This is a genomic window from Marinobacter sp. SS8-8, assembly GCF_030540945.1.
GTDB lineage: Bacteria > Pseudomonadota > Gammaproteobacteria > Pseudomonadales > Oleiphilaceae > Marinobacter.
Genome location: NZ_JASSVN010000001.1, coordinates 173,015 through 230,685, shown reverse-complemented (window position 1 = coordinate 230,685; position 57,671 = coordinate 173,015). Strand labels below are relative to the sequence as shown.

Annotated in this window: 48 protein-coding genes and 1 pseudogene (1 of these 49 cut by a window edge); 23 read left to right on the top strand and 26 right to left on the bottom strand. The window is 58.3% G+C overall.

Going from position 1 to position 57,671, the window contains the following annotated elements; all coding sequences use genetic code 11:
- Positions 1–576: the end of a DUF1329 domain-containing protein gene (locus QPL96_RS00965; protein ID WP_303284973.1), read on the top strand. 786 nt of this gene lie to the left of the window's left edge; the window shows 576 of its 1,362 coding nt (coding positions 787–1,362); the start codon falls outside the window, past its left edge; the stop codon is at positions 574–576.
- A gap of 217 nt (positions 577–793) precedes the next feature.
- A complete protein-coding gene (locus tag QPL96_RS00960; protein WP_303284972.1) occupies positions 794–3,517 on the top strand; it encodes a LuxR C-terminal-related transcriptional regulator in 2,724 nt (907 codons plus the stop codon).
- A gap of 105 nt (positions 3,518–3,622) precedes the next feature.
- Here QPL96_RS00960 and QPL96_RS00955 read toward each other — a convergent pair whose 3' ends face one another.
- The 11 genes from QPL96_RS00955 to pilB all read right to left on the bottom strand — a co-directional run bounded on the left by QPL96_RS00955 (position 3,623) and on the right by pilB (position 16,996).
- Positions 3,623–4,558, bottom strand: coding sequence for a glucosaminidase domain-containing protein (locus QPL96_RS00955; protein ID WP_303284971.1), 936 nt, complete (start codon positions 4,556–4,558; stop codon positions 3,623–3,625).
- A 93-nt stretch (positions 4,559–4,651) separates the two neighbouring features.
- Positions 4,652–6,823 (bottom strand): hypothetical protein, encoded by a 2,172-nt coding sequence (locus QPL96_RS00950; RefSeq protein WP_303284970.1) that lies wholly within the window; start codon positions 6,821–6,823, stop codon positions 4,652–4,654.
- Positions 6,824–6,976: 153 nt separating this feature from the next.
- Entirely contained in the window at positions 6,977–7,537 is a 561-nt protein-coding gene (locus QPL96_RS00945) for a YfaZ family outer membrane protein (RefSeq protein ID WP_303284969.1), read from the bottom strand.
- Between the two features lie 122 nt (positions 7,538–7,659).
- Positions 7,660–7,848 carry a DNA gyrase inhibitor YacG gene (yacG, locus tag QPL96_RS00940; RefSeq protein ID WP_303284968.1) on the bottom strand — a complete coding sequence of 63 codons (189 nt, stop codon included), beginning with the start codon at positions 7,846–7,848 and terminating at the stop codon, positions 7,660–7,662.
- A 48-nt stretch (positions 7,849–7,896) separates the two neighbouring features.
- On the bottom strand, positions 7,897–10,248 hold the full coding sequence (locus tag QPL96_RS00935) for a response regulator (protein ID WP_303284967.1): 2,352 nt from the start codon (positions 10,246–10,248) through the stop codon (positions 7,897–7,899).
- Between the two features lie 43 nt (positions 10,249–10,291).
- Complete coding sequence (gene tsaA / locus QPL96_RS00930; protein WP_303284966.1) at positions 10,292–11,035, bottom strand: tRNA (N6-threonylcarbamoyladenosine(37)-N6)-methyltransferase TrmO; 744 nt, start codon at positions 11,033–11,035, stop codon at positions 10,292–10,294.
- Positions 11,036–11,195: 160 nt separating this feature from the next.
- A complete protein-coding gene (locus QPL96_RS00925) occupies positions 11,196–12,290 on the bottom strand; it encodes a hypothetical protein (RefSeq protein ID WP_303285227.1) in 1,095 nt (364 codons plus the stop codon).
- Entirely contained in the window at positions 12,283–12,882 is a 600-nt protein-coding gene (gene coaE / locus QPL96_RS00920) for a dephospho-CoA kinase (RefSeq protein WP_303285226.1), read from the bottom strand. Before coaE ends, QPL96_RS00925 begins: the two co-directional genes overlap by 8 nt.
- Before the next feature lie 124 nt (positions 12,883–13,006).
- A complete protein-coding gene (locus QPL96_RS00915) occupies positions 13,007–13,885 on the bottom strand; it encodes an A24 family peptidase (protein WP_303284964.1) in 879 nt (292 codons plus the stop codon).
- A gap of 172 nt (positions 13,886–14,057) precedes the next feature.
- The gene (locus QPL96_RS00910; RefSeq protein WP_303284963.1) at positions 14,058–15,278 is read right to left on the bottom strand and encodes a type II secretion system F family protein; all 1,221 of its coding nucleotides are present in this window, start codon (positions 15,276–15,278) and stop codon (positions 14,058–14,060) included.
- 2 nt (positions 15,279–15,280) lie between these two features.
- Complete coding sequence (pilB, locus tag QPL96_RS00905; protein WP_303284962.1) at positions 15,281–16,996, bottom strand: type IV-A pilus assembly ATPase PilB; 1,716 nt, start codon at positions 16,994–16,996, stop codon at positions 15,281–15,283.
- Positions 16,997–17,543: 547 nt separating this feature from the next.
- Here pilB and QPL96_RS00900 point away from each other — a divergent pair.
- A complete protein-coding gene (locus QPL96_RS00900; RefSeq protein ID WP_303284961.1) occupies positions 17,544–18,035 on the top strand; it encodes a pilin in 492 nt (163 codons plus the stop codon).
- A gap of 248 nt (positions 18,036–18,283) precedes the next feature.
- Here the strand turns inward: QPL96_RS00900 and QPL96_RS00895 are convergent, their stop codons facing one another.
- Positions 18,284–18,628 carry a hypothetical protein gene (locus tag QPL96_RS00895; RefSeq protein WP_303284960.1) on the bottom strand — a complete coding sequence of 115 codons (345 nt, stop codon included), beginning with the start codon at positions 18,626–18,628 and terminating at the stop codon, positions 18,284–18,286.
- A gap of 1 nt (position 18,629) precedes the next feature.
- Between QPL96_RS00895 and QPL96_RS00890 the strand changes: the two genes are divergently transcribed.
- The 8 genes and pseudogenes from QPL96_RS00890 to QPL96_RS00865 all read left to right on the top strand — a co-directional run bounded on the left by QPL96_RS00890 (position 18,630) and on the right by QPL96_RS00865 (position 23,181).
- Entirely contained in the window at positions 18,630–19,220 is a 591-nt protein-coding gene (locus QPL96_RS00890) for a hypothetical protein (RefSeq protein WP_303284959.1), read from the top strand.
- A 220-nt stretch (positions 19,221–19,440) separates the two neighbouring features.
- Positions 19,441–19,575, top strand: coding sequence for a BrnA antitoxin family protein (locus tag QPL96_RS19380; protein WP_368388889.1), 135 nt, complete (start codon positions 19,441–19,443; stop codon positions 19,573–19,575).
- 194 nt (positions 19,576–19,769) lie between these two features.
- A pseudogene (locus QPL96_RS00885) lies at positions 19,770–20,048 on the top strand (type II toxin-antitoxin system RelE/ParE family toxin).
- A 12-nt stretch (positions 20,049–20,060) separates the two neighbouring features.
- Positions 20,061–20,360 (top strand): HigA family addiction module antitoxin, encoded by a 300-nt coding sequence (locus tag QPL96_RS00880; protein WP_205422274.1) that lies wholly within the window; start codon positions 20,061–20,063, stop codon positions 20,358–20,360.
- A gap of 282 nt (positions 20,361–20,642) precedes the next feature.
- Positions 20,643–20,993, top strand: a complete 351-nt coding sequence (locus QPL96_RS19375; protein ID WP_368388888.1) for a pilin — start codon at positions 20,643–20,645, stop codon at positions 20,991–20,993.
- A gap of 163 nt (positions 20,994–21,156) precedes the next feature.
- Positions 21,157–21,402, top strand: a complete 246-nt coding sequence (locus QPL96_RS00875; RefSeq protein ID WP_303284958.1) for a type II toxin-antitoxin system CcdA family antitoxin — start codon at positions 21,157–21,159, stop codon at positions 21,400–21,402.
- The gene (locus tag QPL96_RS00870) at positions 21,402–21,701 is read left to right on the top strand and encodes a CcdB family protein (protein WP_303284957.1); all 300 of its coding nucleotides are present in this window, start codon (positions 21,402–21,404) and stop codon (positions 21,699–21,701) included. Before QPL96_RS00875 ends, QPL96_RS00870 begins: the two co-directional genes overlap by 1 nt.
- A 265-nt stretch (positions 21,702–21,966) precedes the next feature.
- Entirely contained in the window at positions 21,967–23,181 is a 1,215-nt protein-coding gene (locus QPL96_RS00865) for a serine hydrolase (RefSeq protein WP_303284956.1), read from the top strand.
- Positions 23,182–23,297: 116 nt separating this feature from the next.
- Here the strand turns inward: QPL96_RS00865 and QPL96_RS00860 are convergent, their stop codons facing one another.
- From QPL96_RS00860 to QPL96_RS00850, 3 genes are read right to left on the bottom strand one after another with little or no spacing between them, the layout of a single operon-like run.
- Complete coding sequence (locus QPL96_RS00860; RefSeq protein ID WP_303284954.1) at positions 23,298–23,915, bottom strand: TPM domain-containing protein; 618 nt, start codon at positions 23,913–23,915, stop codon at positions 23,298–23,300.
- A gap of 60 nt (positions 23,916–23,975) precedes the next feature.
- The gene (locus tag QPL96_RS00855) at positions 23,976–24,740 is read right to left on the bottom strand and encodes a YgcG family protein (RefSeq protein ID WP_303284953.1); all 765 of its coding nucleotides are present in this window, start codon (positions 24,738–24,740) and stop codon (positions 23,976–23,978) included.
- Positions 24,740–25,357: a LemA family protein gene (locus QPL96_RS00850; RefSeq protein WP_303284952.1), complete on the bottom strand. Its 618-nt coding sequence runs from the start codon at positions 25,355–25,357 to the stop codon at positions 24,740–24,742. The genes QPL96_RS00855 and QPL96_RS00850 overlap by 1 nt, the downstream gene beginning before the upstream one ends.
- Positions 25,358–25,967: 610 nt before the next feature.
- Between QPL96_RS00850 and QPL96_RS00845 the strand changes: the two genes are divergently transcribed.
- Together QPL96_RS00845 and QPL96_RS00840 are read left to right on the top strand one after the other, a co-directional pair.
- Positions 25,968–26,903, top strand: coding sequence for an alpha/beta fold hydrolase (locus QPL96_RS00845; RefSeq protein ID WP_092031440.1), 936 nt, complete (start codon positions 25,968–25,970; stop codon positions 26,901–26,903).
- 101 nt (positions 26,904–27,004) lie between these two features.
- The gene (locus QPL96_RS00840; RefSeq protein WP_092031443.1) at positions 27,005–28,255 is read left to right on the top strand and encodes a hypothetical protein; all 1,251 of its coding nucleotides are present in this window, start codon (positions 27,005–27,007) and stop codon (positions 28,253–28,255) included.
- Positions 28,256–28,451: 196 nt separating this feature from the next.
- Here QPL96_RS00840 and QPL96_RS00835 read toward each other — a convergent pair whose 3' ends face one another.
- From QPL96_RS00835 to QPL96_RS00805, 7 genes are all read right to left on the bottom strand, one after another.
- Entirely contained in the window at positions 28,452–30,152 is a 1,701-nt protein-coding gene (locus QPL96_RS00835; protein ID WP_303284949.1) for an AMP-binding protein, read from the bottom strand.
- A 381-nt stretch (positions 30,153–30,533) separates the two neighbouring features.
- A complete protein-coding gene (locus QPL96_RS00830) occupies positions 30,534–31,442 on the bottom strand; it encodes a hydroxymethylglutaryl-CoA lyase (protein WP_303284948.1) in 909 nt (302 codons plus the stop codon).
- Complete coding sequence (locus QPL96_RS00825) at positions 31,442–33,451, bottom strand: acetyl/propionyl/methylcrotonyl-CoA carboxylase subunit alpha (RefSeq protein WP_303284947.1); 2,010 nt, start codon at positions 33,449–33,451, stop codon at positions 31,442–31,444. Before QPL96_RS00825 ends, QPL96_RS00830 begins: the two co-directional genes overlap by 1 nt.
- A 2-nt stretch (positions 33,452–33,453) precedes the next feature.
- Positions 33,454–34,260, bottom strand: coding sequence for an enoyl-CoA hydratase-related protein (locus QPL96_RS00820; RefSeq protein ID WP_303284945.1), 807 nt, complete (start codon positions 34,258–34,260; stop codon positions 33,454–33,456).
- Between the two features lie 14 nt (positions 34,261–34,274).
- Positions 34,275–35,882: a carboxyl transferase domain-containing protein gene (locus QPL96_RS00815; protein WP_303284943.1), complete on the bottom strand. Its 1,608-nt coding sequence runs from the start codon at positions 35,880–35,882 to the stop codon at positions 34,275–34,277.
- A 188-nt stretch (positions 35,883–36,070) separates the two neighbouring features.
- Entirely contained in the window at positions 36,071–37,237 is a 1,167-nt protein-coding gene (locus QPL96_RS00810) for an isovaleryl-CoA dehydrogenase (RefSeq protein WP_303284942.1), read from the bottom strand.
- Between the two features lie 29 nt (positions 37,238–37,266).
- Positions 37,267–37,710: a MerR family DNA-binding transcriptional regulator gene (locus QPL96_RS00805; RefSeq protein WP_069183908.1), complete on the bottom strand. Its 444-nt coding sequence runs from the start codon at positions 37,708–37,710 to the stop codon at positions 37,267–37,269.
- Between the two features lie 104 nt (positions 37,711–37,814).
- Between QPL96_RS00805 and QPL96_RS00800 the strand changes: the two genes are divergently transcribed.
- The 4 genes from QPL96_RS00800 (at position 37,815) to QPL96_RS00785 (ending at position 42,880) form a co-directional block, all read left to right on the top strand.
- Positions 37,815–38,576 carry a 3-hydroxyacyl-CoA dehydrogenase gene (locus tag QPL96_RS00800; RefSeq protein WP_303284941.1) on the top strand — a complete coding sequence of 254 codons (762 nt, stop codon included), beginning with the start codon at positions 37,815–37,817 and terminating at the stop codon, positions 38,574–38,576.
- 24 nt (positions 38,577–38,600) lie between these two features.
- On the top strand, positions 38,601–39,752 hold the full coding sequence (locus QPL96_RS00795) for an acyl-CoA dehydrogenase family protein (protein ID WP_303284939.1): 1,152 nt from the start codon (positions 38,601–38,603) through the stop codon (positions 39,750–39,752).
- 181 nt (positions 39,753–39,933) lie between these two features.
- Complete coding sequence (locus QPL96_RS00790; RefSeq protein ID WP_303284938.1) at positions 39,934–41,115, top strand: acetyl-CoA C-acyltransferase; 1,182 nt, start codon at positions 39,934–39,936, stop codon at positions 41,113–41,115.
- A 427-nt stretch (positions 41,116–41,542) separates the two neighbouring features.
- Positions 41,543–42,880: a sodium-dependent transporter gene (locus QPL96_RS00785; RefSeq protein WP_303284937.1), complete on the top strand. Its 1,338-nt coding sequence runs from the start codon at positions 41,543–41,545 to the stop codon at positions 42,878–42,880.
- Here the strand turns inward: QPL96_RS00785 and QPL96_RS00780 are convergent.
- The gene (locus tag QPL96_RS00780; RefSeq protein ID WP_303284936.1) at positions 42,867–44,780 is read right to left on the bottom strand and encodes a sigma 54-interacting transcriptional regulator; all 1,914 of its coding nucleotides are present in this window, start codon (positions 44,778–44,780) and stop codon (positions 42,867–42,869) included. The two genes, QPL96_RS00785 and QPL96_RS00780, sit on opposite strands and share 14 nt — an antisense overlap.
- A 312-nt stretch (positions 44,781–45,092) precedes the next feature.
- Between QPL96_RS00780 and QPL96_RS00775 the strand changes: the two genes are divergently transcribed.
- From QPL96_RS00775 to cynS, 4 genes are read left to right on the top strand one after another with little or no spacing between them, the layout of a single operon-like run.
- Entirely contained in the window at positions 45,093–46,514 is a 1,422-nt protein-coding gene (locus QPL96_RS00775; protein WP_303284935.1) for an ABC transporter substrate-binding protein, read from the top strand.
- Positions 46,515–46,516: 2 nt separating this feature from the next.
- Positions 46,517–47,344, top strand: coding sequence for a nitrate ABC transporter permease (ntrB, locus tag QPL96_RS00770; protein WP_303284934.1), 828 nt, complete (start codon positions 46,517–46,519; stop codon positions 47,342–47,344).
- A gap of 54 nt (positions 47,345–47,398) precedes the next feature.
- Entirely contained in the window at positions 47,399–48,313 is a 915-nt protein-coding gene (locus QPL96_RS00765) for an ABC transporter ATP-binding protein (RefSeq protein ID WP_303284933.1), read from the top strand.
- A gap of 27 nt (positions 48,314–48,340) precedes the next feature.
- The gene (gene cynS / locus QPL96_RS00760) at positions 48,341–48,784 is read left to right on the top strand and encodes a cyanase (RefSeq protein WP_303284932.1); all 444 of its coding nucleotides are present in this window, start codon (positions 48,341–48,343) and stop codon (positions 48,782–48,784) included.
- A gap of 364 nt (positions 48,785–49,148) precedes the next feature.
- Here the strand turns inward: cynS and QPL96_RS00755 are convergent, their stop codons facing one another.
- A complete protein-coding gene (locus QPL96_RS00755; protein ID WP_062785269.1) occupies positions 49,149–49,427 on the bottom strand; it encodes an ACT domain-containing protein in 279 nt (92 codons plus the stop codon).
- Positions 49,424–51,124 (bottom strand): acetolactate synthase 2 catalytic subunit, encoded by a 1,701-nt coding sequence (gene ilvG / locus QPL96_RS00750; RefSeq protein ID WP_303284931.1) that lies wholly within the window; start codon positions 51,122–51,124, stop codon positions 49,424–49,426. The genes QPL96_RS00755 and ilvG overlap by 4 nt, the downstream gene beginning before the upstream one ends.
- Positions 51,125–51,436: 312 nt before the next feature.
- On the opposite strand from ilvG, the gene QPL96_RS00745 reads away from it, so the two are divergent.
- Together QPL96_RS00745 and QPL96_RS00740 are read left to right on the top strand one after the other, a co-directional pair.
- The gene (locus tag QPL96_RS00745; RefSeq protein WP_303284930.1) at positions 51,437–52,519 is read left to right on the top strand and encodes an efflux RND transporter periplasmic adaptor subunit; all 1,083 of its coding nucleotides are present in this window, start codon (positions 51,437–51,439) and stop codon (positions 52,517–52,519) included.
- A gap of 5 nt (positions 52,520–52,524) precedes the next feature.
- Complete coding sequence (locus QPL96_RS00740; RefSeq protein ID WP_303284929.1) at positions 52,525–55,620, top strand: efflux RND transporter permease subunit; 3,096 nt, start codon at positions 52,525–52,527, stop codon at positions 55,618–55,620.
- Here QPL96_RS00740 and QPL96_RS00735 read toward each other — a convergent pair.
- The gene (locus QPL96_RS00735) at positions 55,595–57,451 is read right to left on the bottom strand and encodes a GGDEF domain-containing protein (protein WP_303284928.1); all 1,857 of its coding nucleotides are present in this window, start codon (positions 57,449–57,451) and stop codon (positions 55,595–55,597) included. The two genes, QPL96_RS00740 and QPL96_RS00735, sit on opposite strands and share 26 nt — an antisense overlap.
- Positions 57,452–57,671 lie beyond the last annotated feature (220 nt).

Sequence of the window (57,671 nt, the reverse complement as noted above, 5' to 3'; positions counted from 1 at the left end):
CGGGTTCGCCGTGCGCCCCAGGTGGCCTACGACGGACCGGGTACCGCTTCCGACGGTATGCGTACGTCCGATAACTTTGACATGTTCAACGGCGCACCGGACCGCTACAACTGGGAGCTGGTTGGCAAGAAGGAAATGTACATTCCGTACAACTCCTACAAGCTGGTTGACCGGGGTCTGACCTACGACCAGATCATCAAGCCCGGTCATATCAACCAGGACCCGACCCGTTACGAGCTGCACCGTGTATGGCATGTCCGCGCCACCTTGAAAGAGGGTGAGCGCCACATCTATGCCCAGCGCGACTTCTACATTGATGAGGACTCCTGGCAGGCGTCGGTTATTGACCATTACGATGGCCGTGGTGAGCTGTGGCGTGTTGCCGAAGCCCACGCCATGCAGTTCTACGATCAGGTGGTTCCCTGGTATGCCATCGAAACCCTGTACGATCTGCTCTCTGGCCGTTACCTGGCCCTTGGTCTGACCAATGAAGAAGTAAACCCCTACACCTTTGGTGTGGAGCGCCGTGCCAGGGATTATTCGCCCGCGGCACTGCGCCGCGCCGGTACCCGCTAAGCGCTGTTCCGCAGGCAGGTGAAAGCGTCGGGCCCTTCGGGCCCGACGCTTTTTTAACACGCGATAAAATCCTTTCACGTCAAAATTTTGCAGCCTACCCCACAATTGGTTTAACCTTCCTATCATACTAAAGGCGTACCTGATGCCGGTCGCCACTCTCAAGTCAGTGCAAAGATCCACGTTTCCGGCGATATCGGGCAGTTCAGGCCGGGTTTAAATGGGGCAGTGCGTGAAATCGTTCAATGATGGCTGTGCAGCCAACGATGAATTCCAGTCAGCGAACAGTGGTCTTCAGCGGGGTGAGCTGGTCAGGGATTTGCTCAGACAAAGGATGCAGATTCCCGTCGTTCCGCCGGACTCCCTGACACGGCCGACGCTCGACACCCGGATTGTCGGAGCTCTGGGCTCCGGCAGTGTTCTGTTTGTTGAGGCGCCTTGTGGTTATGGCAAATCCCAGGCGGTGGCCAGCGCCCTTGGTGGTTCCGGTGTATCGGGCGATCAGACCCGCTGGATTACGCTGAATGCCCAGGACAACGCACCATCGCGCTTTCTGACGCTGCTCGCCATCGCTCTGGATCTGCCCGAGACGCCGGGGCAGGGGTATCAGGGGCACCAAGGTGGCGCCACCTTCTCCGATACCCTGGCGATGATGAAGGCGGCGCTGGCCCGCAAGAGTGCCGGCCAGCCAAGGGTTCTGGTTTTGGACAACCTTCAGAACCTGGGCAACCCCGCTGTGGTCGAACTGCTGCAACAACTGGTTGCAGACTTTCCCGCTGGCGCCTCGATCATACTTATTTCCCGAAAGGCACTGCCTTTCGAAACCCACGGGCTGGAGCTTGAAAACCGGTTTACCCGTATCGGCTCTGAAGCACTGGAGTTCTCGCGCTCGGAAACCTTCGAATTCTTCCGGTCGGCCATGGCAGCCAGCCAGCTGACCAGCGTGGCAGTAGACAACCTGTACGACATCACCGAAGGCTGGGCAACGCCGCTGGCGCTTTATCGTCGTGAAGTGTCACGGAATCCGGAGAGAAAACCGATACAGGAAACGGTGGGTGTCGAGCGGTTCCTGAAAGAATCGGTGCTTGGGGGTCTCACCCCGGGACAACTTCAATCCTTGCGCGGTATCGCCGAGCTGGAGCTGTGTTCCGATGAGTTGTTCCTGGCCCTTGAGTCGCTGTTGCCGGATTCCGGTTTGGTGCCCTCCCAGGCCGTTGATCGAGGCCTTCCTCTCAAGCCCATGCCAGGCCGGGGGCGGTGGTACCGGTTTAACCCCCTGATGCAGGAATGGCTGAGAGCGCCCGTGATGGCAGGCTACGCCGAGCGGATGCTTCAGGCCAGTCGCTGGTTCGGTGTGCGGGATCAGTTCCCGGAAGCGCTCAAATACGCTCTGTTGGCCGGAGACGCTAACGAGGTTATCCGAATCGCCTCCGAGGGTTCCGAAGCCTTGCTGCTGGGGCAGGATACGGCGTCACTGCTCAGACTTCGCAAGAGCCTGCCTGGCCAGCTTCTCGAACGCAGTGCCCGCCTGAAAATTGTTTACAGCTGGGTTCATGCCATTGGCGGCCAGTTCCGTCAGGCGCGAGCCCTTATGGACAGTCTGCCGGAGCCTGATCGGAAAGAGCAAGCGGCAAGGATCTGTGCTCTCAAAGCCTTTATTCTCAGGGGAGAGGGCAGCGTGGGCCCGGCGCTTGAAATGGCCGACAGGGCGCTAAAGGGAGGTGGAGAGGAAGGTCAGCTCAGTGCCCAGGGGCAACTGGTAACCCAAATGGTGCGTTCCAGTGCCCTGTGCGCGGCGGGCCGCTTCCAGGAGGCCCGGGAAGCCAACCGGAAGGCGGCCAGGCTCGCCCGCGAAGCCGGCGATTCCGGCTCGGAAGCGCTGGCGGTTTACGCCCATGCCCGCATTGAGTTGGGCAAAGGCGCGCTCAAGCATGCCGAGCAACTGCTGCGCACTGGCCTGGATACGGCCATGCAGGAGCTGGCCCGGCCCGCGCGGATTGGTGAAACCCGGCTTCAGTTGAATCTGGTGCTGGTGCTCTGGCACCAGGGCCGGGAAGCAGAAGCCGACCGGCTGCTGGTAACCTGTGGCCGGCACGCCGAACAGGCCCGGGACCTGGGCCTGCTGCTGGCGATGACCATCCGGGTGCTGATGTGTCGGGCCCAGGGTCGTCTGGAAGACGCCTTTGTCTGGATTGGCCGGGCCGAGCGCACCATGCATTCCTGGCAGGTGGATGAATCGCTGTTTGTGCCGGTTCTCGAAGCCCTCAAGGCCAGTTGCTGGTTGGCCCAGAATCAGATCGACAGCGCTGGCCAGGCGATGAGCAAGCTTGCACCCTACCGGGAGGCAGGCTGCGTGCCGGAACTGTTTCCGATGATGCCGGGCCTGCTGGATTGCCTGCAGGTCCGGATTGATCTGGCCCGTGGCGACCTGATCCGCGCCCGGGAAACCCTGCAGGGTATTCGCAAACGTTACGAGGGCACGATCCCATGGGGGGTTGAACTGCATATGCGGTTGCTCGAAGCGGTCATCGTTCAGGATGAAAAAGGCCCGGTGGTTGCCCAGAAGGTTCTGTCCGCCGTCGTTATCGAAGCGGCCCGCGAGCACTTTATCAGCCCGTTTTCGGAATTACGGGGAGAGCTCCAGGGTCTGATGGAGAAGGGCTTTGGTCAGCTTCCGGACGGCCCGTTCAAGGGGGCCCTGGGAAATCTTTTCCAATTGAAACCCGGTGCCGGTGGTGCCGAAGCCCTGGCGGAACCGATCAGTGAGCGGGAGCAGGGTGTACTGGAGTTGATTGCCAAAGGCCTCTCGAATCAGGAAATTGCCGACAAACTGCACATTTCCCTGCATACCGTGAAAACCCACGCCCGGCGGATTAACGCCAAGCTGGAAGTAAAATCCCGCACCCAGGCCATCGTAAGAGCCCGCGACCTGGGGTTGCTGTGAAGCAGGGGTCTGACCCCCTGGGGTCAGACCCCATTTTCAGCCTTAGATTTCAGACTTCAGCCCCAATCCGCGCAGGGAGAAAATCAAGCCAGTGCGGGAGGGTCTCTAACCTTCAGCCGGGTTACTGTTCACTGATGGCTGGCGGGGTAACAGCCCGGTTTCCACCTTGGTAGAGGCCAGTTGCTCAAGGCTGTCCGGCGACAGATCACGGATCACGCTGCGGAAATCGTCGTCATAGAATGCCAGATTGTTGTAATGGATCATTGCCCGGATTTCTTCTACGTATTCTTCACCACGCTCGGAATAGCCAAGCAGGCCTTCGGCAAGCTCCAGGCCGGAGAGCGGCCCGTTGTTGCGGCGATCCCTCAGCCTAACGTCTCTCAGCAACTGGTAGGTGGGGTGGCGGTTCAGGTTCTGGATATAGGCCCGCACCGAGCGATAGGGCGAGGGGAAACTGGCGACCTCGTGGCTGGCGCCCTCGGCACGGCCAAGCGGTACCAGGCCGCAGCCCTTTGAGAAGCACCACTGGCCGAACAGGTTGTTGCCTTTGGTGGCAAAGCGGGAGGTGCCCCAGGCGGATTCATTGGCGGCCTGGGCAAGAATCAGCGAGGGCGGAATCACATCCAGCCGCTTACGCAGCAGTGAGAACTGCTCCCTGCTGCCAGGTTCCGCATCCACTCTCAATCTTTCGGACTGCCTGGCCAGCCAGCGGTATTCCTTGCTGGTCAGTTCTTCCTTACCGGCAAGGCTGTCCAGGTAGTCGCGCTCAATCAGGATTCGTGAATTGGCCAGGACAATGCGAGGGTAAAGAAACGAGAAGAATGCCGCTTTTTTCTCGGTGGTGTCGCGGTACCCGGAAAAATCCGGCAGGTCGTCATTGGCCCAGTCCGGCAGAGGCGGCAGGGAGGACAGGGCGGGTTCTGACCCACTGTTGCCATACCGGTCCTGCCCGCCACCCTCCGGTGGCACATAGAAACCGCCTCCGATCGCAAACGCAATCAAGGGAGCCATCAGCAACATTGCCCGTGTGCCTGCAGACATAAAACCTCTCGTCAAAGTCGGTATGGCAAGAATTATAACAGGTTATACGGAGGCGTCTGCCTGTTGGGTTTTTACCACCGGGCCCCGAGCTCGTCAGGGCAGGCGGGTGGCGATCACCAGGCCGGCCTGTTCCTCGTTGCCTTCCGTGGCGCGGAATCTCAGGTAGAACTGGTCCTGGCTGCCGGTGTGGAAGCCCTCAAGCACCAGATTGCCGGCACTGAACCGGACCCGCCCATCACCGGTCCGGGTGTAGCTCAGGACAAAGTCCGGATCCTCCTGGAGTTCCGGTGCTGTCACCGTCTCATTGCTTACGGAATGGCTGCTGGTCAGGGCAACGGGTGAGAATGTTGCTGTCGTGGAGGAGTTGATGGTCAGCAGGGCATTGTCGAAATGCCGGAGCCGGCTTGTATCCGGCGCCAGCCCCAGCGCGACACCCTGCAGCCGGAACTGGCCGGCGGAAGGCGCATTGTTGGTGGTCTGCTCGGCGGCGACCAGAATGCCATCACCGAGGGGGCTGTCGTCCAGGTTGAAGGCCATCAGCGTGCCATCCGGAGTGCTGGCGCCAATACCGATGTCCGGTTGTTCAAGGTCACCGGAGGCAGTGGTGATATCCAGGTTCAGCCGGCCAATATCCCTATTCCCCGTGCTTAACCGCGACGTCCGGCTGCTCAGGGTCCAGGACTCTGTTCGGGTGCCGGTGGCATCAATGGCTACAGCTCCGGAGTTATCCCGCTGAAGGGTCGTGAAGCTTTGGGACTGGTTAACGGTGCCGGCACCAATCTGCCATTGGCCAAGGCCTGCTTCAATGGCCAGGGGCGTCGTTCCCTCGCTGAACCGGGTTGCCAGGTACAGCATGTTGTAATTTCGGCCATCGAGGGTGGCGGCGTCGAAACCTTCCCTGCGCAGCAGGTTGATCTCGAGCACGGACAGATACTGGTCTTCCAGTGTGCCGAGCCGCCGCAACTGGTCGCCTTCGGCCTTAAGCTCAATGGCCTTACCCGCGCTGAAGTACCCGCTGATCACCCGGTCCGGCCCCGTGGTATCGTCCACCGGGAGGCTGGTGAAGGCATCCAGGTAGTATGGGTTGCGGGCCCAGCCCATGATCTTTGAACTGCCGCGGCCGGTAATACTCTGGAACAGGGCGCGGCCAGCCAGCAGGCGGGTGTTTTCCAGCAGGGTGGCGGCGCCCGGGGATGAGGAGTGGGTGTTGCGCTCCCAGTTATCCGAACCGCGCTCAAAGAAATTATTGCCCTTCTGATGGACCAGGGCTTCCCGGTCATAGGGAATATCACTGGCCAGTGACGTAACGCGGATATTGAAAGCATCGAAACTGCTCAGGGTGAGGGCCGGATAGACATAGCCCGTGCCGTTTGCGTCTTCCAGTACTTCCTCCTGGGCGGTGCGCACACCCCACTGGCCAGAACCGGCCAGGGAGGGTTCCAGAAAGGTCTGGCCCAGCTCCACCCCCAGCAATACCGAGTTGTAGTCTGCCGAGCTGGCGCTGATCTTGCCGGAAGAAGATGCATCCAGCAGCGCATAGCCGGCCATGGCGCTCACGTAACGGGCGAAATCGCCCCGCGCGGAGAGCAACTCCAGTGCGCCCTGCAGGCCGGCCCCGGAAGGAATGTCGATCTCGAAGTCGTGAACCTGGTCGGCCAGGGTGGACCACACATACTTGTTCAGGCACAGCTCGCCCCGGGCATCGGCCACACAGTCCAGAATGGTCTGGAATTCCCCGGCGGTGTAGTTACTCAGGGTGTTTCGCACCAGGTACTCGGAAAAGGGGTTCACCTTCACATCCCGGTCGGCATCGGCGGCCAGGGCCCGCATGCGGGTGTTGCCGTAAACCGCATCAATGATGACGTCCGGGCCCAGGGGCAATCCCTCCGTGAACTCGATGATCGTGAAGCCTTCGCTGTCGGTACGGGTGGAAATCGCGGGCTTGCCCAGGACCTGCAGCGCCGGGTTGGTGTAGTAAACACTCACCCTGTCCGGCTGCACGATTCTCAGGTTGCGGCGGGTGGGTTCGCCAGCGCCGGTTACCCCATCCGGTACTTCCATGGTCACCCGGACTTCGTTGGTGGCCAGGCCGCCGGCGTTGGTGGAATCACCGGTGCTGCCGGAACTGAAGTCATCCACCGGGTTTTTGCTGCCGGCGAAGTCGTTGGGCTGGTTGCGTGCCCCTTCAATGGCATCTGCGCCGCGCCCGCACCCGGCGGTGAGCAGCAGGGTGGCGCAGAGGAGTAAACCGAGAGTGAATCGCATGCCTGGCTATCCGTGCGGAATTAACAGGCAAACAGTCTAACAGTCGGATTCTCGGGAAAGCGTGAGGAAAAGCACGAAAGAGTTATGGAAAACCACAAAACGGGCGCCCGCTTCCCGTTGGCAGAGCAGGCGCACGTTACCGAAAGGCTGGAATCAGAAGAAGATTTTCATGCCGGCCATGATACCTTCGTCCAGATTCACGTCACCGCGCAGCGGGCGATCAAGCTCGGTGTTCAGGTAACGGTAACCGGCAAACACTTCGGCATTACGGATAACCCGATAGCTGCCTCTCAGCTCCAGACTGGTCATGTCATCGGAGTCGCCGAAGGAAAGAATGCTGGGGGCGTAATACAGCCCACCGGTAAAAGACAGGCCCGGTACGTTCGGGATGTTGACGGTGGCAAAACCGCCAAGACCAACCGCACCGCCGTCGGCCCGGCTCTGATCCCAGTAAATACCGCGCATGCCGATACCGGCGGTGGTGGGCAGGTTACCCAGGGCGGTACGGCCCTGGGCATGGAAATCCACGTTGAAAATGTCGCGGCCACCTTCGCGGTAGGTGTAGCCGGTGCCCAGTTGGAGATCGTTGTTGGTGCTTAAGAAATTCACCTGGCCTTTCACCGAATCGTTGGTGAGGCTCAGGTCAACATCACCGGCAAATGCGGGCGCGGCAGCCAGGGAGAGAATCATCAGGGAAATCCGGGACGCTTTCATGTGTGCACCTTCGGTCGTTATTCGTTGATTTTGCGGTATGGTAACGGGGCGCCTGAGACCACTCAACTTAAAAGGCGGTAAGTCCCCGTTAACCTCTTGTTTCTGTTTTCGGACTCAGCAATTCAGTGCCGGGTGGTTTCTCCGCCCTGGTCCAGGTCTTCTGGCGATGCGTTCTCGGCCGGTACCCGGTATTCCTCGTTGGCCCAGGCCCCCAGGTCGATCATCTTGCAGCGCTCCGAACAAAACGGGCGCCAGGGGTTGGATTCCGTCCATTGCACGGGTTTTTTACAGGTTGGGCATTCAACGTTCATGGCTGCCTTCAGGTATTGGAAACGTTACTGGATGTCTTTGCCACCGGTTCAGGTGGCGGCAGATGCCTTACAGTATTGTTCCAGTACTGCCCGTAGCATTTCAATATTGACAGGCTTGGCAACAAACAGATCCATGCCGGAACGGCGGCAGCGCTCCTCATCTTCTTCCATGGCGCTGGCGGTCAGGGCCACCACCGGCATCCGCTCCCGATTTTGCTCCTGTTCCCACTCCCGGAGCCGGCGGGTAGCCTCAAACCCGTCCACACGGGGCATCACGCAATCCATGAAAATCAGGTCGAACGGGTGCCGTTGCCACAGGCTGGCGGCAGCCTCGCCGTCATTGGCCGTCATCACATCACAACCCAGTTTTTCCAGAAGCCGGCGGGCAAGCTTGCGGTTTACCGGGTTGTCTTCCACCAAAAGCACCTTCATGCGACCGCAGGGCAACTCGCGCCGCCGGGCCGTATCGCTGGCTGCCTGCAGGGAAAAACGGGTCAGGAAGCGCCGTTCCTGCCTGGCAGCGTCGGCAAATAACTGGTTCAGGATCGGTGTCAGGCAGGATTCCCGCAGTGATTTGCTGAGGAAGGCATCCGCGCCGGCCTGGCGAAAGTGCTCCGCATCGCCCCGCTGTGGGTTGGACGAGAGAATCAGCAGGCGCATATCCGCCCACGGCGGGTTACCGCGGATCTGCCGGCACAGCAGGTTGCTGTCCATGTCCGGTAAAAACCCGTCGAGAATAATGGCGTCAAACGGCTGCTGGCCATCAAACGCAGTGCGCAGGGAAGCCAGTGCCTCACCGGCGGATTTCACCGCTTCAATGCGCACTTCGTGGCGCGACAGCATCTCCAGGGTGATCTTGCGGGAGAGTTCGTAGGAGTCCACCACCAGAATCCGGCGGTTCTTCACCCTCCGGGTGTCGTGCCGAACACGGGCGGCGTTCTCCGGGGCAACAGGCAGGGGCAGTTCCGTCCAGAAGGTGGAGCCTTCGCCGGGCCGGCTCTCCAGATCCAGCGAGCCGTCCATCAGGTTCACCAGTTGCCGGCAAATGGCCAGGCCCAGACCGGCGCCGGGCAACTGGCGCTGGAACTGCTGGCCCAACTGCACATAGGGTTCATAAACCAGAGGCACGTCTTCCGGATTGATGCCGACACCGGTATCTTCCACCGCCAGACGAATCCGGACCTGGTCATCCCGGCGGCCCAGCACCTCAATGCTGATCAGCACATGGCCGGAATCGGTAAACTTGATCGCGTTGGAGGTGAGGTTGAGCAGGATCTGGCGAATCCGCACCGGATCGCCCCTAAGGGTCCAGGGCAGGTTTTCGTCAATACGCAGCTCCAGGGCCAGCCCCTTCTCCCGGGCCCGTGCACCAAGCATATGCACCAGATCGTTCAGGGTTTCCCTCAGATCAAAGGGGATGTTATCCAGCACCAGCTTGCCGGCTTCCATGCGGGAAATGTCCAGCAGGTCGTTGATGATGGCCGAAAGGCTCTCCGAGGCACTCAACAACGTTCGCACATATTCCCGCTGTTCCTGATCCAGGGTTGTGTCCGTCAGCAGGTTGGCGTAACCCAGAACCGATTGCAGAGGAATCCGCAGTTCGTGGCTGACATTGGCCAGGAACTGGTTCTTGGCGTGGTTGGCCCGCACAGCTTCATCCCGCTCGCCCTGGGACTGGATGGTGGTCTGGCGCAGGGAGCGGGTGTCTTCCAGAATCTGCAGGCGCATCTTGTTCAGGGCCTGTTCCAGTTCGGAGAGTTCGTCCGGCGTTTTCAGGGCCTTGCGCTTCAGCTTCAGTGGGTCTACCAGGGCGTCCAGGTTCAGCCGTGCCGCGTAGTCGGCCATGGATTCCAGGTGCCGGGACAGGGTCAGGCGAACAATCACCAATAATCCCAGGGTACCCAGCATTACCACAATGGACTGGAACAACAGGTTCAAAAGCGCCCGGTTCCGGAGCTCGGCATGGATCGGGTCCGTGGAGGAGGCGACGGTCAGCGTGCCCATATTCCTGGGGCTGCCGGTGGCGGAGCGGTCAAACACCAGGGGAAAGGTCTGGGAGATAACGTGGCCGTCCGGATAGGTGCCGGTGCTGAATGCCTCGCCACTGGTGGTGACCACCCGGGCATACTGGATGGCGGGCACCGCCTTCATGTCATCCAGGCTGTTGGCCACCTCGCTGAAATTCATTAGCCAGATGTTGTTACTCATGCTACCGGAGACCAGTTCGGCGGCCTTGGTCTGGGTGTTCAGCAGATCAGCCTTCCGACGTTCGAATTCGCCGATCAGCTGAACGCCGGTGGCCACCAGGGATAAGAGAAGACTGAACAGCAATACATAGGCGAGCAGTCTTGCCGCCAATGGCCGTATTCCCAATCGTTCGAATAGCTGCTTTGAAGGCAAGGCACAAATTCCCTGTGTCGACCACAAAATAACCGGAAGCAGTTTAACAGACCGTTAGCACTTCGACACGTTTTCGTGAATGATCATTCACAAATCGGAAGCGCACATTCAGATCGTACAGATGGGCGCCGTATATGCGATCTTCCTCCCGCCCCCGGCGAAAGGAAGGGCGCGGGTCATAACCCACCAGATCCTCAATCAGGGGGCGCAATTGTGGGTAGTGTTCCGGTGGCAGCTTGAGGATCTGCTGCTCCGCTTCCGGCAGGAACACCACCTCCAGCCTTTCCGTGGGCGGTGAATCGGCCCAGCCGAGGGTGGCCTCCGGCAAGGAATCGGCAAAGGGCAGGTAGGGTTTGATATCGAGAATCGGCGTGCCGTCGATCAGGTCATGATCGCTGATGCGAAGAATGAGCCGGCCATCTACCCGCGAAAGCCCCTCATTGCGAACCACCGACAGGCCAAGACTGTTGGGACGGAACGGCGAACGGCTGGCAAACACCCCCATCTTCCGGTTACCGCCAAGCCGGGGAGGGCGCACCACCGGCCGCCACTCGGCACGCACGGCCTGATGAAACTGAAAGGTGAGCCACAGATGGCTGGCGGTCTCCAGACCCCGGAACGCATCCTCACGGTCAAACGGTGCCTGAATCACCAGATCGGCCCGGGCATGGCGGGTCAGCCCCGGCTGGCGTGGCACCCCGAACTTGTCCCGGAAGCAGGAACGGGTAATGGCAATCGGGGTGAGTGTGAGGGCCTCGGTGGCAGGTTTTGAGGGGTGTCGGGACATTTAAAACTCCGGGATGGAACACCACAAACTCCGGGGTCAGAAGAACGCTTTCTTCTGACCCCATGTTCAGCGTCTAACCCGGGGTCAGATGAAAACCTTCATCTGACCCCTCTTTCAGCTTAACCCGGAGTCAGAAGAAAGCGTTCTTCTGCCCCCTGCTTCAAAGGCGATCACCTTCAATAATACCGGAGAAAAACATCTCCACCCGAAAAATCACCGAAGCCCGGTCCTTGAAGCTTGCCTCCCTGGGAAATTCCAGCGCCGGAATCAGCTCGGCATACAGCCAGTTACCGTGCAGCCGGTACCGAAAGGTCAGATCCCCGAACACCGAGGTGGTGCGCCAGGAAGGCTGGCTTTCGCCCAGCACGCCGAGCCGGGGGTTTACGATCAGCCGGTTATTCATCCGCTTTCGCACACTGAAAATCTGCGCCGCCACAAATTCCCGGTCCCGGTGCACCCATTCCAGCTCGGATGAGGACCGAAAATACCAGCCATTCCCCACCGGCCTCCCGGTATCAATCCAGGTGCGCTCGCCCCAGCCATCCTGGTGGAAATAATAAAAGCGTTGCTGGGCGTTCAGAACCCACATGTCGTCCAACTGCCACCGCTTCTTCGCCGTTGTCCGCCAGAAGGCATCCGCGGGAATCCGCAGGCGCACCCCCACGTCATTGGAGAAATTGATGGCGTCACCCACTTCCGTCAGGAAACGCAGGGCGCCCGTGGCTTCGGTGTCTGAGCGATCAGACTCGGTAAGTTGCCGGTAGCGCTGGCGTTCCTCGAGGGGAATCTGTTCCTCGCTTTCGCTCTCAATAACCAGCCGAAGTTTTTGCTTGGTTGTCGGAATATCCAGCCGGAACCGCGCCTCCGGCTCAAACTGCGCCGGATCTCCATATTCCGACTTGGTGGCAAAACCAATGCGCAGATAGCTTTCATTATTGGGAAGATCGTAGTCGCTGCCCGAAAGCGTTCGGTCTGCCCACTGGCCCAGGGACTGGACTCTGGGGCCCTGAGCGCGCTCCTGGCGCAGAACCCAGTTACTGAATTTCAGCCAATACGAATCCCTGGGCGCCGCCCAATACTCATCCGGCTCAAAGGTGTAAAACCCGATTGGCAGGGCCTCCGGCGACAGAACCTCGGCCACAGGCCGCGCCTTCACTTCAAACACAGGCTCGATGCTGTAGCCGGGAGAAGGGAAGGTCAGAATAAACGCAGTTGCCAGGGCTGCATACCGAAAGCGGAAAGGCCGGTCAGCCAAAATCCACCAACAATCGTTCATGCAGCTCACGCACCTGGCGCGCCACCTCATCCAAAGGGCGGTTATTGTCAATTATAGCGTCCGCCCGCGCCAGTCGTTGCTCCCGCGGCATCTGTGCAGCAATAATCCGCTCAACCTGCTCACGGGAGTTCGTATCCCGCGACATGGTGCGCTTGATCTGGACATCCGTGGGCACATCAATCACCAGAATGCGATCAACGAGTTCGTGCTGGTCGGTTTCGAGAAGAAGGGGAGACACCAAAAGCACATAGGGAAGCTGGTAGTTTTCAGGATTCAATTGCCGAATTAACTCTTCCCGGATTACAGGATGCAAAAGCGACTCCAGCCAAACCCGCTCTTCCGGCTCCTGAAAAACGATCCCACGAAGCTGGGCCCGATCCAAAGCACCCCCGGAAGTAAGAATCTCCTCCCCAAAATGCTCCGCAATCCGCGCCAGCGCAGGCGTGCCCGGCTCAACCACCTCCCGGGCCACATCATCGGCATCCACCCAGTGCACGCCAAGATTCCCAAAAAGGCGCGCCACAGTAGACTTGCCAGAGCCAATCCCGCCAGTCAGACCAACCGGGGTCAGACCAAAAGCGCGAAGCGTTTTTGCTCTGACCCCATCTTCATCTGACCCCATTTTCACCTGCTTCCAAAATCATACTCCAAGACCAAAAGGGGGGTCAGATGAAAGCGTTCATCTGACCCCAAGTTCAGCTAAGCCCCAGGAACCCAAACCAGAACCCCTGAATCTCACTCCCAAACCACAAACAAATCAACCCCGCCGTCGCCAGATAAGGCCCAAACGGAATCGGCACTTCCCGCCCATGCTTCTTGAATACCATCAGGCTGATACCCACAACCGCGCCAGCCACCGAGGAAAGCAGGATCACCGCCGGCAACAGCTGCCACCCCAGCCAGGCACCCAGGGCCGCCAGCAACTTGAAGTCCCCGTGCCCCATCCCTTCCTTGCCGGTAACCAGCTTGAACAGCCAGTAAACCGACCACAGGGAAAGATAACCAGCCACTGCGCCCCAGAACGCGCTGTTAAAGTCTGTCAGCACACCAAAATAATTCAGCACCAGCCCCAGCCACATCAGGGGCAGGGTGATGTTATCCGGCAGTAGCTGGGTATCGAAATCAATCACGGTAAGGGCCACCAGAGCCCAGACCAGCAACAACGCCCAAAGCGCGGACTCATTGGCCCCGAGCAAGGCGACCGTAACCACGGAAAACACCGCGGTTACCGCCTCAATCAGCGGATAGCGGGGCGAAATCCGTGCCTTGCAGGAGGCACACCTGCCCCGAAGCAGCAGATAGCTCACCACCGGAATATTCTCCCAGGCCCGAATGCCATGGCCACAGGAAGGGCAGGTGGAGGCCGGCTTGGAGAGCGTCATCCGCTCGTCCCGCTTGCGCTGCTTCTCTGGCAGCTCCAGAAACTCCTCGCACTGACAACGCCAGTCCTGGTGCATCATCTTCGGCAGCCTCAGAATCACAACATTCAGGAAGCTGCCGATGCAGAGGGAAACCAGGGTGACTGTGAGGTAAAGGAGCCAGGGAGTAGAAAGAAAGGTATCCAAAGTAAGCATCAATTAACCGAACAGCAGCTGGGCGAACTCGGGGTCAGAAGAAAGCCTTCTTCTGACCCCACTTTTATATCGTAACCCCGGGGTCAGAAGAACGCTTTCTTCTGACCCCTATTTCGAACCTGGGGTCAGATGAAATTTCATCTGACCCCATTTTCATCTGACCCCATTCTCGCTAACCAACAACCTGCCCCATCTGGAAGATCGGCAGATACATCGCAATAATCAAACCACCCACCAGCACACCCAGAACCGCCATTATCATCGGCTCCATCAGCGCAGTCAGGTTATCCACCATATCATCCACCACAGCTTCGTAATGCTCGGCAACCTTCGCCAGCATCTCATCCAGGTTACCGGACTCCTCACCAATTGCCGTAAGCTGTACAGCCATTACGGGGAAAACATCCTGCTGGCGCATGGAAGCCTGCAACTGTGTGCCACTGGAGACATCATTCTTGATGCGGTCGATAGCATCCCGGTAAACCGCATTACCGGTTGCCCCGGCCACGGAATCAAGCGCATCCACCAGGGGAACGCCTGCGGCAAAAGTGGTTGAAAGAACGCGGCCGAATTTCGCGACGGCGGATTTGTCGAGGATTTCGCCGACAACAGGCAGTTTCAGGACGTATTTATCGACAAGGTCCGAGAACTTCCGGGACCGGCGAACCGCTTCCTTGAATAGAAAAATTGTACCGACGATCCCAAGAAGAACTACAAACCACCAGCTTTGCATCCACTCAGACAAATGCACAACCATCTGAGTAAACACCGGCAGTTCCGCACCGAATCCCTGGAACAGACTTTCAAACTGAGGCACCACTTTTACCAGAAGGATGGCGGTAACAATAATCGCCACCACAACAACGGCAATGGGGTAGGTCATTGCCTTTTTAACTTTCTTCTTCAGAAGCTCGGTCTTCTCAAGATAAGTGGCGATCCGGTCGAGCATCGCCTCGAGCGCACCGGCCTTCTCTCCAGAATCCACCAGGTTGCAATATAAGTCGTCAAAATACTTGGGATGCTTGCGAAGTGCCCCGGCAAAACTGGTACCCGAAGCAATATCATTCCGGATGCTCATCACCAGCTCCTGAAGGCCCTTGTTATCCAGGCCATCGGCAACAATGTCAAAGCTCTGAACCAGAGGCACGCCGGCTTTCATCATGGTGGCCAGTTGCCGGGTCAGCATCGCGATATCGAAGGGTGTCACCTTCTTGCTGCCGCCAAACAGCGGTTTGGGTTTTTTCTTCACCTTGTCCGGAATGATGCCCTGTTTTCGGAGCTGTGCCTTGACCAGCGCCAGGTTGGAGCCGGTCAACTCGCCCTTGGACTTGTTGCCTTTCCGATCCTTCCCTTCCCAAACGTACGATTCCAGCTTCTGCGCTTTCTCTGCCATGCTTAATCCTTCGTCACGCGGTTGGCTTCCTCAAGGCTGGTAACCCCCTCAACAACTTTGCGAAGAGCGGATTGCCGTAATGTCCGGAAGCCCTCTGCCTGAGCCTGCTTTGCAATTTTAATGGAGCTGGCTTCTTCCATAATCATATTCGCCAGCTCGTCGGTAATCTTGACCACCTCGTAAATACCGACGCGGCCTTTGTATCCTCCATTGCATTTATCACAGCCCTTGGGGCGGTACAACGTGAAGCCTGTATCAATTTGTTCCTGTGTGAACCCTTCCTCTACCAGCACCTCTTTTGGAACATCAAAGGCCTGTTTGCAGGCATTACACAGCCGCCGGCCCAGGCGCTGGGCAATGATCAGGCTAACCGACGTGGCAATGTTGAACGAGGGAACGCCCATGTTCATCATCCGCGTGAGGGTTTCCGCGGCGCTGTTGGTGTGCAGGGTAGAGAGAACCAGGTGACCGGTTTGTGCCGCCTTGATAGCAATGTTGGCGGTTTCCAGATCCCGGATCTCGCCCACCATGATCACATCCGGATCCTGACGCAGGAAAGCCCGCAGGGCCTCGGCGAAACCAAGGCCCACCCGAGTATTCACGTTAACCTGGTTAATGCCCTCCAGGTTGATTTCCGCGGGATCTTCCGCCGTGGAAATATTGATACCCGGCGTGTTCAGAATGTTCAGGCCGGTATAGAGGGAAACGGTCTTACCGGACCCGGTCGGGCCGGTGACCAGAATCATACCTTGCGGTTGTGCCAGGGCATCCATGTAGAGCTTTTTCTGATCTTCCTCGTACCCGAGTACATCGATACCCAGCTTGGCCTGGCTTGGGTCCAGAATCCGGAGCACAATCTTTTCGCCCCAAAGGGTAGGCAGCGTATTCACCCGGAAATCAATCGCCTTGGTCTTGGACAACTTCATCTTTATCCGGCCATCCTGGGGCACCCGGCGCTCGGAAATATCGAGCTGCGCCATGATTTTTACACGGGCGGAAATCTTTGGGGCCAGTTTTATAGAGGGGCGGGACACCTCTTTGAGGATGCCGTCGGTGCGGTAGCGAACACGATAGATCTTCTCGTAGGGCTCGAAGTGAATATCCGAGGCGCCACCGCGAATAGCGTCAAGAAGCATTTTATTGACATACTTGACGATAGGCGCGTCGTCCACTTCGCTCGCGGTGACTGCACCATCGTCCCCTTGCTCGCCGCCCTCGGTCTCAACACCTTCAAGGTCTGAATCCTCCAGGTCCCCCATGGTGGTGTCCTGGGATTCCAGGTACTTGTCGATGGACTCCCGCAGCCTGGCATCGTCAACCAGAACCGCATCGGTGCTCAGGCCGGTGTTGAACTTGATCTCATCCAGAGCCTGGAGGTTCGTCGGGTCTGACACCGCAATAAACAGTCGGTTTCCTCTCTTATAAAGAGGAAGCGCGTTGTGTTTCCGGACGAGTTTTTCGTCTACCACCTTCTCGGGCATCATTTCCGGCAGGAAGGCAGACAGATCCAGAACCGAAACCCCAAACTCCATGGCGGCCGAAAAAGCCAGTTTGGAGCTGTCGGCCAGGCTGTTCTGGGTAAGGTAGGTAATTAACGGAATGCGGTTCTGGGACGCCTGGAGGAAGGCATCCTTAGCCGTCGCCTCATCCAGAAGCCCGTCATCCACGAAGCGCCTTGCCAGGCCGGTAAGCGTGATATTGCTATTGTAGGTAGACATAAATGAAGTAAGAAACCCAGCCTAAGTTGCTGAAACCGGTGTTTGGTCAATTGCAGTGAGTTTAGATGGCTGGCAGGCGTTTGGAAAGCCGATTGCCCTGGCGACAACCTCAGCCGTCAAACCCCGGGGTCAGAAGAAAGCCTTCTTCTGACCCCACTTTCAGCCTTGGAGCCTTCTTCTGACCCCACTTTCATCTCCCCACAAAGCCTGCGCCAACCCCGGGGTCAGAAGAACGCCTTCTTCTGACCCCGTTTTCATGACCCCATCTTCAGCCGTAATGCACCCGTGGCGACCAAAGCCAGTGACCAAATTTGTCACCCACTGACGCCACTGGACAGCTAAAACCGCCATTTACCAAGGTGTGACCCGGTTCACAAAGCCTTGCAGGATACTGAAATGAATGACGTATTCCTGGGGATTTTGCGCGCTATCACTATTGGCACAGCCGGTGCATGAACTCTGGCAGGCTCAAAACACCGGTCACGGGGCACGACTCCACCGGCCCGGGCCAATAAGAGTTGATCAACGACAAACACAGAGGTCGATAATGAAAAATATTCAGATTAATCATGCCCAGAAGGGTTTCACCCTGATCGAACTGATGATCGTGGTTGCGATCATTGGTATCTTGGCGGCGATCGCTATTCCGCAGTATCAGGATTATATTGCTCGTTCTCAGGTGAATCGGGTGATGGCTGAGTCTGGTTCTCTCAAAACTTCGATTGAAGATTGTATTTTGAATGGCCGGACTGTCGTCGGTGCTGGCGCTGGGCAATGTGATCCTGGAGCAACTGGTTCTAACCTGATGGCCAATGGTGGTAACGCGGCTCCTTCTGCTGTTGCACTGCCGGCAGGCACGGGTGTGCCGACCGTACCTGACCCGCTGACTGCTACTTCCACTATTGTCTCAAACTTCGGTAATAACGCGGCAGCTGTCCTCTTAGGAACTGCATTAACTTGGACGCGCTCTGTCGATGGCAGTTGGCAGTGTACCACTACGGTGCCGAACGAGTATAAGCCCAACGGTTGTACTAACTAATTTGATGGGACTGAGCACATAGACAGGCACAGCTTAGCCTGACTTGATTCCCAAAGGCCCGGTGGCTCTAAGCCCCGGGCCTTTGCTTTTCTGGTGCGTGTATTTCAACGTTACGTTAAAAACTCGGCCTACACCGCGCTGAGAACTCCGCGTTCTGCCATTGATGGCCATCAAAGCCCGGCCATCGCCCACGGTCGATTCCCAGCCTGTGGCCGGTCCTGAAGAAGAAAGGTTTGAAAGGAAAGGGCTCAGGCCGCTCGTCGGCGTTCCTTGCGGTAATCCTGGTATGTCGCCTCAAAGCGCGTGGCCCGCTCGCACCATCGCCCTGGATCCAGGTTCAACCGTTCCAGTATCGGCAGGGCTTTCTCATCGATCACAGCGCGCTTGTCGCTGCGGCTGATCCGCCCGGTGCAATCCACCAGTTCCAGATAATATTCAAAACCAAACAGGATGCCCCGCTGAGGCCCGTTGCGAATGACGCCCTCAAAGCCCAGTAAGGGTTTCGGCGGTACGCAGAAGTCATTCAGGGCTTGTTGTTCGATCTGGTTCTGAATGACAACGCCAGGTGGTGGATTACCTCCGGTATTCCCCATCGTGTTGTACAATGGATCGCAACGGTGGACTGCCCGGCAGGATGTGTATGAGCTGGTTCAGCCGGAACCACCGGGTTTCCTGCGTGTCTATCAACCACATTTGCGGTATTACCTGGTGGATGAAGGGCGCTATACGGATGAGGAGCTGGGCTTGCGCCAGACACCGTTAAGTGGGGTGTTTGGTGTGGAAAATGCCGGCCACAGTTGGGAGGCGTTACAGCAGGCGGTGGATCGGGTGGTTGCGATTATCCAGTCAGACCCGAACAAGGACCGTACCGATAGAATCATTACCCGCTGGCTCAAACGGCATTTGAGTCGGCTGGGAGCCGAGATCCACCTGGATCAGCTGAACAGTTTGGTGGAGGACAGAGATATGTTGGCAGAGAATCTGGAGAATCTGGTAAAAAAAGAACGGCTTGAGGGGCGTCAGGAAGGGCGTCAGGAAGGGCGTCAGGAAGGGCAAGATGAAGCCAGGAAGGAGGCTGCACGCAATCTAATCAGACGTACTGAGATGAGCGACCAGGTGATTGCCGAGGTTGCTGGTTTGGCTGTGGAAGAAGTCAGTCAATTAAGGTCAGAGATCAGGCACTGATCTGGATTTCGGCAAACCATCAATATGACGAGGGCAGCTTATCGCAGCCCTCACTGCGGTGTTTCTCGTCGCCATCATCGGCATATTGGCCGCTGTCGCGATACCCTCCTATCAGGGTTATGTGTTGAAGGCTCAGGTAAATAGGGCTGCCGGAGAACTTTCGACCTACAAAACGTCCTTCAGTTGTCATCAGTTGTCATGGACAGGCACAACATAGCCGATAACCATCCGGCTTTCACCGGAGGTTATTGAAAAGTTCCAGGCCACCGGTAGTGGGTGGCAAACCCCTATGGATAGAGCGCTTCAGGAGTATCTTAAAACCCACAGCCAGTCAGATATTGAAAGGTTGGGGTAGCAGTTTTATCCCGATGAGCATCATGGACAGGCATGTAGGTTAGGGCAATTTGCTGCCTTGAAGACAGCACTACTTGGCAAACATTCGTCATTGTTCCAAAAATGAGATGCGCCCCATTAGCGGCCGGACTCGCTCCTCCCATCGCAGTTGCTAAAAGTTTGACGTTTAACGATAAACGTCATATCATGGCGCCCATGATTAAGAGCTTCCGTTGTAAAGACACTGAAACCTTGTTCAAGACCGGGAAAAGCCGGCGATTTTCGGCAGTCAAGGCTGCTGCTGAGCGCAAGCTTATTATCCTGACGGCAGCGGAAGCCTTAGAGGATTTGAAATCTCCGCCCGGTAATCGCCTGGAAGCGCTCGCCGGAGATCGGGAAGGCTAATACAGCATTCGAATTAATCGCCAGTGGAGGGTGTGCTTCCGGTGGACCAAAGAAGGGCCGGAAGATGTTGAGATTGTTGACTACCACTGAGGAGAAAGCGTTATGGTATCCAATGGCATGCGTCCCATTCACCCGGGGGAAATTCTTCGGGAAGAGTATCTGGAACCGTTGGGCATGAGCGTTAATGCGTTGGCTGGAGCGCTTCACGTTCCGGCTACCCGGATGAACGAGATTGTTCGCGAAAATCGCGGTATCACTGCAGACACGGCGTTGCGCCTGGCTCGTTACTTCGGCACCAGCGAGCGCTTTTGGCTAAACTTGCAAATCGAGTTTGAGTTGCGCAGAGCTCAAATCAGCAAAGCCGCGCAAGTGGCTAAAGAAGTTCAACCTCGGGCCGCATGAAACTCATTGGCCAGCAATTTGGCAGGAGCTGTTCAGCCATCCGGAATTTGTCCAGCAATTGATTGAAGGATTTGTACCTTCTGAGATTGGTGAGCTGATGGACTTCCGTACCCTCACAAACCATAGCGGCAATTACATTACCCCGCTGGCTCAAGCGGCATTTGAGTCGGCTGGGAGCCGAGATCCACCTGGATCAGCTGAACAGTTTGGTGGAGGACAGAGATATGTTGGCAGAGAATCTGGTAAAAAAAGAACGGCTTGAGGGGCGTCAGGAAGGGCAACATGAAGCCAGGAAGGAGGCTGCACGCAAATAGGGCTGTCGGAGAACTTTCGACCTATAAAGCGTCCTTTGAAACCCAAATGTCCGGATCGGGCTCTGTTACCAATAATGCGCTGGGGTATACCCCCTCAAACCTCACCACGGGGGATGCCGCCACAGATATCGCTGTAGTTAACGCTGACGGTTCTGGTCACATCCAGGTGACCATGGGGGGCAATGCCCACCCAAACCTGGCGGGCGTTTCACTCAAATTTGTACGCAGCGCTGGCGGCACCTGGCAGTGCGAGATTGATCCGAGTGCCGCCCCTCGCTGGAGCGACGTGTTCAGTCCAGATTCATGTAATGTGATCTGACGGAGGGCTACAGCTCCACCTCCACCTCCTCGCACAGCTCGGGCGCATAATCATGGACCACGATCATCATGGGCAGGCACTAATATTCCATTTTGTGCACAGGGTTGATGCGCAATAAAGGTGCGCATATAATTGATGTGCCATTTCGCGCGAGGACTGAGCCATGCAAGCTGCTGAAACTGCCAAATCCATACGAAAGCCAACAAACCTATCGCTGGATAGCGCCCTTCTCAGAGAGGCAAAAGCTTTGGGAATCAATGTTTCGCGGTCTGCAGAGGCAGGGATCGCGGAGGCTGTGAAACTTCGTAAGCAGGAGAACTGGCTGAAAGATAATGCCAGAGCCCTCGCAAGCTCGAACGCTTACATTGAAGCTAACGGCTTGCCGCTCGCAAGGCACCGTCAGTTCTGATGGCTCGTTTCGATATTTTTGAGAATAAGGGTGGAGCCGGCTTTCTACTTGACGTTCAGTCAGATCTTCTGAGTGGGTTGAATACTCGAGTTGTCGTGCCACTGTTGCCGAAAACCTCGGCACCATCCCCTGCTCAGAGGCTGAATCCTGTATTTAACATTGAGGATCAAGAGGTAGTAATGGCTACTCAGTACATGGCTGCTGTGTCCGAAAGCGAATTGCGTTCTGGTGTTGGTAGCCTTGCTGAACAGCAGGATGAAATTTCTGCGGCGCTGGACATGCTATTGCTGGGCTTTTGATACAAGAAAGTTCTAATTTCACTGGCGTGCCGGTGTACAGGTCAATGGTCCTGGCGCTTTTGTCGCGCAGCGGCTTCGTCCAAAGCCAAGCAGCGGACTCAGAAAACTGTCACGTTTTTGGTACCAAACTGCCCTCCAGCCATGGCCGAGCTGATGGCTCTGATCGGTTCGCCACAGCTTTTGGATTTCGTCGCGAGTCTCGATAGGATCATTGTTAAATAGCGCTGATATGCCCCCAAAAACCACATAAGAAGGTGCCTCCGCTATGACGGAACTCAAACAGGTTGCCGGCCTCGCATCAGACCATCTTGCAAACATTGAAGGCCACCTTGACCGCTGTTATATCCGGCCAGGAAAACTGCCCGGCGCGTTGACCCTGGTGGCCCGGCGAGGGGAAATTGCCTATGTAAAAGCCCAGGGATTGATGGATGTGGAACGCAACAAGCCCGTCCGCCGGGATACGGTTTTCCGCATTTATTCCATGACCAAGCCGATCACGTCTGTCGCCATGATGCAGCTTTATGAGCAGGGGCGGTTTCTGCTGGATGATCCCGTGCACAAGTATATTTTGGAGTGGAAGAACCTTCGGGTTTACAAAAGCGGTGTCTATCCCAATTTCCTGACCGAACCCGCGACTCGTTCCATGACCATTCGCGACCTGTTCACGCATATGTCCGGCCTGACCTACGGATTTATGCACCGCACCAACGTTGACGCTGCGTACCGGGATCTGAAGCTGGATGGCAGTCGGAGCATGACACTGGAAGCACTGGTCAGTCAGCTGGCGGAGTTGCCACTGGAGTTCTCACCAGGTGCGGCGTGGAACTATTCGGTCAGCACGGATGTGCTGGGGTATCTGGTGCAGTTGCTGGCTGATCAGCCTTTTGATGAGTATCTGCGAGAGCATATCTTTGAACCTTTGGGCATGCCGGACACCGGCTTCCAGGTCCGCGACGACCAGATCGACCGCTTTGCCGCCTGCTATCAGTACCAGCCCGGCGATCAGTTCACGCTCCAGGACGACCCACAGACGTCCCCATTCCGGCACAAAAGTAAGTTTGTGTCTGGCGGCGGCGGGCTGGTTTCCACCATTGACGATTATTTCCACTTTGCCCAGGCCCTTTGTCAGGGCGGAGAGTTTCGGGGGCGGCGGATTATTGGTCGAAAAACCCTGGAATTCATGCGTCGCAACCACCTGCCTGACAATCAGGACCTGCCGGGCCTGTCCGTCGGTGCGTTCAGCGAGACACCTTATGCCGGGAGTGGCTTTGGCCTGGGCTTTTCGGTAAAGACTGACGTCGCCAAATCCCAGGCCAACGGATCGGTCGGCGAGTTCGGTTGGGGTGGCCTGGCGAGCACCAACTTTTTTATCGACCCGGTCGAGGAACTGGTGATGATCTTCATGACGCAACTGATCCCCTCGTCGTCTTACCCGATCCGCCAGGAGTTGCGGGCCATCGTTAATGGGGCGTTGGTGTGACCCACAGAACCTCCACAATTCGGGGAGAGCCGGATAGGCCGAGCGATAAAAATAAACCTGCCCCGCCTTATCACACCGGCACCGCCCACACCGCAGCCGGCAGGTGATGCTATATGCTATGGCAGGATCACCAGTTGATCTGGCAGTTCGTTGCGCTCGTGAGTGGCGGGCAGGTGCTCTTTCAGGAGCTTGCCGCAGGCAGCAATGCAGTCCAGAAACCCCTGCCGGGTCTGACCCTGGCGCACCTTCGAGGTGAAGTCCGCCACGATGTCTTCCCATACCGAGTTGTCCAGGATGTCGGCAATACCCTGATCCACCAGGATCTCCACATAGCGTTCCGCCTCCGAGACAAAGATCAGCATGCCGGTGGCGCCTTCGGTATGGTGCAGGCGCTGTTCCAGGAACTGCCGCCGCGCCAGGTTGGAGGCCCGCCAGTAACGCACCTGCCGGGGAATCAGACGGGTGTTGATGCCGGGCACCCGGAACAGCAGGCTGAGCAGGATGAACGTACCCCACTGCACCAGCATCAGCATGTCGGCACCGAGCCAGTTGCCAAAGTAATTGGCAATACCCGGCACCAGCAACGCCAGGATGCCGGCCCAGAGCAGGGGAATATAGCTGTAGTTATCGGACTGGGCCGTCAGCACGGTGACCAGTTCGGCGTCGGTTTCCCGTTCCACCTCGTTGATGGCAGCGGCAACGGCTTCCTGATCGCTTTTGCTTAATAATGTCATGATTCTCTCATTCCCATTGTCAGGTGAGGGGATTCAGCGAGCCGGGGTATCGGTGCGGAGCTACCAGCCACCGGAGGCACCGCCGCCGCCGAAGCCGCCTCCACCACCGCCAAAACCGCCGCCGCCGAAGCCGCCGCCATGGCCGCCACGGCCACCCATGGCGCCGCCCAGCAGCGCCGCGCCCAACAGGGCGGCGCCACCGCGTCCGCCACGACCACCGCGACTGCCGATAAAGAACACCACGGCCATCAGGATGATGAAGAACAGTGCCACCAGGCCAGCCTTGGGCTTTTCCTGGGCGGCACCGGTCTTCTGGCCCTGGGGAACTGCCACGGGTTCGCCGCCCAGAACCTGGATCATGGCGGCGGCACCGTTGACGATACCGGCCTGGAAATCCCCCTGACGGAACGCCGGGGTAATAATGCGATTGATGATGACCGAGGAGTCGGCGTCGGTGAGTCGCCCTTCGAGGCCATAGCCCACCTCAATGCGGATTTTGCGCTCGTCCTTCGCCACGATCAGCAGGGCGCCGTTATCCTCACCTTCCTGACCGATCCCCCACTGCCTGCCCAACTGATAGCCGAAATCCTCAATCGAAAAGCCCTGGAGGTCCGGCAGGGTGACCACCACAACCTGTTCGGTGCTGGCCTGCTCGTGGGCCTGAAGCATCTGGTTCAGGCGCGCCTCCACCTCAGGGGAAAGCATTTCCGCCTGGTCGACCACCCGGCCGGTCAGTTCGGGAAACTCCGGCGTTGACTGGGCCCAGACAGCAGCCGGTAGCAGCAGTAACGCCAAAAGCAACCTGTTTCGAAGCCGGGCAACCATCAGAATTTCACCGCCGGCGCTTCATCCGCATTTTCCGTGGTGGCTTCAAAGTTGGCGCGGGGCTCCAGATCGCTGTACAGGATGCTGTACCAGATCTTGCCCGGGAAGGTGCGCAATTCGGTGTTGTAGCGCTCCACCGCCTGGATGAAATCCCGTCGCGCGACGGCAATGCGATTCTCCGTACCTTCAAGCTGGGATTGCAGGGCCAGGAAGTTCTGATTCGATTTCAGGTCCGGGTAGCGTTCAGACACCGCCATCAGTCGGCTCAGGGCGCTGCTCAGCTCACCCTGGGCCTGCTGGAACTGTTGCAGCCTCTGAGGATTGCTGAGGATGCTTTCGTCTACCTGGATCGACGTGGCCTTGGAGCGCGCCTCAATTACTGCGGTCAGGGTTTCCTGTTCCTGGGCCGCGAAGCCCTTGACGGTTTCCACCAGGTTGGGAATCAGGTCGGCGCGGCGCTGGTACTGGTTTTCCACCTGGGACCAGGCGGCGGTGACTTTCTCATCGTAAGTGGGGATGTTATTGATGCCACAGCCACTGAGAAACAAAACAAGCGTGATCAGCGATGTCAACTGCCAGACGGTCCGCTGTTGAAACGGTTTGTGAAGGGTTGCCATAGTGCTCTGTCCCGATGGTGGTTGCATGAAATAGGGGAAGATGCCGGGCCCGCGGGCGGAGGCATCAAACTACCCTCTAATTGGGGACAGGGCCAGTGTTTTCAAGGTGATCAGCGTTTTGTGCACCTGCTGTATGGCGATTTCGTACAACAGCCCGGGCAAAACGGCAGGGCCGGCCAATCGCTGAGGTTTGGCTGGTGGGCTCGTTGCGGTCTACGCTGACACGAATGAATAGCGTTAAAGGGCATGGATGTTTTTCGGAGGTGGCATGAAGTTTCCCTCAAGCACGGTGTTTGCACTCTTGGGAGCGGCACTGATCGCGATCAGTTACGGGCTCGCCCGTTTCGCGTGTCACGCCCTCGAACGCAGCGCCCCCGCCTCCTCCGCGCTACATTGAGCGTGAGCCCGAGGAGGAAGTCGAGGATGAAACCGGACTCCAGGCGGCGTACGATTACCAGCTTCAGAACGAGGATGGTGAGCCGTACAAGCTGGTCGCGAATGACGCTGAAAACCGGTAGCCTGGCAATGGCGGGAATTACTTCGTTTTCTTTACAGGCTTGCGTATCAAACGTTATTCACTGGGTATGCCATTATCAGGTCGGGCGACTTCATGATCATTATGCTTAAACGCACGCTTTACATCGTCCTTACGGTAATCCTGCTCATTTTTTCAGGAGTCGGATTACAGAGTTATTTGGATGGCGTTCTTGAGCCTCCCTATGACCAGGACACGATGAGGCTTAACTATGAACGAATTGGAAGTGGCCCCGATAAGATCGTTCTTTTGCACGGATTGACGGGGTCCTTGAATTATTGGAAAAAGGGGCTGGGCGAGGTACCTGATTCCCAGTCGCTGTTGCTCATCGACCTGCTGGGTTTCGGTGACTCACCCAAGCCTAATGACGCCTACACGCTCGAGCAGCATTTAGGGGCAATTGAAAAAGTACTGCGAATTGAGGGCTTTGATTCCGGTGGATCCTTTGTCATGGGGCACTCGATGGGTGCAATCCTGGCAATCGGACTCGTTGCAAGGCACCCGGACTGGTTTGACGGGCTTGCCGCCATCGGCCTTCCCAATTATGCCGACGCGGACGAAATCAGAAACGGATTTGCGAAACAATCATTGTGGGACCGGGTTTCGGTGGATTCGAGATTCGAATTCGTTTGCTTCTTCCATCCTCTTTACCTGACAGAATGGTTTCGGCCGAAAAACCTCCCACAGGATATTTTCGAAGATGCCCGAAAACACACATGGGTAAGTTATTACAATTCCCTTGACGAAATTCTTGTCAAAACAGATCTATGGCGGTTGGGTTTGGCAGTTGGGGAAAAAAGGACACTGCTCATTCACGGCGAAAACGACATGTCTGCGCCGATAGAAAACGTAGCTGCATTGCTGCCTGCTTTCAGTAATGCACGATTTGAGCGGCTCGCGGGAGCAGGTCATCAGGTTTATCTGGCGGAGCCCGAAAGAATCTGGGGCTTGATTGAGGAGTTCAGGGGCAACGGCATTGCGACCTCGCTGGTGAGCGCTGACTCTCCTTAAGCTTCTCTTGACCTTCAAGACTGGCAGCATGGGGCACAGCCCCGCCCGGAAACGGGTTTTCTGCTGCCTGTTGATGTGTAATAAATAATACGGAACATATAATGAATATAGAATTACAGGGTTTGCTTGAAAAATATAAGTGCGATAAAGAGTCAGTATTCAATACCTGGTTTATCAATAACGATGAACGTTTGAAAGCCTTTCGCTCTATTCGTCGTGGGGTTCAGAAAGTAATACTGGATATTAAGACGAAAGAATTCGGTAACGATTACAAAGGCTCGTCCCTGGAGTTTGTCTTAAATTGTATTACCGAGCAAAAGCAGGTATTTATTGGGGCGTCACATGCATTCTACTGGAAACCAAAGCTTCGCATTCCAGATATTTATGAGAATGAAGAAAATAAGGTAATATTCGGCCAGTTTCTTGAAAACTGCTATAATGCTACAAGGGAAGATCAGATATTAAGGGAAATAATTCGACTTGATCAAAGAAAAATAAAAGGGCTCGGGCCTGCAGTGGTTAATATTCTGTATTTCCTCCATCCTGAGATTATTCCTCCATTCAATACTGCAATTGTTAATGGGTTTAACCACTTGTTCAAGGAAAATATCAAGCTTGGTTCGTGGCAGGAATACCTTCGTATGCGGGAGATAATTATAGGAAAAAACAGCCAGTACAGAGGCATGCTTTCCAGAGATCTCGGGGCATTTTCTGGCTTGCTGTTTGACATTGGCGTAAAAAAGCTTTTGGTTGGAGATGAGGGCGCTCTTTCTGATGATGAGAAGGTAAAAATAGAAAGGCTGCTTAAAAAACGACACAAAGAAGTTACAAATGAAAAAGAAGAGGAAGATCTGCATACAGAAATGCAATACCATCTCCTGAAAATTGGCCACTCGTTAGGGTATGATGTAATCAGCGCTTCAAATGATCGGTCAAGATGTCATGATGGCATTAGTTTTTCATTTATAAGTCTGCCAGGATTTCCTGATATAGGTGTTGATAAAGATACAAATAACACTATTGCGCTAATTGACGTGATTTGGTTTGAGAAAGGCACAAATAAAATTGTTTGCGCTTTTGAGGTTGAGAAAAGCACTTCAATATATTCCGGGATACTTCGGCTTACCGACTTGTACTTCTCATTTCCAGAAGATCCCTCCTCCCTGTTTCTTATCATTCCTGACAACAGAGAAAAGGAATTGGAGTTGCAGCTAAGTCGGCCAGCGATCAAGGGCAATAATATCGAAATTCATTATATTTTATTCTCTGACTTGCGTAAGCACTGTGATGCGATATGTACATTTGGCGATAGCAAAGAAACTCTGAAGAAAATAGCTAAGGTGGCCAGTTGAGTCGGCGTATATCAAGGCCATGCTCCGGCTCAAAAGAAAGCAAGAAATGCTGCGAAGGCCGAGCGGCAAAGAAAATACGAATGGATTTTTATTAACGGCAGGAACCGCTGAAAGCTCTGGGTATCGGCGGTACGCCAGGAAGAACAAACCCCGACAAAGCCGGGGTCTGAGGTTTTCGCAAAGCAGCGAGGAGAAGTTACTTGTTCAACCCCATCTCCTCAATTGAAATCTCCCGCATCTTGAACTTCTGGATCTTCCCGGTGACGGTCATCGGGAACTCATCCACGAACTTGTAGTTCCTCGGGATCTTGAAGTGGGCGATCTTGCCCTTGCAGAACGCCTGCAAGTCCTCCCCGGTTACCGGCGCCGCATCCGGAGCCAGTTTCACCCAGGCGATCAGCTCTTCACCGTATTTGTCATCGGGGATGCCGGTTACCTGCACTTCCTCGATGGCCGGGTGGGTGTAGAGGAACTCTTCGATTTCTTTCGGGTAGATGTTCTCCCCGCCGCGGATGACCATGTCCTTGATGCGGCCGACGATCTGGATGTAGCCGTCTTCGTCCATGGTGGCCAGGTCGCCGGTGTGCATCCAGCCGGCGTCGTCGATGGCTTCGCGGGTTTTCTCCTCGTTGTTCCAGTATTTCAGCATCACGCTGTAGCCGCGGGTGCACAGTTCGCCGATTTCGCCGCGCGGGACCACGTTGCCGCTGGCCGGGTCGACGATCTTGGTTTCCAGGTGCGGCTGGGTGCGGCCCACGGTGGTGACCTGCTTCTCGAACGGATCGAGGGAGCTGGTCTGGGTGGAGACCGGGCTGGTTTCGGTCATGCCGTAGGCAATCTGAACTTCTTTCATGTTCATCTTGCTGTTGACCTTTTTCATCACCTCGGCCGGGCAGATGGAGCCAGCCATGATGCCGGTGCGCAGGCTGGAGAGATCGTAGGTTTCAAACTCCGGCTCGGCCAGTTCGGCGATGAACATGGTGGGCACGCCGTACAGGGCAGTGGCCTTTTCCTGATGCACGGCCTGCAGCACGGATTTGGGTTCAAAGCCTTCCCCCGGGTAGATCATGGCGGCGCCGTGGGTAATGCAGCCGAGGTTGCCCATCACCATGCCGAAGCAGTGGTACAGGGGCACCGGGATCACCAGGCGGTCTTTTTCTGTGAAGCGCTGACTCTCGGCCACGAAGTATCCGTTGTTGAGGATGTTGTGGTGGGTGAGGGTGGCGCCTTTCGGGTTGCCGGTGGTGCCGGAGGTGAACTGGATGTTGATGGGGTCATCGAACTGCAGTTCGCCCTGACGCTTTTTCAGGTCTGCTTCAGAGACATCGCTGGCGAACTCGACGAATTCTTTCCAGGTCCACATGCCGTCGTGCTTGTCTTCGTGCACGTTGATCACGGCCCGCAGGTCCGGCACGTGGTCCGCCTTGAGTTTGCCGGGGGCGCTGCGCTTCAGTTCCGGCGCCAGGTCATGGAGCATTTTCCGGTAGTTGGAACCCTTGAAGGCGTCCGCCGTTACCAGCGTGGTGATGCCGGCCAGGTTCAGGGCGTATTGTAGCTCGTGCACGCCGTAGGCCGGGTTGATGTTTACCAGGATGGCACCCACTTTCGCGGTGGCGAACTGGGTAACGGTCCACTCATAACGGTTGGGGGACCAGATGCCCACCCGGTCGCCGCGTTTGACGCCGATGGCCATGAAGGCGCGGGCGGCTTCATCAACCTTCGCGACAAATTCCTTGTAGGTCCAGCGAATGTCCTGGTGCAGGCACACCAGGGCTTCGTTGTCCGGATACTGTTCGGCGGTGCGGTCCAGCATTTCACCAATGGTCATGCCCAGAAGGGGCTTTTCCGCGGTGCCGCTCGTATAACTGGGATAAGTGCTTGGTAGAGTCTTGCTCATATCTCTGCCTCCATTGTTGTTGTATTCGAGGGCGAGCAGGGTTGCGGTCCTGCTAGCGACTCTGACTGTGATACTCGGGGTTAGGTTGCATATCGCTGGCAATCGCCACGCGATGGATGGGGAAATCCAGGGCCACTGCATTTTTATTCTGATTCATTGACTACTCCTAGCCTGTGAGTCCGGTGCTCTGGCGGGTGGGAACAGCTTCCCGGGACACGCTGTAAATACCCGCGAGCGGGTCCGGCCCGCAATCGCAGATTGCGGTCGTTCGGCTGTCGCAAGAAGCTTCACTTCTTATACGCTCGACCGAACCCCTGTACGTTGACCGCAGCATCCATGCTGCAGACAGTCCCGGGAAGCGGTACCCGCCCGCCAGATCAGTCATTGGCAGTTACCGCCTATTGCCTGGCCGACTTTTGAGCCGTTGTGCCGGTTGAGCTGGCGGCATATCCAGTCGCCTGTGGCGACGAGTTTTTGCAGATCAACTCCGGTTTCTATATCCAGACCATTAAGCAGGTATAGCACGTCTTCGGTGGCGACGTTGCCGGACGCGCCCTTGGCGTAGGGGCAGCCGCCGAGACCGGCGACTGAGGCGTCAATCGCGCTTACGCCTTCTTCCAGCACGGCATACAGGTTGGCCAGGGCCTGGCCGTAGGTGTCGTGGAAGTGGGCGGCCAGTTTTTCCATGGGCACGTGGGCGGCCACGGCTTCGAGCATGCGTTTGGCTTTGATCGGTGTGCCTACGCCGATGGTGTCGCCCAGGGAGATTTCGTGGCAGCCCATGTCGTAAAGGGCTTTGGCCACGGTGGCCACCTGTTCCGGCGCGATGTCGCCTTCGTAGGGGCAGCCCATGACGGTGGAGACGTAGCCGCGAACCGGAATGCCGTGTTTGCGGGCTTCCTCCACCACCGGCGCAAAGCGTTCGAGGCTTTCGGCGATGGTGCAGTTGATGTTCTTTTGGGTGAAGGCTTCGGAAGCAGCACCGAAGACAGCCACTTCGTCGGCCTTTGCCGCCAGTGCGCCTTCAAACCCTTTCAGGTTCGGGGTAAGGGCCGAGTAGCGTACGCCGGGCTTGCGGGTAATGCCGGCCATCACGTCGGCGGCGTCGCCCATCTGTGGCACCCATTTCGGGGATACAAAGCTGGCGGCCTCGATATGGCTCAGGCCGCTGTCTGCGAGGCGGTCGATCAGTCCGGTTTTGATGGCGGTGTCGATCACCGGGCCGGGCTCGTTCTGGAGTCCGTCCCGGGGGCTCATCTCAACCAGGCGAACCTGTTTGGGAAAGGCCATCAGCCTGCCTCCTCTTGTTTCGCTTCAGGGTCATCCACCTCAATGGCGATCAGTTCGGCACCTTCGGACACCTGGTCGCCTTCGGCGAAGAAGATGTCGGTAACCACGCCGTCGGCCGGGGCCTTGATGGCGTGTTCCATCTTCATGGCTTCCATGATGACCAGGCTCTGGCCGGCGGTGACCTTGTCGCCGACTTTGGCCTGTACCGCCACGATAGCGCCGTTCATAGGTGCAGCCAGGCTGCCTTCGCCGGCTATATCCTCGAAGCCGTAGGTTTCCCGGTATAGGGAGCAGTTGAAGGTGTCGCCTTCGTAGAACAGCACCAGCTGGTCGTTGTGCAGGTTGCCGTGGATGCTGATGCGGTGGCCGTTGATGACGGCCTGCAGGTAGTCATCGTCCAGTCGGGCAGTAAGGTTGTATACGCTGTCGCCCACGAACACCTGATAGCGGTCGTCGCGTTCCAGCACCTTCAGGTCGTGAATCTCTTCACCCACCTGCAGCTGCAGTGGCTGGGCGAACTCGGAGTTCATGCGCCAGCTGTTCTGGCGGCCGAACGGCGACCAGGGGTCGGTGCTGACCACTTCCCGGGATTTGCGCTGTTCCAGAACAAAACCGGCGGCCAGTACCAGGGCCTTGTGGGTATCCAGCCTGGATTTCGGGAACAGCAGTTCCCGGTGATCCTCAATGAAACCGGTGGTCAGGTCGGCTTCCCGGAACGGCTGTGCGTCGGCCAGGGCGTGCAGGAACCGGATATTGGTCTTCACGCCGGCGATGCGGTAGTGCTCCAGGGCCTGGACCATGCGGTTGATGGCCTGGTCGCGGGTTTCGTCCCACACGATCAGTTTGGCGATCATGGGGTCGTAGTGGATGCTGATGTCGTCGCCTTCGGTGACACCGGTGTCCACACGCACGTGGGCGCTTTCATCCGGGGTGCTCAGGTAGCGCAGGTTGCCGGTGGCCGGCAGGAAATCCTGGTCCGGGTCTTCGGCATAGATACGCGCTTCCAGGGCGTGGCCCCGGGTTTTCACCTGGGACTGTTCCAGCGGCAGCTGGTCGCCCCAGGCTACCTTTAATTGCCATTCCACCAGGTCCTGGCCGGTGACCATCTCGGTGACCGGGTGTTCCACCTGCAGACGGGTGTTCATTTCCATGAAGAAGAAGGAACCGTCCACGTCGTACAGGAATTCGACGGTGCCGGCGCCCACGTAATTGATGGCCTGGGCGGCTTTCACTGCCGCTTCACCCATGGCTTTTCGGGTGTCTTCGCTCAGCCCCGGTGCCGGGGCTTCTTCCAGGACTTTCTGGTGACGGCGCTGCACGGAGCAGTCCCGCTCGGCCAGATACACGCCTTTGCCATCCTTATCGCAAAAAACCTGAATCTCCACGTGCCGGGGCTGAGTCAGGTAGCGCTCAATCAGCATGTCCGGGTTGCCGAAGGCGTTCTGGGCTTCCCGCTTGGCGGCGGCCAGGGCATCGTCGAATTCGCCCATGCTGTTGACCACGCGCATGCCTTTGCCACCGCCGCCGGCAACGGCTTTGAGCAACAGCGGGAAGCCGCATTTCTCGGCTTCGGCACGCAGGGTTTCCACTGACTGGTCGTCGCCATGGTAGCCGGGCACCAGGGGAACACCGGCTTCCTCCATGATGGCCTTGGCTGCAGACTTGGAGCCCATGGCGGCAATGGCTGAAGAGGGCGGGCCGATGAAGACAATGTTGTTGGCTTCGCAGGCTTCGGCGAACGCGGTGTTTTCCGAGAGGAAACCGTAGCCCGGGTGAACGGCCTGGGCACCACTCTTCTTGGCAATCTCGATGATCTTTTCGGCGCGCAGGTAGCTCTCGGAGCTGGGTGCGGGCCCGATGTGGAAGGCTTCGTCGGCCATGGCCACGTGCCGGGCATTGGCGTCGGCGTCGGAGTAGACGGCGACGACCCGAATGCCCATGCGGTGGGCGGTTTGTATGATCCGGCAGGCGATTTCGCCCCGGTTGGCGATCAGAATCTTGCTGAACATTGTTATTCTTCCTCCGGAACCCAGTTGGCCTTTCGCTTGTTCAGGAAGGCGCTGAGCCCTTCCTGCCCTTCTTCACCCACCCGGATATCCGCGATGCGGTGTGCGGTGTCATCAATCACGTCGTCTTTGATCGGTTTGTGGCTGACGGCGAATACCAGGTCCTTGGCGGCTTTCATCGCTTCGGGCCCGTTCATGGCCAGTTGCTGGAGCATCTCGTTGCAGCGGGCTTCCATGGCTTCGACATCGTCACAGACGATGTGGACAAGGCCGTATTCCTGAGCCTGCTTTGCGGTAAACACTTCGGCGGAGATGAAGTAACGTCGTGCCTGCCGCTCGCCGATGGCACGTACCACGTAGGGGCTGATCACCGCCGGTATCAGGCCGAGTTTTACCTCGCTGAGGCAGAAGCTGGATTTCTCGGTGGCAATGACGATGTCGCAGCAGGCGGCAAGGCCCACCGCGCCGCCGAAGGCAGCGCCCTGTACCAGACCGATCACGGGCTTGGACAGGTGGTTGAGTACGTTCATCAGCCGCGCCAGTTCCCGGGAATCATCCAGGTTTTCCTGGCGGCTGTTCTCGGCCATACGACGCATCCAGACCAGATCGGCCCCGGCAGAGAAGTGCTTGCCTTCGGAGCGCAGGATGACGACCTTCACGCTGTTGTCGGCATTCACCCCGGTGAGGGTGCTGATCAGCTGCTGGATGATCACGTCGTCAAAGGCGTTGCGTTTGTCAGGGCGGTTGAGAACCACCTCGGCAATGCCTTCGTCGCGACGTTTGAGCAGAACTGCGGATTCGTTGTCTGTCATGTCAGTCTCCCCGATTACATCCGGAACACGCCAAAGCGTGTCGGCTTGGCGGGTCGGTTAAGAGTGGCAGACAGGCTTAGGGCAACCACTTCCCGGGTCTGGGCCGGGTCGATGACGCCGTCGTCCCAGAGGCGGGCACTGGCGTAGTACGGGTGGCCCTGGTGTTCGTAGGTGTCGATGATCGGCTTCTTGAACTCGGCCTCTTCCTCGGCGCTCCATTCCTGGCCCTTGCGCTCCATGCCTTCACGGCGAACGGTGGCCATAACGCCGGCGGCCTGTTCGCCGCCCATCACCGAGATGCGGGCGTTCGGCCACATCCACAGGAAATCCGGGCTGTAGGCACGGCCGCACATGCCGTAGTTGCCCGCACCGAATGAACCACCGATCAGCACGGTGATCTTGGGCACGTTGGCACAGGCTACGGCCATGACCATTTTGGCACCGTGCTTGGCAATGCCTTCGGATTCGTACTTCTGGCCAACCATGAAGCCGGTGATGTTCTGCAGGAACAGCAGCGGGATGTTGCGCTGGCAGCACAATTCGACGAAGTGGGCGCCTTTCTGGGCGGCTTCGCTGAACAGGATGCCGTTGTTGGCGATGATGCCCACCGGGTAGCCGTGAATATGGGCAAAGCCGGTGACCAGGGTCTGGCCGTAGTAGCGTTTGAACTCGTCGAACTCGGAACCGTCGACGGTGCGGGCGATCACGTCGCGCACGTCGAACTGCTTGCGCAGGTCGGTGCCGACGATGCCGTAGATTTCTTCGGCGTCGTACAGCGGTGCCTTGGGCTTACGAATTTCGACGTCTGTCGGCTTGCGGCGGTTGAGGGTGGACACACAGCGTCGGGCGATTTCCAGGGCGTGGGCGTCGTTTTCGGCGTAATGGTCGGCAACTCCGGAGATTTTGCAGTGTACGTCGGCACCACCGAGGTCTTCGGCGCTGACCACTTCACCGGTGGCGGCTTTTACCAGCGGCGGGCCGGCCAGGAAGATGGTGCCCTGGTTGCGGACGATGATGGATTCGTCGGCCATGGCGGGCACGTAGGCGCCACCGGCGGTGCACAGGCCCATGACGACGGCGATCTGTGGGATGTCGTCGGCGGACATGCGGGCCTGGTTGTAGAAGATGCGGCCGAAGTGGTCGCGATCCGGGAAGACTTCGTCCTGGCGGGGCAGGTTGGCACCGCCGGAGTCGACCAGGTAGATGCACGGCAGGCGGTTCTGCAGGGCAATTTCCTGGGCGCGCAGGTGTTTCTTGACCGTCAGCGGGTAGTAGCTTCCGCCTTTTACGGTGGCGTCGTTGGCGATGATCATGCATTCGGTGCCGGAGACGCGGCCCACGCCGGCGATGACGCCTGCTGCGGGGACCTCTTCATCGTAGACGTTGTAGGCGGCGAACTGGCCGATTTCCAGGAACGGGGAGCCGTCGTCCAGGAGGCGGTTGATGCGCTCTCTGGGGAGCAGTTTGCCTCGGGCGATGTGGCGCTCCTGGTAGGAGGGGCCGCCGCCTTGCTGGATGGTGGCAACTTTGTCACGCAGGTCGGCGACGGCCTGGGCCATGGATTCCTGGTTGGCCTGGAACTCTTCGGACCGCGGATTGATTTTGCTTTGGAGTATGGTCATTTTCCCTGCCTTCTTATTCGGGGGCATCCGGGCGTGACGGGTGTTCCTCCCGGGAAACGCTACGAGCACATCCATGTGCGCTTGACTGCGGCCATCCATGGCCGCAGACATTCCCGGGAGGAACACCCACCACGCCCTCGACGTACCGAGGGAGTTATCTTCCGTAAATCGATGTGATCAGCGGCTGTTTACTTGTTCAGGTACAGCTCACGACCGATCAGCATCCGACGAATCTCGGACGTTCCGGCACCGATCTCATACAGCTTGGCGTCCCGCAGCAGGCGGCCAGTCGGGTATTCGTTGATGTAGCCGTTGCCGCCGAGCAACTGGATGGCGTCCAGGGCGATTTTGGTGGCCATTTCGGCGGAGTAGAGGATGGCACCGGCGGCGTCTTTGCGGGTCGTTTCGCCTCGGTCGGCGGACATGGCGACCATATAGACGTAGGACTTGGCGGTGTTCATCCAAGTGTACATGTCGGCGACTTTGCCCTGCACCAGTTCGAATTCACCGATGGCCTGGCCGAACTGTTTGCGTTCGCGGATGTAGGGAACCACGACGTCCATGGCGGCCTGCATGATGCCGAGTGGGCCGCCTGAGAGGACGAGGCGCTCGTAGTCGAGGCCGCTCATCAGGACTCTGGCGCCGTTGCCAACGCCGCCCAGAATGTTTTCCTTGGGAACCTTGCAGTCTTCGAACACCAGTTCACAGGTGTTGGAGCCGCGCATGCCGAGTTTGTCCAGCTTCTGGTGGCGGCTGAAGCCCGGGGCGTCGCGTTCCACGATGAAGGCGGTCACGCCACGGGAGCCGGCGGAGGTGTCGGTTTTGGCGTAGATGACGTAGGTGTTCGCATCCGGACCGTTGGTGATCCACATCTTGGTGCCGTTGAGGACATAGTGGTCACCGGTGTCTTTGGCGCTGAGTTTCATGGAGATGACATCTGAGCCGGCGTTGGGCTCGGACATGGCCAGGGCGCCAATGTGTTCGCCGCTGACGAGCTTCGGCAGGTATTTCTGTTTCTGCTCTTCGGTGCCGTTGCGGTGAATCTGGTTTACACACAGGTTGGAGTGGGCACCGTAGGAGAGGCCAACGGAGGCGGAGGCGCGGCTGATTTCTTCCATGGCGATGACATGCGCCAGGTAGCCCATGTCGGAGCCACCGTACTCTTCGCTCACGGTAATACCCAGCAGGCCCATGTCGCCCATTTTCCGCCACAGGTCCATGGGGAATTCGTTGTTACGATCGATTTCCTCGGCGCGCGGCGCGATTTCTGCAGCGGCAAAGCCGTTGACCTGCTCGCGGAGCATATCGAGGGTTTCGCCGAGACCGAAGTTGAGCTCTGAGTACTGTGATTTCATCGTTGGCTACCTTTGATTTCTGTCGATCATTAGTTTTCAGCGGTCTGCCTGGCCTCGTCGTTGGCCGGCGCCTGCTGTTTCTTTTTCTTTTGTAGCTCCGCCAGGGCTTCTCGGCACCGGGCTTCCGCTGTGTCTATTTCCATCTCTGCCTGGGCAATGTCGTTCTTCTGCTGTTCCAGCATGGCTTTGCGACCGTCCAGGATCTCCAGCATTTTCAGGAGCTGTTTTTCGTTACCGGTGAGGGTTTCATCCCACAGGTCAAATAGCTCCCGGGTTTCCGCCAGGGTGAAGCCCATGCGCTTGCCGCGAAGGATCAACTTCAGACGCACGCGATCCTTGGTGCTGAAAATACGGGTCTGTCCGCGTCGGCGCGGCTTCAGCAGCCCCTGATCCTCATAGAAGCGGATGCTTCGCGTTGTGACATCGAACTCCTGTGAGAGCTCGCTGATGCTGAACGTTCTTTTTTCGACCATTGCGATTTCCTTTTTCGACTTAGGTTAGATAAAGTTTACGTAAACGTAAAGTAGTTTTCTGGTCCGATTTTAAACAAACAGAATTCCGAAAAGGGGAGTGAACGATGGATTTCAAAAATGTACCGGCCATTGTAACAGGCGGCGCTTCCGGGCTGGGCGAGGGTGCAGCCCGCGCGTTGGCAGCTTCCGGATGCAAGGTGGCAATCCTGGATCTGCAGAAAGAGCAGGGCCGCAAAGTGGCCGAGGACATCGGCGGGATTTTCCTCGAGTGTGATGTGAGCTCCCCCAACAGCGCCGAAGCGGCGATCAACGCTGCCCGCGAAGCCCATGGTCCCTGCGGTATTGCCGTGAACTGTGCCGGTATTGCCACGGCTTCCAAGATTCTGGGCCGCGAAGGTGTGATGCCGCTGGAGAACTTCAGCAAGGTTATTCAGGTCAACCTGATTGGTACCTTTAACATTCTGCGTCTGGCCGCGGCGGATATGGCCCAGCGTGAACCCAATGCCGATGGTGAGCGCGGCGTAATCATCAACACGGCTTCCGTGGCGGCTTATGAAGGTCAGATTGGCCAGGCGGCCTACAGTGCCTCGAAGGGCGGTGTGGTATCGCTTACCCTTCAGTCAGCCCGTGAGCTGGCTCGCGAGGGCATCCGTGTAAATACGATTGCACCTGGCCTGTTCATGACGCCCATGATGGCGGGTATGCCCGAGGAAGTTCAGGAAAGCCTGGCAGCCACGCTGCCGTTCCCGAAGCGTCTCGGCAAGCCGGAAGAGTTCGGCATGATGGTTGACCAGATGGTGCGCAACCCGATTCTCAACGGCGAAGTGATTCGCCTGGACTGCGCGCTTCGCATGGCGCCTAAGTGACGCATTCAATGGCAGGAGACAACCATGACCGTGTCTGTTGATAAAGAAGAACTGGCGATGTTCCGGGAATCTGTGATCAAGGTTCTGGAAAAAGAAGTGGCCCCACATTATGAGGCCTGGGAGAAAACCGGCCTGGTCCCCCGCGAGCTCTGGAACACCCTGGGCGACGCCGGCATGCTGTGCGTGGATGTACCGGAAGACTGCGGCGGCATCGGCGCACCTTTTCAGTTCTCCGTGGTGGTAGGGGAAGAGCTTGCCCGCATGGGATTCGGTGCGCTCTCCACCAACGTGATGGTGCACTCGGATATTGTCGCCCCCTACCTGAGCCACATGGGCAACGAGGGGCAGCGACAACAATGGCTGCCGAAGCTGGTTTCCGGCGAAGCCGTTGGCGCCATCGCCATGACCGAGCCAGGTGCCGGCAGCGACCTGCAGGCGATCCGCACCAGTGCGGTGAAGGATGGCGATGACTACATCCTGAACGGCTCCAAAACCTTCATCACCAACGGTCAGCACGCCGACATGGTCATCGTTGCGGCGAAAACCGATCCGAAGGCCGGTGCCCGAGGCATCAGCCTGTTCCTGGTGGATACGTCACTGTCGGGCTACAGCAAAGGCCGAAACCTGGACAAAATCGGCCAGCACTCCGGGGATACCTCCGAGCTGTTCTTCTCCGATATGCGAGTCCCGGCCTCGGCTTTGTTGGGCGAGGAAGGCCAGGGCTTCATGTACCTGATGCGCGAACTGCCCCGGGAGCGGCTGGTGATTGGTGCCCTCGGCGTGGCCGCGGCCCGTGGCTCCCTCGACCTGACCATCGCCTATGCCCAGGAACGGGAACTGTTCGGCCAGAAACTGGCCCAACTGCAAAACACCCGCTTCGAAATCGCGCGTATGGAAACCGACTACCGGGTCAACAAGGCCTTCGTGGACCAGTGCATCGACCAGTACGACCGTGGCGAGCTGGATGCCCCGACCGCCTCCATGGCCAAGTACAGCGCCACCGAGATGCAGTGTCGCGTGGCCGATGGTTGTTTGCAGCTGTTTGGCGGCTACGGTTACACCACCGAATACCCGATTTCCCGGGCCTTTATCGACGCCCGGGTGCAGCGAATCTATGGCGGCACCTCAGAAGTCATGAAAGAAATTATTGCCCGGTCGGTACTTGGCAAAGCCTGAAAGAAGGTCCTTTAAGGCCTCAGAAGGCAACTCGAATGCTCGGGGTCCGAGCAGGGGGCAGCCTCTCCGGGACTGTCTGCAGCATGGATGCTGCAGTCAAGCGTACAGGGAAGTATTTACAGCGTGTCCCGGAGAGGCTGCCCCCTGATCGGGCCTTTCACAGAATCAGGAGGACAACCAAATGAACAGCAATGATGTGGTAATCGCAGGCTCAGCAAGAACACCGATGGGTGGCATGATGGGCTCCCTGAGCACCGTGCGTTCCCCGGATCTGGGCGCCACCGCCATCAGGGCGGCCATCGAACGCTCCGGCCTCCAGCCGGCTGACATCCAGGAAGTGATCATGGGCTGCGTACTGCCCGCGGGTCTCGGCCAGGCTCCGGCGCGCCAGGCGTCAAGGGCTTCCGGCATTCCCGACAGCTCCGGCTGCACCACCATCAACAAAATGTGCGGCTCCGGCATGCAGGCCGTCATCATGGCCCACGACCAGATCAAAGCTGGTACCAACAACATCATGATCGCCGGCGGCATGGAAAACATGAGCCAGGCACCGTACCTGCTGCCCAAGGCCCGTGGTGGTATGCGCATGGGCCACGGCCAGGTGATGGACAGCATGTTCCTGGACGGTCTTGAAGACGCCTACGAAGGCGGCCTGATGGGCGTCTTCGCCCAGCGCACCGCGGATAAATACGACATCAGCCGTCAGGCCATGGACGAATTCGCCATCGGTTCCCTGCAAAAATCCCTGGCCGCCATCGAAAACGGCTGGTTCCGTGACGAGATTGTTCCGGTAACCGTATCCGGCCGTGGCGGCGACACCGAAGTCGACACCGATGAGCAGCCGGGCAACGCCAAACCGGAGAAAATCCCGCACCTGAAGCCGGCCTTCGCCAAAGACGGCTCCGTGACTGCGGCCAACTCCAGTTCCATCAGCGACGGTGCCTCTGCCCTGGTACTGGCCTCCGCCGCCGAAGCTGACGCCCGCGGCCTCGTTCCCCAGGCCCGAATCGTGGCTCACGCCACCCACGCCCGCCTGCCAGCCGAGTTTACCCTGGCGCCCATCGGCTCCATCGAGAAGGTGCTCAAGAAAGCTGGCTGGAGCGTCGACGACGTGGACCTGTTCGAAATCAACGAAGCTTTCGCGGTGGTTACCCTGGCGGCCATGAACGAGCTGAAGCTCCCGGCTGAAAAGGTCAACGTCCACGGTGGTGCCTGTGCCCTGGGGCACCCGATTGGCTCTTCCGGTTCGCGGATCATCGTTACCCTGATCAATGCCCTGAAGCAGCGTGGGCTGAAGCGTGGTGTGGCTTCGTTGTGTATTGGTGGTGGCGAGGGGACTGCTGTTGCCATTGAGTTGATCTGATTTGGCTGATCGTTTCTTCTCGTGGCCTGCCTGTTTGGGGGCGGGCTGCGGGGTGGCCGGTGAATTTTTCTTGGAAAAAGAACTCGCTTCGCTCAGACACCTTTTTCCGGCGAAAAATCCACCGGCCACCCCGCGCCGAGATACTCTCGAGATATCGCGACTTTCAAAGTCTTTCTTTCTCTTTTTTGAGAATTCCATTCCTCAGTCCGAATGACGGTGGTGGGGGTACCTTTTCTGGCGGGAAAAAATGTCTGAGCGAAGCGAGTTGTTTTTCCCAGAAGAAAAGGTACCCCCACTGCCGGCCATCCCCCAAGGCAGAAGTCTCACCATCCCAGAAAGCCTGACTTGATATCAATTATGCGCCCCAGCCTATGATTTGCTAGCCTTCAATGCATTGAAATTCCCCGACATTGGAGAAGGAAAGGCCGTGCGAAAGCGCAACGAATTTATCGAGGAATCCCGTAAACAGTGGAGTTCAGAGCCCGCGTTTGTGGCCTCCATGGCGGCCGCTGCCGTGGGGTTGGGGAACCTGTGGCGGTTTCCTTACATGGTGGGGGAGAACGGTGGTGGCGCTTTTGTGGTGGCCTACCTGCTGGCGCTGATTGTGGTGGTTCTGCCCATCATGATTCTGGAAGTGTCCGCCGGGCGGCTCTCCAAGGGCAGTACCGTTCAGACTTACCGCCAGGTGAACCGCTTTGGCGTGGTCTATGGCTGGTTTGTGGTGCTGATTACCATGGCCATTACCAGCTATTATCTGGTGATTACCGGCTGGACCCTGGGTTATGCGGTGGATGCCGCAACGGACGATCTCCGGGTGTTTGGGGATTTTACTGCCGGGTATAACTCGCTCTGGTACTTCTTCGCCGTCACTTTGCTGGGGGCGATTATCCTCGCCAAGGATGTGACAGCCATTGAGCTGATGTCGAAGATCCTGATGCCTGTGTTGATCGTTGTGATGATCGGCCTGGTGATCTTCGCCAGCCGCACACCCGGTTGGGAGCAGACCAAGGATTTCTTTTTTCAGGTGGACTGGAGCCGGCTGGCGGACGGTAAGCTCTGGGCTTTTGCGTTCGGGCAGGCGTTCTACACCCTGGCGATTGGCCAGGGCTATCTGGTGACCTATGGCAGCTTTATCCCCCGTCAGACCCACGTGCCCCGGGCCTGTCTGATTGTTGCCGGTACCGAGACCAGTGTGGCGTTGCTGGCGGGCTGGATGATCTTTCCGTTTGTGTTCAGCCTGGGTATGGAGCCGACGGAGGGCAGTCAGTTGGCGTTTGTGACCATGCCCCGGGTGTTCGAGGACATGGCTGGCGGCTACTGGGTGGGTACGCTGTTTTTCAGCCTGTTTTTCATGGCCGCGTTCAGTTCCAGTCTGGCCGGTTTGAAGGTGATGATTGCTGCGGTGGCGGAAGAGTTCCGGCTGAGCAATGGCCGGGCGGTCAGTTTGGTTACCCTGGTTATGCTGGTGCTGGGTACAGCATCGGCGCTGAGTTTCACACCACTGGAGTGGAACATTGCCGGGGAGCCGGTTCTGGATGTGATCGACCGGGTGGCCGGCGGCAATGTGATTATCTTATCCGGGGTCCTGGGCGCGGCCATGTTCTGCTGGTTTATACCACCAGAGAAGATCCGGACTGTGCTGGGCACGGAAAGCCGTTGGTGGGAATGGCGGATGTACCTGGTTGGCCGCTATCTGCCGCTGGTAATGCTGCTATGGATCGCAGTGACTTACGCTTTGAACCAGATGGGCATTACTCAGGCCTGACCTGAAATTCCCGGGGTTCGATCTTCAGTTTTTTCAGGCGCGAGGTCAGGGTGGTGGGTTTTATGCCCAGCATGGCCGCTGCGCCATCTTCGCCGAAGACCCGGCCACTGCTCATGGTGAGGGCCCGGGTCAGGTTCTGTTTCTCCAGCTCCCGTAACTCCTGTTCCGTCATCAATTCGCCGCTGTAATGTCTCGCGGGGGGCGTTGTTGTGTTTATACGGGCGGTGGAATCCGGCCCGGGCAGGTCCAAGTCCAGCCGGCCGTCGGCGGTGATCACCTGGCGCTCGATCACGTTCTCCAGTTCCCGCACATTGCCCGGCCAATGATAGGCCTTCAGAGTTTCCACATCCCTCTCGCGCAGCGCCAGGGTGGGGCGGTTGAACTTCTGGCAGGCCCGGTTCAGAAACTCCTGGGCCAGGATGGGGATGTCTTCCAGACGACGGCGCAAGGGAACGGACTCGATGGGAAACACGTTCAGGCGGAAATACAGATCCTCCCGGAAGGTTTTCTGCTGTACTTCGGCTTTCAGGTCGCGGTTGGTGGCGGCGATAACGCGCACGTCCACGGCCCGGGTGCGGTTTTCCCCCACCCGCTCGAATTGCTGATCCTGAAGCACGCGGAGTAGTTTGCCCTGCAGCTCCAACGGGATTTCGCCCACTTCATCCAGGAACAGGGTGCCGCCGTCGGCCAGCTCGAACCGGCCGACGCGGTCGCTGACGGCGCCGGTGAAGGCTCCTTTGATGTGGCCGAAAAATTCGCTCTCGAACAGATCCTTGGGGATGGCTGCACAGTTCACCCGGATCAGGGGGCGATCCCGCCGGCTGCTGGATTGGTGAATGGCCCGGGCGATCAGTTCTTTGCCCGTGCCGGATTCACCGGTGATCAGCACGTTGGCATCGGTGGGCGCCACCATGCCAATCCGGCGTACGATGGCCTTGATGGCATCGCTTTGGCCGAAGATCTCGTGGAAGTGGTACTCGGCGCTTAATTCTTCCTGCAAATAGGCGTTTTCCATTTCCAGGCGGCGCTTGAGGGTCTCCACCTCTTCCAGTGCCTTGTGCAATTCGTTCTGGGCTTCCTGGCGGGCGGAGATATCCCGGAACACCACCACAGCACCCACCGGATGGCCGTTGTCGAGAATGGGTGTGCTGGTGTATTCCACCGGAAAGCCACTGCCATCCTTACGCCAGAACCAGTCCTCGCCAACGCGCTTCACGCTGGCATCGCGGAAGGCCGCGTATATCGGGCAGTCCTTCAGTGGGTACAGGCTGCCGTCCGCGTGGGAATGATGCACCACGCGGTGCAGGACCCGACCCATCAGTTCGTCAATTCGCCAACCCAGCATGCGCTCTGCTGCGGGGTTCGCGAAGGTGCCTCGACCCTCGGCATCCACCCCATAGATGCCTTCCCCGACGGCATGCAGGATCAACTGGTTTTCTCTCTCCATGTCCTTGAACAGCTCTTCCACCCGTCGCCACTCTAGCAGACCGCCCTGGTGGTAGTGGTTGGCATCGTGGCGCTCCCGAAGGGTGCGTAATTGGCGTCGGTCTCTCAGCAAAAGAAGTATGTTCTGGGATTCCGCCTGGCCGACCCGGGACGAGGAGATTTCGAGTTCCACAGTGTGGCCGTCCCGATGCTGCAGGAAGAAATCGCGGCTCCAGCCGTGACCGCGAAACAGAGTTTCTTCGGTAAAGGCGATCAGTTGCGGGCGCTGGTCTGTGAACAGATGGGTGCAGGGTTTCCCCGTCAGCGATTGACGGTCTGTGCCGATCATCCGGCCCATGGCGCTGTTGGCTGACAGAATCAGATCCCGCGCAGCGTCCACCAGCAGGGCCGATTCCGGCAGATGGTCGATCCAGTTGCCGGTTATTTCAGGGCTGATGATGGCTTCGTTATTCATGTTGGCTTCCCGAGTCAGTCTGCCGGAGAAGAATCAATCCCCGTGCCAACTACGAAAAATCGCAGTCAATGTTACGAAAAATCGTTAATTACGAAATATCGTAGCTCGACTATTTGCTGCTTTCTGAATATTGGTCATTGAAAAACAAAGAGTTAAAAAATTTCTGCACTTGGCACAAACCCTGCGATACCTCCTTCAGAACGCGTAGCCGGCCTGCCCCTGTTTCGACCGTCGGGCCCGAGCCGCATTTTTGTTGCACCACAAGAGTGCAGAAATAACCAGTAAATCACGCTAAACGCAGGAGAGTGCCCCATGACCACGAAAAGCCTCGGAAATCCTTTTGATGGTGACAAATCCCTGATTCACGCAAAGACCTGCGGCTGCCCTGAGTGCAAGCCGGGTGACAGCGCCCCCTCTATTTCCCTTGATCTCAAGCCTTCTACCGGCCAGCAGGCGGTGGCGGACGAGCGTCTGGACTCGGAAGCGATGATGGATCGCGCCATCGAAGGCGCCGTGGTGCGCTCTGTGTTCGGCCACAACGAACACAGCCGGCGCAGTTTCATGAAGATGATGGGAGCAGGAACCGCAGCGGCCGTTCTGGGCAGTGTTTTCCCTATGGAAAAGGCGAAGGCGGCGGTGAAGGAGTCTCTCGGCAAGCTTGAGAAAACCAAGCTGAACGTCGGCTTTGTACCCATTACCTGCGCCACGCCGATCATTATGGCTCACCCGATGGGTTTCTATGAGCGCTACGGCCTGGATGTCACCGTGACCAAGACCGCCGGCTGGGCGGTGGCTCGCGACAAGTCACTGGCGGGCGAATACGACGCTTCCCACATGCTGACTCCCATGCCCCTGGCGATGACCATGGGCGCCGGCTCCACACCGGAGCCCTACATCATGCCCGCAGTTGAAAACATCAACGGCCAGGCGATCGTCCTGCATGTGGACCACAAGGACAAGCGCGATCCCAAGCAGTGGAAGGGCTTCAAGTTCGGGGTGCCGTTCGAGTACTCCATGCACAACTTCCTGTTGCGCTACTACCTGGCCGAGAACGGTATCGACCCGGACAAGGATGTGCAGATCCGTGTGGTTCCGCCACCTGAGATGGTTGCTAACCTGCGCGCCGGTAACCTCGACGGTTACCTCTCCCCGGACCCGTTCAACCAGCGTGCAGTCTGGGAGAAAGTGGGCTTTATCCACATGCTGACCAAAGACATCTGGGAAGGCCACCCGTGCTGCGCCTTTGCCTGCAGCCAGAAGTTCGCCACCGAAAACCCGAACACCTATGGCGCGCTGCTTCGTGCCATCATCGATGCGACCCAATACTCCAACAATACCGATAACCGCAAGGAAATCTCCGAGGCTATTGCGCCCAAGAACTACCTGAACCAGCCGGTGCCAGTGATCCAGCAGGTGCTGACCGGTTACTACGCCGATGGCCTTGGCGAGGTGAAAGATGTTCCGGACCGCATTGATTTCGATCCGTTCCCCTGGCACTCCATGGGCGTCTGGATTCTCACCCAGATGAAGCGCTGGGGGTATATCGAGGGTGATGTGGACTACAAGGCCATCGCCGAGCAGGTGTACCTGGCCAGCGAGACCGGAAAGCTGATGGAAGAAATGGGTTACTCCGCGCCGGATAAAACCTACAAGACCCACACCATCATGGGTAAAACCTTCGATCCGGACAGCGCCGAAGAGTACACCCGCGGCTTCGCAATCGGGAGGGTGTAATCATGGCTTCCCTGAACGTCCGGGCAGCACTGCTGTCGGTGTCGTTCCTGATTCTGGCCCTGGGGCTCTGGGAAATGGCAACCCAGCCCCCAGAGGCCCAGACAGGACTGACCGAATACGAAATGCTGATGGGTGGTGTAGAACAGGAATCCCGTGTGCCGCCACCCTCGGCGGTGATCAAGCTGGCCTGGGCAGAGCTGTCCAACCCGTTCTATGACGCCGGCGCCAACGACAAGGGTATCGGTATCCAGTTGGCCTACTCGGTATATCGGGTGCTGACCGGGTATCTGGCGGCCATGGCCATCGCACTGCCCATCGGCTTCCTGATCGGTATGTCGCCGCTGATGTACAAGGCCCTGAACCCTTACATCCAGGTGCTGCGACCGATCTCACCGCTGGCCTGGATGCCGCTGGCCCTGTTCATCATTCAGGACTCCGACGCCTCGGCGATCTTCGTGATCTTTATCTGCTCGATCTGGCCGATGCTGCTGAACACCGCCTTTGGCGTGGCCAATGTGAGGCAGGATTGGGTGAACGTGGCCCGGACCCACGAACTCGGCCCGCTGCGCACCGCTATTACGGTGATCCTGCCGGCCGCCGCACCGACGATCCTGACCGGTATGCGGATTTCGATCGGCATCGCCTGGCTGGTTATCGTGGCGGCAGAAATGCTCGTGGGTGGCACTGGCATTGGCTACTACGTGTGGAACGAATGGAACAACCTGGATCTGGCCAGTGTGATCTTCTCCATCCTGATGATCGGGGTGGTGGGCATGCTGCTCGACCTGGCCCTGGGCAAGGCCCAGAGGCTGGTGGAATACAAAGAGTGAGTGGTCCGGCACCGGGTCCGGTGCCGGCCTCAACCCTCCGAATGGAGACCTGTTATGAGTAAATCAATCCTGGAAGTAGATGGCTTGTCCAAAGCCTACCCGGACGGCCAGGGCGGCGAGCTGACCGTCTTCGAGGATATTCGCTTTGCCCTGGAGAAAGGCGAGTTTGTCTGCATCATCGGCCATTCCGGTTGTGGCAAATCCACCATCCTGAACGTGCTGGCCGGCCTGGACGAAGCCAGCGCCGGCAACGTGGTGATGAACGGCAAGGAAATCAAAGGCCCCGGCCTTGAGCGCGGCGTGGTGTTCCAGAACTACAGCCTGCTGCCCTGGAAAACCACCCTGAACAACATCGTCTTCGCCGTTCGGGCCCGCTGGCCGGAATGGTCCAAGGAAAAGGTGAAAGAGCACAGCGAACGCTACCTGAAGATGGTGGGCCTGGACCATGCACTGAATCGCAAGCCGTCCCAGCTGTCCGGCGGTATGCGCCAGCGGGTCAGTATCGCCCGGGCCTTCGCCACCCAGCCCGAACTTCTGCTGCTGGACGAGCCCTTCGGCGCATTGGATGCCCTCACGCGGGGTGTGATTCAGGACGAGCTGGTGAAGATCTGGGAAGAAACCCGCCAGACCGTGTTCATGATCACCCACGATGTGGACGAAGCCATACTGCTCTCTGATCGCATCTTCCTGATGTCCAACGGCCCCAACGCCCGTATCGCCGAAAGCGTGAAAGTGGACATCCCGCACCCGCGGGCCCGGGCCACGATTTTCCAGAACCCGGCCTACCACAAGACCCGGGATTACCTGGTGGACTTCCTTGTCAACCGCAGCGGCTCGGCCCTGCCGGAAAAAGACGGCACCCCGAAAATCGCCGAACCCGCCAAAGGCGTGGCGCAGTCCACCCAGACGTCTGCGGAACCTGAAGCCCAATCCGAATCTGAAACTGCCGCCCGCGCGGTGAATGCCTGACGTAAAAACCCAAGAGAGGAAACAGCCATGATGAACAAAGAACTGATGACCGCCAAAATCCTGGAAGCCAAAGTGTCCAAGGGTATGACCTGGGAAGCCATCGCCGAAACCATCGGCCTGTCCCCGGTGTTCACCACCTCAGCGGCCCTGGGTATGAACAGCCTCAGCGAAGACAAGGCCTTTGCCCTGTGCGAAACCCTTGGTCTGGAAAAGCCGGTGGCCGAAGCCCTGCAGGTGTGCCCGAAAAAAGCCTGGGATGGTGCCGTGCCCCAGGATCCTCTGATCTACCGTCTGTATGAAGTGGTGGGCGTTTACGGCGACACCATGAAGGAACTCATCCACGAGAAGTTCGGTGACGGCATCATGAGTGCCATCGATTTCACCATGGACATCGAGAAGGAAGAGAATCCGAAGGGCGACCGTGTTGTCGTGACTATGAACGGGAAGTTCCTGCCTTATAAGGCTTGGTAAACGTTCGAACGGAAGCTTCGGAGTGGGCCCGCCTTTGTAGCCTGTTGGTTGAGGGGCGGGCTTGCGGGGTAGCAGGTGGATTTCTCTTGGAAAAAGCAACTCGCTTCGCTCAGACATCTTTTTCCGGCGAAAAATCCACCTGCCACCCCGCGCCGACGTGCAATAAGGGTTCACCAGCTTAAAGACGTTGTGCTTTCTTCTTTCTCCAGAAATATCGTTGCTGCCCGTCGGTAGGGGGTGGGGGTATTTTTTCTGACAGGGAAAAGGTGTCTGAGCGAAGCGAGTTCTTTTCCCCGAAGAAAAAATACCGCCACCCGCTTACCTGCCCGCCAAACCTCAGGCTGAACGGATCACAGCTCCGAACTTAGGCCGATCGAGACCGGGCCACAGAACCAGCCGCCAGGGCAACCTCGGCAACAGTGTGAAGCTTCTCTAGTTGCGACTGCAACATGGCAATCGGCCGTGTGCCCTCCAACGTCAGTGCGATGTTCAGATGCTCGCCGGCGGTTTCCACCGCCATGGTGGCGATCCGGAACCCACGGATGCGGACCACCTGGCAGAGCCGCTCCAGGGCGGCGGCTTCGTGGGTCATGCGGCAGTTGATGGTGTAGCTGGGTGTCGAAGGTTGGCTTTGCGGGTTCATGCAACTTGCTCCTTGCTGGCTTTGGCGGTTCGGGCGGTTTCGTCGATCATGTCTGTATTGCTGGCGCCAGGTTTGACGATGGGCCATACGTTCTCTTCACGGCTGATGGCAACGTGCAGCAGCATCGGGCCGTTGTAGGCAAGGATGGTTTCGATGCCCCGGCGGATCTGGTCGGTGCGTTCGATGTGCAGGGCCGGGATGTCGAAGGCCCGGGCCATGGCACCGAAATCGGGGTTGTCGTCCAGGTTTATCTGGCTTTCCCGGTTGTTGTAGAACAGTTCCTGCTGCTGACGGACCATGCCCAGACACTGGTTGTCCATGACGATCAGTTTTACCGGCAGGTTGTAGCGGCGGATGGTGGCCAGTTCCTGGGCGTTCATCATGAACGAGCCATCACCGGTGACGTTGATGACCGTGCTGTTGCGGTCGGCAAACTGGGCGCCGATGGCCGCTGGCAGGCCGAAACCCATGGTGCCCAGGCCGCCGCTGGTGAGGTGGTGGCGTGGGTGGTCAAAGTCGTAGTGTTGGGCGACCCACATCTGGTGCTGGCCAACATCGCAGGCGATGACGGTATCGTCCGGGGCAATCCGGGAGAGCTGGCGGATAAAGGCCGGGCCGGTGATCGGGGCCAGGGGCTCTTCGTTGTCGGCCGCGTGGAAGCCGCCGGTGGTGTGCCAGGTGCGGCACTGTTTCTGCCAGCCGCTGATGGCCAATGGTGCATCCTGGAACGCCTCGGTCAATGAGTTCAGGATGGCGTTCAGGTCACCGCGGATGGCCAGGTCGGCGGCGCGCAGTTTGTTGATCTCGGCGGCGTCGGCGTCGATGTGGATCATCCGGGCGTTGGGGGCGAAGCCCTCCAGTTTGCCGGTGGCCCGGTCGTCCAGGCGGGCGCCGATGACGAGCAGAAGGTCGCACTCATGCACTGCCCTGTTGGCCGCCCGGGAGCCGTGCATGCCCAGCATGCCGAGGTTGTAGGGGTTATGTTTGCCCGGGTTGCCGATGCCTTTCAGTGTCACAACCGCGGGCACGGCGGAGGTTTCGGCAAAGACTCGGAACGTGTCCTCGGCGTGGGCCAGGCTGATGCCTCCGCCGCTGTAGAGCAGGGGCTTGCGGGCAGCGCGCAACATGGCCAGGGCTCTGGTGAGGTCAGGGCAAGCCGCTTCACCGTCTCTGGGCCGGAATTCGGGCGCCTCTGCCACTTCCGTCAGCAACAGGTCTTTTGGAATATCAATCCAGACCGGCCCTGGGCGACCGCTTTGGGCCAGTTCGATGGCCTCTTCCATGATCGCAGGCAGGCTTTGGGCGTCGTCAATCAGGTAGCTGTGTTTCACGATGCCCAGGGTCATCCCCAGTACGTCGGTTTCCTGGAAGGCGTCGGTGCCAATCAGGCCAGACGGCACCTGGCCGGTGATGACCAACATGGGAATGGAATCCCGGTGGGCATTGGCAACACCGGTGATCAGGTTGGTGGCGCCGGGGCCGGAGGTGGCAATGCACACGCCCAGCTTGCCGCTGGCCCGGGCATAGCCATCGGCCGCCAGGCCGCATCCCTGCTCGTGGCGGCACAGCACGTGCTCCACGCCCACATCGTCCACCAGCGCGTCGTATAGCGGCATGATGCAGCCGCCCGGATAGCCGAATACCGTGCTGATGTTGTGGCGGTGGAACGCTTCAAGAATGTGCTGTGCGCCGTTCATGGTCGTTTTTGCCTTTTCTTTTGCCGTAAAAAAAGAAACCCCCGGGACTTTTCGGTGCCGGGGGTTTCTGCTGTTTTGTCAGGTTTGTCGCTATCTCACCCGCTTGTCCACGCAGAAGCCCCCGGACGGTACCACGACCACCAGGACAAGCTTCACAAGGACAATCACTGCGTTGAGATTCATAAGATCGACAGTCTGCTCTGAACTCGTATAAGGATTCTGTGTAGAATCTACCCCACGTTTTTAGCCGGATGCAACCGTTAATTACCGGTTTTTTCTGTGACCCTTCGAATCAGTAACAGTGAGCATTCAATGACGAAAGCAAAATGGGGTTCTCTCGGGCTGTCACTTCTGATCGTAATCGCGCTGGTGGTCTGGATGGCGACCGGCGAGGTGAAGGTCGCCAGTGACGAGGCTCCGAAGGCTCAGGATAGCGGCGATGGTCAGCTCACGACGGTTCAGGTGGAAACCCTGGCGGCGAGGCTGCATGAGCCTGGCCTGATGCTGCAGGGCCAGTTGGAACCCTGGAGTTCGGTGATGCTGAGTGCACAGGTGCCCGGCCGGGTGGTATCCCTGGCGGTGGGGCTGGGTGAGCAGGTGCGGCAGGGACAGAAGCTGCTGGAGCTGTCTGACGAGGGGCGCAGTGCTGCGGTTCTCCGCTGGGAGTCCCGGGTCCGGAAACTGGAAGCGGATCTTTCTGCCGCCCGCCGGCTACGTGCCAACAACCTTGCTTCGGAGTCGCAGATCCTGAGTCTTGAAAGTGAGCTTGCGGGGGCGGAAGCGGAATTGACCAGTGCTCGTCAGGCGGTCAGTCACCTCACCCCCAAGGCGCCGTTTGACGGCACGATCAACAGCAAATCGGTGGATATAGGCGATCTGGTGCAGGTGGGGTCACCGCTGTTTGAGCTGGTGCGGGTGGATCGACTGAAGGCCACCGCGCAGATCCCCCAGCAGTCAGTGGGTGATGTGGCGCCCGGCCAGGCGGTTCGTGTGGATTTGCTGGATGGAAGTCGTCTATCTGGCGTGGTGACCTTTGTCGCCAGCGCCGCCTCCCCGGCAACCCGGAGTTTTGCTGTTGAAATCGCTGTTGAGAATCCGGATCGCAAACGGGTTGCAGGCGGCAGTGCCAGCCTGCGGGTGGCTTTGCCGGAGGTGAAGGCCATGTTTATCTCACCCGCTTACCTGTCCCTCGGCGACGATGGTCGCCCAGGTGTAAAGTACGTGAACGGCGAGAATCGCGTGGAGTTCGGTGAAGTGAAGCTGTTGAGCGTGTCCACCGAAGGCGCCTGGGTTACCGGTTTGCCGGATGAGATCCGGCTGATTACCCGCGGTGGCGGATTTGTAAGCATCGGCGAGCAGGTGGTGCCCGTTGATGCCGCCGAAAACAGGGGGTAGGGCAGATGCGCAGCCTGATCTTCGCCGCCATTGACCGCAGCCGGACCACCCTGCTCACGCTGCTGTTCCTGATTCTGGGCGGTATCGCCGCGTTCCAGACCATTCCCAAGGAAGCCAACCCCGACGTCACCATTCCGATGATCTATGTCTCCATGACCCTGGACGGGATCAGCCCGGAGGACGCCGAGCGCCTGCTGGTTCGGCCCATGGAGCAGGAGCTGCGGTCGCTGGAGGGCATCAAGGAAATGCGGGGTACAGCGTCCGAGGGGCATGCCTCGGTGATGCTGGAATTTGATGCCGGTTTTGATCCGGACAAGGCGCTGCAGGACGTGCGGGAGAAAGTGGATACCGCCCGGACCAAGCTGCCCCAGGAAGCGGACGAACCGCGGGTAAACGAAATCAACGTGTCGCTGTTCCCGGTGCTGTCCATTGGTTTGTCTGGTCCTTTGTCGGAACGGGAGCTGATCACCATCGCCCGCCGGTTTCAGGATGCTATCGAGTCGATTCCGGAAGTCCTTGAGGTGGAGATTGGCGGCGATCGGGAAGACCTGCTGGAAATCGTGGTGGACCCCCAGGTTCTGGAGAGCTACGGCATCGATTTTGACCAGTTGGCCTCCCTGGTAACCCGGAACAACCAGCTGGTCGCCGCAGGCTCCCTCGATACCGGCAACGGCCGCATGGCGCTGAAGGTGCCCGGAGTGATCGAGACCATTGAGGATGTTATGTCCATGCCGGTCAAGGTGGACGGCGATACGGTAGTCACCTTTGGCGATGTCGCCATGCTCCAGCGCACCTTCAAGGACCCCACCGGCTTTGCCCGTATCAACGGCGAGCCGGCGCTGGTGCTGGAAGTGTCCAAACGCTCCGGTGCCAACATCATCGAGACCATTGCCCAGGTCCGTCAGTTGATCGAAGAGGCCAAACCGCAGTTGCCGGATTCGCTGGAAATTCGCTACATCATGGATCAGTCCGAGGAAGTGCGGGATATCCTCAGTGACCTGCTGAATAACGTACTCACCGCCATTGTGCTGGTCCTGATCGTGGTGATTGCCGCCATGGGGCCCCGTTCAGCGGTGATGGTGGGGCTGACCATCCCGGGCGCGTTCCTCACGGGTATCCTGGTGATCTGGAGTATGGGCCTCACGCTCAACATTGTGGTGCTGTTCAGCCTGATCCTGGTAGCGGGCATGCTGGTGGATGGCGCTATTGTGGTGTCGGAACTGGCGGATCGGAACCTCGCGGAAGGGCAGACGGTCAAGCACGCCTGGGCCGAGGCGGCCAGCCGCATGGCCTGGCCCATTATTGCTTCCACGGCCACCACTCTGGCGGTGTTTGTGCCTCTGCTGTTCTGGCCCGGGGTGGTGGGGGAGTTTATGAAGTTCCTGCCGTTGACGGTCATCATCTGTCTGGTGGCATCGCTGGCGATGGCGCTGGTGTTTCTGCCAGTGCTGGGCAGCGTCAGTGGCGGCCGCAGGGCCCGGCAGGGAGAAACAACAGGCCGGCTGATGCAACGCTACCGCTGGTTGCTGTCAGTACTTCTTAAATCGCCGGGACTGACGCTGATCGGTGTGCTCTGTGTGATTGCGGTGATTTACGCCGCCTATGCCCGCTTCAATTACGGTGTGGAGTTTTTCCCGAGCGTTGAACCGGATTCGGCCCAGGTGCAGGTGCGGGCCAGAGGCGATCTGTCGGTGTGGGAACGGGATGTGATCGTGCGTGAGGTGGAGCGGCGCCTGCAGGGAATGCCTGAGGTAAAGGCCCTTTACGCGCGCTCAATGGTCAGCGCCAGTTCGCAGATGGCGCCGGATGTGATTGGTGTTCTGCAGTTCCAGTTTACCGACTGGTACACCCGGCGCGCCGCCAGTGCCATTCTGGAGGATTTCCGCGCACTGACCTCCGACATCGCAGGCGTTGAGCTGGAATTTCGCAAGCAGGAAGGTGGGCCAGCGGAAGGCAAGCCCATTGAGCTGCAGGTGAGCAGCCGTGAGGCCAACGACCTTAACGGCTATGTGGATAAAATCAAGGACCGCATGCGGGAGCTGGGGGGCTTCGTGGACATCGAGGATGACCGGAGTTTGCCGGGTATTGAGTGGCGGCTACAGGTTGACCGGGAAGCCGCTGCCCGGTTCGGCACCGATGTGCTCGGCATTGGCAGTGCGGTGCGGCTGGTGACCAATGGCCTGGTGCTGGCTACCTATCGCCCGGAGGATGTCCGGGACGAAGTGGATATCGTTGTTCGGGTACCGAACAACTGGCGGGAACTGGACCACCTGCAACGGCAGACCATCCGCACTCCCCGAGGGCAGGTGCCGCTCTCGGAGTTCGTCGACCTTCGGCCCGGGGATAAAACCGGCAGTATTGTGCGGGTGGGTGGCCAGCGTACGGTAACCATCAAGTCCGATCTGGCGCCGGGCCGCCGGGTTGACGAACTTCTGCGATCCCTGCAGGCCGGGATGCCGGAGCCACCGGACGGCATCTCAGTGAAATTTGCCGGCGAAAACGAGGATCAGCAGCAGGCCGCCAACTTCCTGGTCACCGCCTTTCTGGTGGCCATCGGGCTGATGCTGCTGATTCTGGTGACCCAGTTCAATTCACTCTACCAGACCTTCCTGATCCTTTCCGCCATTGTGCTTTCGACGGCTGGGGTGCTTCTTGGCCTGCTGGTCAACAGCCAGTCGTTCGGCATTGTGATGGTGGGCATGGGGACCATTGCGCTGGCGGGCATTGTGGTGAACAACAACATCATTCTCATCGATACCTACAACCAGATGCGCAAGGAAGGCATTGAGGCTTACGAGGCCGCCCTGGAAACCGGTTGCCTGCGTCTGCGGCCGGTGCTGCTCACGGCCATCACCACCGTGCTGGGCCTGATGCCCATGGTGCTGGGGGTGAACGTGGACCTGCTGACGCCTTCCCTGGGCCTCGGGGCGCCCTCGACCCAGTGGTGGACCCAACTGTCCAGCGCCATCGCTGGAGGGCTGACATTCGCCACCGTGCTGACGCTGTTGCTTACGCCGGCATTGCTGGTGCTGGGTAACCGGGCCGGTCAGGCTCTGGGAAGGCTGACCGGCCGGGTCAGTCGGAGTAGTAGCGGCCAATGATTTCGGAAAACGGCAGCGGTTTGCTATACAGGTAGCCTTGGAGATAGTCGCAGCCTTTCTCAAACAGCCAGGCCTCATGGGCGTCGTTTTCCACGCCTTCCGCCACCACGGAAAGTCCCAGCCCCCGGGCCAGACCGATGATGGATAGGGTAATGGCGCAGTCGTCCTCGTCGTCTGGCAGGTTCTTGATGAACGAGCGGTCGATCTTGATCCGGGAAAATGGCAGGCTTTTGAGCCGGGACAGCGAGGAGTATCCGGTGCCAAAATCGTCGATGGCAAGCTCTGCGCCAGCCTCTACCAGTTGCTCCAGGACCCGACCGATCAGGCTGAAATCCCCCTGGATCGAGTCTTCGGTCACTTCAAACTGCAGGGCGCTGACCGGCATATCCTGTGTATTGCAGATCTCTTTTACCCGTTCCGGTAATTCGGGGACCAATACCTGCTCGGCTGAGAGGTTGACGGATATGGTGGGCAGTGGGATGTTCCGGTTTTTTGCGTCGCGCCAATGTGCGCAGACGTTTCTGAGTACGCAGGCTCCCAGTTCATACATGAGCCCGGCGCTGCGGGCCACGTCCAGAAATTCGATCGGCGACAGCCAGCCCCTTTGCGGGTGCTGCCAGCGAACCAGGGCCTCCATGCTCTCCAGCTGTTTTCCGGTACGATCCATAATCGGCTGGTAGAACACATCCAGGCCATTGGTTTTCAGTGTTTCCCTCAGTTCGCTCTCAAGGGCAAAGCGGGAGCGCGCTGTCATCTGGATTTCCGAGTCAAACAGGGTGGAACGGTCCCGGCCCTGCCTTTTGGCATGGTACATGGCGGCCTCGGCACCCCGGAGAAGTTCTTCCGGCTCACGGCAGTCACCCGGGAAGTGACAGATGCCCAGGCTGGCACTGACGGTCAGATTCTGGTCGGATACCCGGATTGGTTGGCGAATCCGGCTCTGGATCTCCCGGGTTACTTCATTCAGGGAGCTCGGCAGGGTGTAATTGCGGATGACCAGCGCAAATTCGTCGCCGCCGATGCGCGCCAGAAAGTCTTTGCCTGCCAGTTGGATCTCTTTCAGCCTCAGACCGATATCGGCGATCACCTGATCCCCTGCCTGGGGCCCCAGGCCGTCATTGATGGTTTTAAGGCGGTCAACATCGATCCAGATAAGAGCCAGGCTGCCTGCACCCCGGCGTTTGATCTTGCGTACCAGATGACCCAGCCGGTCTCGGAGGGAATCGATATTGGCAAGGCCAGTCAGGGAATCGTAACGCCTGACGTATTCCAGGGCCCGCTTGGATCTCAGCCAGGCTTCGTGGGTATTCATCAGGCTGATGGTGTCAGCAATGGCCACGGCCAGGGAAATGTCCGGGACGGACCACTCCCTGCGTTCATGGGATTCCAGGCAGACCACCCCACTGAACTGCTCGCCATCAAAGATGGGGGCGTCGAGCATGGCGTGGATATTCTGAACGGACAGGTAGCCCCGGTCGAAAGACCGGGTCCGGGGATCATTCTGGGCATTCTCCACGGCAATAACTCGTTCCGCCGTAATGGCCTGAAAGTATTCGGGATGATCGGACCGGAAGAGACTGTAGCCGACACTTTCTTCTTTAATCCCGTTGTTACGTCCCGGCTGTCCTTCATCGTGCAGCCATTCGCAGGTTATGCGGTCACGCTCCGGGGGAAACCGCCAGATGCTTGCCCTTTGAATACCCAGCAGCCGGGTACACAGTTCCGTGAGGGCCGCCAGTTTCCGGGGCCGGGGCATTTCGATGAAACCGATGTTATGACTCAGCTCCATCAGGGCTTTGTGGTGGGTCACGAGGACTTCACTGTCACGCATGGCCGGGCTCAATACGTTGTCCTTTTATCGGTGTACGAGCAGCTTTCGGACGCGGCTTGGTGCGGGTAAAAAGGTTACCATTGGGCTTGCTCTGGAATATGGCAGCTATTGGTACATGTGTCCAATCAGTCTGAGGCTGCCTTCATGGTCGCCTCATGGTTTTCCGCCACCAGGCCATGAATCAGAGGCTCGGCTACCCGGGCCGGGGACTTTCCATAAT

Bases quoted from the DNA above. Each gene is read 5' to 3' on its own strand.
- QPL96_RS00880 (WP_205422274.1), top strand. From the start codon at position 20,061: ATGGTATCCAATGGCATGCGTCCCATTCACCCGGGGGAAATTCTTCGG.
- QPL96_RS00740 (WP_303284929.1), top strand. From the start codon at position 52,525: ATGCGCAGCCTGATCTTCGCCGCCATTGACCGCAGCCGGACCACCCTG.
- QPL96_RS00865 (WP_303284956.1), top strand. From the start codon at position 21,967: ATGACGGAACTCAAACAGGTTGCCGGCCTCGCATCAGACCATCTTGCA.
- QPL96_RS00910 (WP_303284963.1), bottom strand. From the start codon at position 15,278: ATGGCAGAGAAAGCGCAGAAGCTGGAATCGTACGTTTGGGAAGGGAAG.
- QPL96_RS00825 (WP_303284947.1), bottom strand. From the start codon at position 33,451: ATGTTCAGCAAGATTCTGATCGCCAACCGGGGCGAAATCGCCTGCCGG.
- ntrB (WP_303284934.1), top strand. From the start codon at position 46,517: ATGGCTTCCCTGAACGTCCGGGCAGCACTGCTGTCGGTGTCGTTCCTG.
- QPL96_RS00755 (WP_062785269.1), bottom strand. From the start codon at position 49,427: ATGAACCCGCAAAGCCAACCTTCGACACCCAGCTACACCATCAACTGC.
- QPL96_RS00950 (WP_303284970.1), bottom strand. From the start codon at position 6,823: ATGCGATTCACTCTCGGTTTACTCCTCTGCGCCACCCTGCTGCTCACC.
- QPL96_RS00830 (WP_303284948.1), bottom strand. From the start codon at position 31,442: ATGGCCTTTCCCAAACAGGTTCGCCTGGTTGAGATGAGCCCCCGGGAC.
- QPL96_RS00790 (WP_303284938.1), top strand. From the start codon at position 39,934: ATGAACAGCAATGATGTGGTAATCGCAGGCTCAGCAAGAACACCGATG.
- QPL96_RS00840 (WP_092031443.1), top strand. From the start codon at position 27,005: ATGAATATAGAATTACAGGGTTTGCTTGAAAAATATAAGTGCGATAAA.
- QPL96_RS00860 (WP_303284954.1), bottom strand. From the start codon at position 23,915: ATGACATTATTAAGCAAAAGCGATCAGGAAGCCGTTGCCGCTGCCATC.
- QPL96_RS00870 (WP_303284957.1), top strand. From the start codon at position 21,402: ATGGCTCGTTTCGATATTTTTGAGAATAAGGGTGGAGCCGGCTTTCTA.
- QPL96_RS00800 (WP_303284941.1), top strand. From the start codon at position 37,815: ATGGATTTCAAAAATGTACCGGCCATTGTAACAGGCGGCGCTTCCGGG.
- ilvG (WP_303284931.1), bottom strand. From the start codon at position 51,124: ATGAACGGCGCACAGCACATTCTTGAAGCGTTCCACCGCCACAACATC.
- pilB (WP_303284962.1), bottom strand. From the start codon at position 16,996: ATGTCTACCTACAATAGCAATATCACGCTTACCGGCCTGGCAAGGCGC.
- QPL96_RS00875 (WP_303284958.1), top strand. From the start codon at position 21,157: ATGCAAGCTGCTGAAACTGCCAAATCCATACGAAAGCCAACAAACCTA.
- QPL96_RS00945 (WP_303284969.1), bottom strand. From the start codon at position 7,537: ATGAAAGCGTCCCGGATTTCCCTGATGATTCTCTCCCTGGCTGCCGCG.
- QPL96_RS00775 (WP_303284935.1), top strand. From the start codon at position 45,093: ATGACCACGAAAAGCCTCGGAAATCCTTTTGATGGTGACAAATCCCTG.
- QPL96_RS00855 (WP_303284953.1), bottom strand. From the start codon at position 24,740: ATGGTTGCCCGGCTTCGAAACAGGTTGCTTTTGGCGTTACTGCTGCTA.
- QPL96_RS00745 (WP_303284930.1), top strand. From the start codon at position 51,437: ATGACGAAAGCAAAATGGGGTTCTCTCGGGCTGTCACTTCTGATCGTA.
- QPL96_RS00960 (WP_303284972.1), top strand. From the start codon at position 794: ATGGGGCAGTGCGTGAAATCGTTCAATGATGGCTGTGCAGCCAACGAT.
- QPL96_RS00815 (WP_303284943.1), bottom strand. From the start codon at position 35,882: ATGACCATACTCCAAAGCAAAATCAATCCGCGGTCCGAAGAGTTCCAG.
- QPL96_RS00915 (WP_303284964.1), bottom strand. From the start codon at position 13,885: ATGCTTACTTTGGATACCTTTCTTTCTACTCCCTGGCTCCTTTACCTC.
- QPL96_RS00805 (WP_069183908.1), bottom strand. From the start codon at position 37,710: ATGGTCGAAAAAAGAACGTTCAGCATCAGCGAGCTCTCACAGGAGTTC.
- QPL96_RS00795 (WP_303284939.1), top strand. From the start codon at position 38,601: ATGACCGTGTCTGTTGATAAAGAAGAACTGGCGATGTTCCGGGAATCT.
- QPL96_RS00810 (WP_303284942.1), bottom strand. From the start codon at position 37,237: ATGAAATCACAGTACTCAGAGCTCAACTTCGGTCTCGGCGAAACCCTC.
- QPL96_RS19375 (WP_368388888.1), top strand. From the start codon at position 20,643: ATGAAGCCAGGAAGGAGGCTGCACGCAAATAGGGCTGTCGGAGAACTT.
- QPL96_RS00900 (WP_303284961.1), top strand. From the start codon at position 17,544: ATGAAAAATATTCAGATTAATCATGCCCAGAAGGGTTTCACCCTGATC.
- tsaA (WP_303284966.1), bottom strand. From the start codon at position 11,035: ATGTCCCGACACCCCTCAAAACCTGCCACCGAGGCCCTCACACTCACC.
- QPL96_RS00895 (WP_303284960.1), bottom strand. From the start codon at position 18,628: ATGGGGAATACCGGAGGTAATCCACCACCTGGCGTTGTCATTCAGAAC.
- QPL96_RS00955 (WP_303284971.1), bottom strand. From the start codon at position 4,558: ATGTCTGCAGGCACACGGGCAATGTTGCTGATGGCTCCCTTGATTGCG.
- QPL96_RS00845 (WP_092031440.1), top strand. From the start codon at position 25,968: ATGATCATTATGCTTAAACGCACGCTTTACATCGTCCTTACGGTAATC.
- QPL96_RS00820 (WP_303284945.1), bottom strand. From the start codon at position 34,260: ATGACAGACAACGAATCCGCAGTTCTGCTCAAACGTCGCGACGAAGGC.
- cynS (WP_303284932.1), top strand. From the start codon at position 48,341: ATGATGAACAAAGAACTGATGACCGCCAAAATCCTGGAAGCCAAAGTG.
- QPL96_RS00735 (WP_303284928.1), bottom strand. From the start codon at position 57,451: ATGCGTGACAGTGAAGTCCTCGTGACCCACCACAAAGCCCTGATGGAG.
- QPL96_RS00780 (WP_303284936.1), bottom strand. From the start codon at position 44,780: ATGAATAACGAAGCCATCATCAGCCCTGAAATAACCGGCAACTGGATC.
- yacG (WP_303284968.1), bottom strand. From the start codon at position 7,848: ATGAACGTTGAATGCCCAACCTGTAAAAAACCCGTGCAATGGACGGAA.
- QPL96_RS00850 (WP_303284952.1), bottom strand. From the start codon at position 25,357: ATGGCAACCCTTCACAAACCGTTTCAACAGCGGACCGTCTGGCAGTTG.
- QPL96_RS00835 (WP_303284949.1), bottom strand. From the start codon at position 30,152: ATGAGCAAGACTCTACCAAGCACTTATCCCAGTTATACGAGCGGCACC.
- QPL96_RS00765 (WP_303284933.1), top strand. From the start codon at position 47,399: ATGAGTAAATCAATCCTGGAAGTAGATGGCTTGTCCAAAGCCTACCCG.